The following is a 57671-nucleotide window of genomic DNA, read 5'->3' on the forward strand; positions in this document are numbered from 1 at the left end:
CGCCTGCTGGTGGTGATAGGTCCCTGCTCCATTCATGATCCGGTCGCGGCCGTCGAATACGGCAAGCGCCTCAAGGCGCTGCGCGAGCAGTACAAGGATCAGCTGGAGATAGTGATGCGGGTCTACTTCGAGAAGCCACGCACGACGGTGGGCTGGAAGGGGCTGATCAACGATCCCCATCTGGACAACAGCTTCAAGATCAACGACGGCCTGCGCATCGGTCGCAAGTTGCTGCTCGAGCTCAACGATCTGGGCATGCCGACCGCCTCCGAGTTCCTCGACATGATCACCCCGCAGTACGTGGCGGATCTGATGAGCTGGGGCGCCATCGGCGCGCGCACCACCGAATCCCAGGTACACCGCGAGCTGGCCTCCGGTCTCTCCTGCCCGGTGGGCTTCAAGAACGGCACAGACGGCACCATCAAGGTGGCGATTGACGCCATCGGAGCCGCCAGCGCGCCCCACCACTTCCTGTCGGTGACCAAGTACGGTCACTCCGCCATCGTCTCCACCGCCGGCAACCCGGACTGCCACATCATACTGCGCGGCGGCCGTGAGCCGAACTACAGCGCCGCCCATGTCGGCGAGGTGGTGACAGGACTGGAGAAGGCGGGCCTGCCCCAGAAGGTGATGATCGACTTCAGCCACGCCAACAGCAGCAAGCAGTTCAAGAACCAGATGCGAGTGGCCGAGGATGTGGCGGGCCAGATCCGCGCCGGCAGCAAGGCGGTCTTCGGCGTCATGGTGGAGAGCCATCTGGTGGAGGGGCGCCAGGATCTGGTGGAAGGGTGCCAGCTCACCTTCGGTCAGAGCATCACGGATGCCTGCATCGGCTGGGACGACACCGAGACCCTGCTGCGCACCCTGGCAGAGGCGGTGGCCGAGCGCAACGCAGCCTGATGGCAGCCTGGCTCCAGTAAAAAAGCGCGACTCGATCGCGCTTTTTTGTGGGCGTCGTGGCGTGCCAGGGTCCCCGGCCGGATCAGCGACGATAGGTCTTGAGCAGGGCCTCCAGGGTCTGGCACTGGGTGACCAGGCGGGCGCTGGCGAGGCTGGCCTCATGGGCCTGGCCGAGGGTGTCGTTCGAGCGGCTTCTGATCTCATGGACGGCGCCGTCCACCTCCTGGCAGACCCTGTCCTGCTCCTCGGCCGATTGCGCCATCTGGGCATTGAGATCATTGATGCTGGTGATGCGGGTGATGATGGCCTGCATTGCCGTCAGGGTATCCTCCGTCTTGCCTATGCTCTCCTTCGCCTTGACCCTGGCATCCCCTATCACGGTCACCGCGCTCTGGGCCTCTTTTAACAGGGCGGCTATCATGCCGGCAATCTCCTCGCTGGCGGTGCGACTGCGGCTGGAGAGGGCGCGCACCTCCTCCGCCACCACGGCGAAGCCGCGTCCCTGCTCCCCGGCCCGTGCCGCCTCGATGGCGGCGTTCAGGGCCAGCAGATTGGTCTGATCCGCGATCCCCTTGATCACCTCCAGTACCCCGTCCACGGCGAGGCAGCGGCTGTCGAGCTGCTGGATCACGGTATCCACCCTGGCTATCTCGGCCGCCATCTCGTCCATGTCCGTGATGGCATGGCGGGCGAGGCGGCTGGTGTGGGCCGCGTCCTCGTTGGTGAGGGCGGAGAGTTCGGCGCTATGGCGGGCGTGTTCTCGCACCTCGTGGGAGCTGGCGGCCAGCTCGCTCACCGCCGTGGCGACCTGGACCGTCATCAGCTCCTGCTGACGCGCCGCGTGCTCGGTGCGCGTCGCCCCCTCGCGGATCTGATCCGATCCCAGATAGAGCTGGGCGGTGGCCCCCTCTACCTCGGCCAGGCTGTGGCGAAAACCCTGCACCATCTCATCGACCGCCCGAGTCATCTGGCCCAGTTCATCCTGGCTGTGATTGACCAGGGGCAGGGAGAGATCCCGCTCCCTGGCCATCTGCATCATGGTGCGCTGCAACCGGTTGATGGGGCCCTTGACGTGCCGTTGCAGCACCCACCACAGCAGCCCGAACCCCAGGCTGAACACTGCCCCCAGGCAGCCACTCAGCAGCCAGTTGTTGTGGCGGATCTCGGCAAAGATATGGCTCAGGTCATAGCTGATGCGCACGGCCCCCATGACGGTCCCCTCGGCCACCTGATGGCAGGTGAGGCACTGGGTGCCGCGGTACTCCTTGTAAGCCTTGAAGGGTTTTATCAGGGTGAGCTGGCTGCCTTTTTGCTCGAGGAGCGTCTCCCCCTGCTCAATGGCCCGCTTGTCCCACCCGTCGACTATCTGCTGATCAGCATGGCCCGGGCCAAACAGCGAGCTGACGGCGGGGGCGCGGATCAGGCGGGCCTCAGTGATGCCGGCCTCGCTCTTGATCTTGGTCTGCACCAGGGCCCGATTGGCAATGACCCCGGTCATCATCATGACGTTGAGCTGATCCATGTAGCTGTTGGCGGTACTCTCCACCTTCTCGCCCGCCAGGCGCAGGGCAAGATCCCGCTGCAACCAGGTGGAGAGCTCGAAGCTGAGGGTGAAGCTGGCCCCAATCACCAGGGCAAGGGGGAGGAAGATTTTCCAGTTGAGGGAGAGGTTTTTCATGGGTAACCGGATCCGTGCGGCAGAAAGGGGAGCCGAGCGGGCGGCTTGCCCGTCGGTGATGGTTCTCTATCGGCACACATTACCGCATCTTTAGTAAGGATTCTGTTAACGGGATCCAGCTGTGGCGTTAACCGCGGGTAGCCAGGTGTGGTTATTGATCTTCAGTTGATCTGGCGCAAGTCATCATGTTGTTGATAGTAATTATCATTATCGCAAACACCATACTGGCAGACCCCCGATGAGACTGACTCCCACCATGACGGGGCTTTCCACCCCGGACCCCCTCGCATTCGCCTTCACCGCCAAGACCTCGGCCCATGCCAGCCGGGGAGGGGCTGCCCCTCTCATGCTGGACGACGCCGGCTGGCGAGCCTGGTGGCAACGGCCGAGCGAGGCCAAGGCCCGAGCGCTCTATATCCATGTGCCCTTCTGCCGCAAGCGCTGCAGTTTTTGCAACTTCTTCGAAAACGGCGCCAATCCGGCGCGCATGAGCCGCTATATGGCGGCCCTGTGCGATGACCTGCAACGGGCCGCCGAGTCTCCCTTTGGCCAGAGCCGCCCCTTCTCGGCGGTCTATGTGGGGGGCGGCACGCCGACCGACATGGCGGCGGGCGATCTCTCCCGCCTGGCCAGCGCCATCCGCCGATTTCCCCTGACCGTGGATGCGGAGCTGACCCTGGAAGGGCGGCTCAACGGCTTCGATGACGAGAAGTGGCAGACGGCCCTGGCGGGGGGCTTCAACCGCTTCTCGTTCGGGGTGCAGAGCTTCAACACAGCAGTGCGCCAGCAGGCGGCCCGCTTCGACGACAGGGAGACACTGCTCGCCCGGCTGGCGGCGCTGACCCGCCACAACGAGGTGGTGATCGTGGCGGATCTCCTCTTCGGCCTGCCGGGGCAGGATGATGCCCTGTGGCGCCAGGATATCGCGGACGTGATGGCCAGCGGCGTGCACGGGGTGGATCTCTATCAACTCATCTCCATGGCGGGCACCAACCTGGCGCGCGCTGACGAGAAAGGCACCCTGGGCTGGGCCGCCGATGGCCAGCAGCGGGCAGTCATGTATGCCGAAGGGGCCCGGACGCTGGAGGCGGGGGGCTGGCAGCGGCTCTCCTGCAGCCACTGGCGGCGCATCGATGCCGAGCAGAGCCGCTACAACCAGATGGCCAAACGCGGCGCCGAGATCCTCCCCTTCGGTGCGGGGGCGGGGGGCAACATTCACGGCCACGGCCTCATGTATGGCCGGGATCTGGCAGCTTGGCACGAGGCGCTGGCGGCCGGTCAGCGAGCCCCCGGCATGGTGATGAGGCCCAATCCCGATGCCCGTCTCGACGGGCTGCTGCGCGGTGGTCTCGATACCGGCTGGCTTGCCCTCGGGCGCTTGCCGCCTTCCTTGCGGGCGCATCTGCTGCCGCTCTTTGAACGCTGGCAACAGCACGGCCTGGCCGAGCTGACCGGGGAAACACTGGCGCTGACCCTGGCGGGGCGCTTCTGGAACGTCAATCTGCAGGCGGGTCTGTTCGAGTATCTGCAGTCAAATCCCCTGGGAGGGGAGGCGGCAACCCCTGCCGCTCATCCGGGCGGGGCCCGGCATCATTCGCGGGGGTAGCGGGCAGGGAGCAAAATGAGAAACGAAAGGGGGCCGCTTGACGGCCTCCTTTCGTTATTGGTTGTTCACGTCCTCCACCCGCACCTGCAGAACTCCCTCTGCGAGGGTGGTGACCAGTTGCTGGCCCGGGCTCACCTGGGCGGCGCGGCTGATGACCTCGCCACTGGGGGTGCGGGTGATGGAGTAACCCCGCCCCAGGGTGGCCAGCGGGCTGATGCCGTCGAGGCGGGCTCCCAGCATGGCGAGGCGGTGGCGGGCGAGATCCTGGCGTTTTGCGATGAGGGCATGGAGGCGCTCCTCGGCAAGCTGGTGACGACGTTTGCCGATGGCCAGCAGCTTTTCGGGGCTTCTGGCCTGCAGGCGCATGGCGAGGCCCGCCAGGCGCCGCTCCCCCTGGTGCAGGCGATCACGCAGGTGCTGCTGCAAGCGGCGATCGAGCTCGTCCAGACGCTGGGACTGCTGCTCCAGCCGGCGCTTGGGATCCTGATGGTCGAGCCGTTTTTGCAGCAGGACGAAGCCGTGGCGGGCGGCGGTCTGGCGCCGGGAGATGGCCTGCACCAGGCGCTGCTTGAGGTGCACCAGACGCTGGGCGCGGGCGCTCCTGTCCGGTGCCACCAGCTCGGCGGCGGCGGAGGGGGTGGGGGCGCGCAGATCGGCGGCGAAGTCGCTGATGGTGACGTCCACCTCGTGTCCTACGGCGCTCACCACGGGGATGGTGGAGCCTGCGATGGCCCGGGCCACCGCCTCCTCGTTGAAGCACCAGAGATCTTCGAGCGATCCGCCGCCGCGCCCGACGATGAGCACATCCACCTCGGCGCGGCGGTTGGCAAGCATGATCGCCGAGACGATCTGGCCGATGGCGGCGCTCCCCTGTACCTGGGTCGGGTAGATGAAGACGGGCAAGTCCGGGGCGCGGCGCCCCAGCACCGTCAGCATGTCGTGCAGGGCGGCGCCGGTGGCGGAGGTGACCAGCCCGACGGCGCGGGGTTCCCGGGGCAAGGGGCGCTTGCGCCCTTCGTCAAACAGCCCTTCGGCACCAAGGCGACGCTTGAGCTCCTCGAAGCGCAGGGCCAGCATGCCATCCCCGGCGGGCTGCATGGACTCGATGATGAGCTGGTAGTCGCCCCGGGGTTCATAGAGGGAGACTCGCGCCTGCACCAGCACCTGCATGCCATCCTGGGGACGGAACGGCACCCGGCGGTTGTTGCCCTTGAACATGGCGCAGCGCACCTGGGCCGACATGTCCTTCAAGGAGAAGTACCAGTGGCCGGAACTTGGCATCGCCAGGTTGGAGAGCTCGCCGGTGAGCCACACCAGCCCCAGATCCTGTTCCAGGATCATGCGCACGGCGCTGTTGAGGCGGGTGACGGTAAAGATCTGCTGTTGTCTGCTCTGACTGGCGGGTTCGAGGTGATTCAAGGCTGGCCCTGCTGCTGTGTCCGCCGGGGCGGGAGAAACGATGGGGGTCATCTTACCCCAGTTCGGCCCATCCGCCGAGTCCGTGTCTGTGGCAGCAGCGGTGTCTGGCGCCAGTTTGCCTATACCATCTGCCGAGCCATGGGGCCCTCCAGATGACGCGAAGCCTAGGCTTGCGCCTTTGCCGGCTTGGCGGCCCTGCTCGGGCTCACCACCAGCCAGACCGCGAGGCAGACCACGGCGCCGCCGAACACGAAGCCGCCGGTGAGGGTTTCCCCCAGCACCAGATAGCCCCACAGGATGCCGAACGGAGGAATGAGGAAGGTGACAGTGAGGCTTCGCAGGGGGCCGATATCGGCGATCAGCCTGAAATAGAGCAGATAGGCAAAGGCGGTGCAGAGGAAGCCGACCGCCAGCACGCAGGCCCAGACCCCAGGCTGGGCCCAGTGGACGGCGGGGCCGGTCGCCAGGGTGTAGCCGAAGAAGGGAAGCAGGAAGAGGCAGGCACCGAGCTGGCTGCCAAAGGCCACCAGCTTGGCGTCCAGGCCCCCCCGCTCGCTGATCCAGCGCCGGGTGAGGAAGCCGGCGCAGCCATAGCAGGCGGTGGCGATGAGGCAGGCCAGCACCCCGATGGCCAGTTGGCCGCTCAGGTCGACTTCCCCCGTGGTGGTGATGAGGGCTATGCCCACCAGCCCCAGCATGACCCCGGCCCACTTGCGCAAGGTCAGCGTCTCGTGGAAGAAGGAGAAACCGATGAGGGCGCCCATCAGGGGCGTGGTGGCGTTGAGGATGGCGGAATAACCGGCGGGCAGCCAGAGCGCGGCGATGGCGTACATCAGGAAGGGCACGCCTGAGTTGATGATGCCGAGCACCATGGCGGACTTGAGCTTGCCCTGAAACTGCATGGGGGTGCGCAGCAGCAACAGCATGGCGGCGAGCCCGACCAGGGCGAAGAAGACCCGCAGGAAGGTGGTGTTGACCGAGCCGAAGGCGGGCGCCGCGATGCGCATGAACAAAAAGCTGGCACCCCAGATGGCTGCCAGCGCGAGCAATCTCCCGTAATCCGATGGTCTCATCGTCTCTCCCTGAATGAACCGCCCTGTTGCCCGAGATGGCAAGGGGGATTGCATCATGGCGGCAAGCGTCCCCGATGGCAACGGCAGCCTGAGCTTTGCGGTGCCTGCCTATTCCGCGCGGGTCTGGGTACTGAACGGCCCGGGCAAGGTGGGCGCGGACGGCAAATACCTCAAGTAAGGAAGCCCTGTCACAGGGTGCAGCGAGTCGGCCTTCGGGCCGACTTTTTTATTCTGCCTTCTGCCTATGCCTGAATGGATGCCCCATCCTGATGGGGCTCTGGCTCTGGCTCTGGCTCTGGCTGCGGGGGCTGGTGGATGGGCAGGCCTGTGGACTAGCGACCAGCACGCTCATGGGCAGGGGGCTAGAGGGAAGGGGAGTGGCGTATCCCGGCGCCCGAGTCACTCCATGCTCTGCTCACAGCAGTGTTCATTGCAGTGAGCAAAGCGGTGCCCATGCCGCCTCTGCGCCGCGCCGTAAGACAAACCCGCGCCACCAAATTGCTCCACCTTGGTGCAATTGCCCTGAACTGGTGCATGTTATCCACATCCGTTTCTGAAACCCACCCCGAAGAAACACGCCGCATCGCCCCCTGGCTTCCCCCATGATGGGCATCATCCATGCTGCAAAGTAGCATTATGTCGGCATGATCCACCGAATAACCGGGTTAATCAGGGATGACAACGACATGTTTTTTGGTTGACTGGGTAAACATGCTGAATCGGCCCGGGAGTCGATTCCCGGGTTGGTATGATCTATCTGTTTTTTGATGGTGAAGCGGAATTTAATTTCGATTATTGATTGTAGGGTGGACTCTTGTGTTGATTGGCGCTCTTTTTGCTGTGCCTTGTCATCCCCATGATGGCGACATCAGGGGCAGGGGGTAGCTAGATTGGGGGCTGGGGGCGGCAAGGTGAACGGGCCGCCGCTATCAGCCCCAAAACGGCCTGGTTGTCGGGCAACGAATGCCATCATCAAGTCGGATCTAAGGAGTCATATGGAAGGTGAAATGACCATGCAGCCAGCGGCTGCGGGCAGGGGGCTGGCCCACTCCCTCAAGGACGATGTCTACGGCATGGTGCTCGGTGTCATGTTTATCGCAGTCGGCCTCAACCTGCTCAAGTGTTCCGGCATGATCACCGGCGGCATCGCGGGCATCGCCCTGCTGCTCGCCCATGTCAGCACCCTGCCCATCGGCGTGCTCTTCTTCCTGGTCAACCTGCCCTTCATGGTGTTCTGTTACTTCACCATGGGGCGCGCCTTCACCCTCAAAACGCTGATCGTCAACGTCGCCCTCTCGGCGGCCACCCAGGCGGTGCCGCTGCTCCTGACGGTGAGCTATGTCCATCCCCTGTTTGCCGCCCTGGTGGGGGGCACCTTCCTCGGTATGGGGGTCTTGTCTCTGGCGCGGCACAATGCCTCCGTGGGGGGCACAGGGGTGGTGACGCTCTGGTTGCAAAGGCGCACCGGCATCAATGCAGGAAAGAGCCAGATGGTGCTGGATGTGCTGGTGTTTGCGCTCTCCCTGCTCACCCTGCCGCTTCCCTTGCTGCTCTGGTCTACCTTGAGCGCGCTCGCCATGAACGCCATGCTGATGAACTGGCACAAGCCGGGCCGCTATCAGGGGAATTGACAACAGACAACCGGCCAGGCAGCCATGACAGGGTTGTCAGTGAAAAATGCTGTTTCAAGAGACTGGCGGCAGAAAGGAGTTCAACGGCAAAAAAGATCATTTTGTCGGGAAAAACGCCATGGTTGCGGTTGTATTGATGGGGTTTTTAGCGGGTTGGCCGTCTAAAAACGGGCTACGCCATCAAAAATTCAAAAATACTTCTTTACCAACCGGGAAACCATGAGTAAAATTTGTCGGCAATATTTTACACCCCCACTCCTCAACGGTGAGATATTGCCATGCTCAGGATTGCCAAAGAAGCGCTGACCTTCGACGATGTACTGTTGGTTCCAGCACACTCCACTGTTCTTCCGAATACCGCCGACCTGCGTACCAAGCTCACGTCTGCTATCTCCCTGAATATCCCGATGATTTCCGCTGCCATGGACACAGTGACCGAAGCCCGTCTGGCTATCGCACTGGCCCAGGAAGGCGGCATCGGCTTCATTCACAAGAACATGTCCATCGAGCAGCAGGCTGCCGAAGTGCGCAAGGTCAAGAAGTACGAGAGCGGCGTGGTCTCCGACCCCGTCACCGTACGCCCTGACATGACCATCGCCCAGATCAAGGAGCTGAGCCACAAGAACGGTTTCGCCGGTTACCCCGTGGTGACTGACGGCAACCAGCTGGTGGGCATCATCACCGGCCGTGATGTGCGCTTCGTGATCGATCTCTCCCAGACCGTTGAACAGATCATGACCCAGAAGGATCGTCTGGTCACCGTGCGTGAAGGGGCCCCTCGCGAAGAGGTGGTTGCCTTGATGCAAAAGCACCGCATCGAGAAGGTGCTGGTGGTCAACGCCGACTTCAAGTTGAAGGGCATGATCACCGTCAAAGACTTCCAGAAAGCCGAGCGCAAGCCGAACGCCTGCAAAGACGAGCGCGGCCGTCTGCGGGTCGGTGCCGCCGTCGGTGCCGGTGCCGGCAACGAAGAGCGTGTCGCCGCCCTGGTGGAAGCCGGTGTGGACGTGCTGCTGATTGACTCCTCCCATGGCCACTCCCAGGGCGTGCTGGATCGCATCAAGGCGACCCGTGAAGCCTACCCGGATCTGCAAATCATCGGCGGCAACGTCGCCACCGCCGCCGGTGCCAAGGCGCTGGTCGCCGCCGGCGTCAACGCGGTCAAGGTCGGTATCGGCCCGGGCTCCATCTGCACTACCCGTATCGTGACCGGTGTGGGCGTGCCCCAGATCACCGCCATCTCCGACGCCGTGGACGCCCTGGAAGGCACCGGCGTGCCCGTGATTGCCGATGGTGGCATCCGCTTCTCCGGTGACGTGGCCAAGGCCATCGCCGCAGGTGCAAGCTGCGTCATGGTGGGCTCCATGTTCGCCGGTACCGAAGAGGCGCCGGGCGAGATCGAGCTCTACCAGGGCCGCTCCTTCAAGTCCTACCGCGGCATGGGGTCCCTCGGCGCCATGTCCAAGGGCTCCAGCGACCGTTACTTCCAGACCGACAACGCCGCCGACAAGCTGGTGCCGGAAGGGATCGAAGGGCGTGTGCCGTACAAGGGCCGCCTCAAGGAGATCATCCACCAGCAGATGGGCGGCCTGCGCTCCTCCATGGGCCTGACCGGCAGCGCCACCATCGACGACATGCGCACCAAGGCCGAGTTCGTGCGCATCTCGGGCGCCGGGATGAAAGAGTCCCACGTCCACGACGTGACCATTACCAAAGAAGCCCCCAACTACCGGATGGGCTGATAAAACGGGGCCCTGCGCCCCGTTTTTCCACCATTTTTTTATCCCGTGCTTTTTGTGACAACATCAGCCTGATGCAGGAATAAAATGACTAAAGACATTCACGCCCACCGTATCCTTATCCTGGATTTTGGTTCCCAGTACACCCAGCTCATCGCCCGTCGCGTCCGTGAAATCGGCGTCTACTGCGAGCTGTGGGCCTGGGACGTAACCGAAGAGCAGATCCGCGAATTCAATCCGAGCGGCATCATCCTCTCCGGCGGCCCGGAATCCGTGACCGAGGCGGGCAGCCCGCGCGCCCCCGAGTACGTGTTCAACGCCGGCGTGCCGGTGTTCGGCATCTGCTACGGCATGCAGACCATGTCCGAGCAGCTCGGCGGCAAGGTGCAGTCCTCCAACCTGCGTGAATTCGGTTATGCCCAGGTCGAAGTGCTGGGCCACTCCGGCAAGACCAGTGCCCTCTTGCGCAACATCGAAGATGCCATCGCCGACAACGGCAATGCCCTGCTGGATGTCTGGATGAGCCACGGCGACAAGGTCACCGAGATCCCGGCTGGCTTCACCACCATCGCCCAGACCGCGACCTGCCCCCATGCCGCCATGGCCGACGAAGCCAAGCGCTTCTACGGCGTGCAGTTCCACCCGGAAGTGACCCACACCCGTCAGGGCGCCCGCATGCTGGAGCACTTCGTCAAGGACATCTGCGGCTGCGAGTGCCTCTGGACCCCGGCCACCATCATCGACGACGCCGTTGCCCGCATCCGCGAGCAGGTGGGTGACGACGAGGTGATCCTGGGCCTCTCCGGCGGCGTGGACTCCTCCGTGGTCGCCATGCTGGTGCACCGCGCCATCGGCGATCGCCTGACCTGTGTCTTCGTCGACAACGGCCTGCTGCGCCTGAACGAAGGCCAGCAGGTGATGGACATGTTCGGCGATCACTTCGGCCTGAACATCATCAAGGTCGACGCCGAAGAGCGCTTTCTCTCTGCTCTCGCGGGCATCGACGAGCCGGAAGCCAAGCGCAAGACCATAGGCCGCGTCTTCGTCGAGGTGTTCGACGACGAAGCGAAAAAGCTGAAAAACGCCCGCTGGCTGGCGCAAGGCACCATCTACCCGGACGTCATCGAATCCGCTGCCAGCAAGACCGGCAAGGCCCATGTCATCAAGTCCCACCACAACGTCGGCGGCCTGCCGGAAGAGATGAAGATGGGTCTGGTGGAGCCCCTGCGCGAGCTGTTCAAGGACGAAGTGCGCCGCGTCGGCCTCGAACTCGGCCTGCCCTACGACATGCTCTACCGTCACCCCTTCCCGGGTCCGGGTCTGGGTGTGCGCGTCCTCGGCGAAGTGAAGAAAGAGTACTGCGACTTGCTGCGCAAGGCTGACGCCATTTTCATCGAAGAGCTGCGCAAAGCAGACCTTTACAACCAGGTCAGCCAGGCGTTCGCCGTCTTCCTGCCGGTGCGCTCCGTCGGCGTCATGGGCGATGGCCGCAAGTACGACTGGGTCATTGCGCTTCGCGCCGTCGAGACCATCGACTTCATGACCGCCCACTGGGCTCACCTGCCGTACGACTTCCTCGGCCACGTGTCGAACCGCATCATCAACGAGATCAACGGCATCTCCCGCGTGGTGTACGACGTCTCCGGCAAGCCGCCCGCAACCATCGAATGGGAATAAGCGGCTAACGCTTTCCTGCCGATAACGCAAAACTGTCAAAAAGGCGCCCTTGAGGCGCCTTTTCTTTTTCCAATCGTTTGCGAGAAAATTTTGCTCCTGGAGAAGGGGGTGAGGGCTCTGTTGCCAACGTTGTCGTGGTGAGTGCCCGAGTCGATCGGGAGAGTGTCTCGGACTTGCAAGAACGCGTTGCATTGGTGCCTTGCTATGGCGTTGCTAGTGGGACCCTAGGTGTATTTCATCACAAATTTGTTGATGTCCGACCAGGGGCTTGTGGAAGGTGCTTCAAGTCCAGGAGCGCTTGCTGTCACGCAGTTGGTGGGCGAGTGACTTCTTGCTGGCCCAAGACGCTATCAAGAGGGCTTTCTTCCAGCAAACAGTCTTCAGTGTGGATGATCTTGTTTTATCAACGGGTCGAAGGAGCCACAGGACATAGGATGCCCACGCTCCGCTGCACCACCGTACTCGAATTGGCTGTTCAACATCCTACCGAGAAGTGACAGGTGATAACGAGATCTGTACAGACAAGGATTAGCTCGATTAATGGAAAGATGGACATATCATTATTTTGTCTGCCGCAATAAGCTTGTAAACCGTGTGTAGTTCAGTTGAAATGAATGAACTTCAAGGCGCCATCACAGAACTCCAACACCAAAGCATCACTATGTATAGGCTGTTGAATGATGAAAATGACTTGAAAAATTTTCGTCTGTGTGTTTTCGATTTTTAAGGGGGCGTTAATTCCGTATCATATGATAAAGACAATCACTTCTCTAACACGCAGGCTTGCTAGTCGCCTTGATAGGCTAGTGTCTTGGATGGAAAGTAAAGACCGCTCTGCCAACATTCCATCTAAGTTCGTGGATCTTGCGCCCACTGATGAGGCAGACAAGACTGGCGTATATTCCGAAGCGATTCTGTTTGCTACAAACAATAGGAAGGTCTCCAACATTGCTCTAACTGGTCCTTATGGCTCAGGAAAGAGTAGTATTATCCAATCTTTCTTACTGAAATATCGGCGGCCTGCACTTCATATTTCGCTGGCTTCGTTCGTTCCCGAGACAGATTCGGAGGGAGGGAAGGTGAGCCGCCAAGAGATTGAGAGGAGTATTCTGCAGCAGATGCTGTATGGGGCTGATGCAAACAGACTTCCGCTGTCACGATTTAAAAGAATCCAGTCTCCAAGTGCATTGGCTATATTTAAATCTTTCTTCATAATGCTTGGTATTTTCTCGCTTTGGTACGTTATTCATCAGCGAGAGTATATTATAAGTGGCACTTACTTCACTCCATTCGAAATCAGCAATGGCATAAATCTTGTCGTTTTTACTCTCGCGGTAGTATTTTTCTGGGGGGCGCTGCATCATTTTTATGTTGCTAGCTTCGGACTGTCACTAAAAAGCATCTCGTTAAAAGACATTGAAATAAAGCCAGCATGCGATGACCAAACCTCCATACTAAATAGGCACCTAGATGAAATTGTCTATTTTTTCCAATCAACGAATTACGATCTTGTGATTATTGAAGATCTAGATCGATTTGACAACGCAGACATCTTTGTAACGCTACGTGAGATTAATAGCCTAGTAAACGAGAATGCTGGTGTGAAACGCACCATCAGATTCCTCTATGCCCTGCGCGACGACATGTTTGCCAATACAGATAGAACAAAATTCTTCGAATTCATTATACCTGTCATACCGATCATCAACACATCGAATTCGATTGATATGGTATTGGCGCAAGGAAAGAGACTTGATCTCGATGGGTGCCTTGAACGGCAATTTCTGAGAGAGGTATCACGATATCTGAATGATCTTAGGTTGATTCAAAATATATTTAATGAATACGCTATTTATGTGGCTAACCTGGAGGCCGATGGAGAAATTCTTCTCGATGCTAATAAGCTTCTCGCGGTCTTGATCTATAAGAATGTCTATCCAAGGGATTTTGAGAAGCTACACCGTGGCACAGGCAATCTTGCTGAAATATTGAGCCTGAAAGATAAATTAATTGAGTTAGGTGAAACCGCCTATAGGGTTGAAATTACTGAAATCGAAAGGCAGTTTGAATTTTTCGAGCGACAAACACCCTCTAACCTAAGAGAGTTACGGCAAATATATGCTATGGCTCTGGTAGAGAAGCTTCCGGCGAATGCAGCGTACGTCAGTGAGAATCAGCAAGCTTGGATTGAACTTCCTAATTTGGCCAGCAACGATGCATTCGAACAGTTGATAGATGCTTCACGTATATACTACCACACCAATAATGGTTACTCCCAAGCAATCAATATTTCAACATTACAAAGTGAAGTGGACTCTCAGAGATCCTATCTGCAACGCAAAGTGGAAATTGAAGGAAAGTCGATTTATTTCAGGAACAAAGGCTTGCACCGGATATACGACTTAAAATCAAAAATTGCAACGCTTCGCACAACGAAGCTCCATGAGTTGTTGCGCTTGGGGACTGATAATGTGCAGGATGTCTTCGATAATTTCGGAGAAAACGGGGAGCTTGCCCGTTTCCTTATATTGGAAGGCCATCTCGATGATACCTACTACCAATACACGTCACTCTTTCACTCAGGCCGATTGTCACCTAATGATAATAAGTATCTGATTCAGATTCGAGCATTTATCCCCCCCGTTCCAGTTTTTCCAATCGATAATCCACATGAAGTTATTGCAGCTATGCGAGATGAGGACTTCCGGCAAAACTATATCTTGAACGTTAAACTAGTTGATTGTCTCCTGAGCGATCGGGGTCGTTACCACAACCAGCTGCAGAAGCTTTTCGGGTTCCTTTCAACAGAGTTCGAGAGCTGCGAAGATTTCTTTGATATTTATTACTCGAGTGGCCACGATGTTGTAGGGCTACTTTCGGGGCTGGCCAATATTTGGAAGGGTCTTGTCCCTGCAGCCATTGAGAGCTCCAATAATATTTCCCACGCAACCCAACTAGTTTCTAGCCTGCCTGAAAGGCAGCTCGAAGAGCTGGCAAAAAGTTTCGAAGAACTACCTGTATTTGTTTCGGATAACCTCCCCGAAATTTTGATCAATTCACCTGAACTTGCACCAGAACGTCTTGTATGTCTTGGCTTTGATGTCAAAAATCTGGCCGCAATCAAAGAACATTTTGAGATTGTACGCGCTATGTTCGAGAAGGGGCGCTTCGAACTTACCATCGACAATCTGGAGTACATCTATCAAGCCATTTTGGGAGAGAACGATCTCGAGCAGCTACGTGAGAGAAACTTTACAGCTATACGTTCGACGAATAACGCAACCTTAATGACGCGGATCGAACGTGATTTCGAACGCTACCTACATGATATCCTTGTGGTGCTTGAAGGGAATTCAAAGGAGGATGCCTCGACTATTCTTGCCGTTATGCACCATGAAGGACTTGATCAGGATGATCTACTGAAATTTCTTGAACGACAGACGACCTTGTTGCCAACGCTAGCGGATGTTCCCGAGATATTGCACGCAACACTGTTCAAGTTACGTTTGATCGAGCCAACTTGGCTGAATTGTCTATTTTTTATAGAAAGTAAAGAATTCGTGGCGGAGAGTTTAATAGGGTATCTTGATCAAGATACTGTCCGTACAGCTCTCCTGAAACAGACTATTCCTAGTGACGATGATTCACAGAAACTGCGTTGCTTCCTCTTCAATGCCGGCTCTTTGTCTGACTCCGCCTATAAAGAATATATTCATGCTCTACCAAAGCCGTTCACAGAACTACCAGAAGGATTTGCACCTGCAAAGCTTCGCATTCTGATTGATGAAGGTAAAATTATCTTCAGTAATGAGAGTCTTGATGCACTCGCTGATAACAAAGATCTACAGGTTTTATTTGTAGCAGCAAACATCAATACATACCTTGAAGAGCCAGACGAGTTCGACCTCGATGATGATTTTAGAGAAAATCTTCTTTGCGCTGAAATTGATAATAAAGCCAAGCTTGGGATTATGGATTTGATGGATCTGGAGTTACTTGTGAACCACCCTGAACGATCGGCTCTCATCGGTAAAATTATTAACAGTACTGATGCCAACTTATCCAATATCGATAGTGGTATTGCTCAATCCTTAATCATTAACTCCATGCCTGTTGCGACGAAAATTTCACTCTTTAATAAATATCATTCTCTTATGACGGATAGCGAAGTACGTTTTGTCTTAGAAAACCTACCTAAGCCATATTCGGAAATAAAAGTCGGCTATATTACGCCGGTATTGAAAAAAACTCCTGAGAATCAGGCTCTTGTCATATGGCTTGACTCAAGAAACATTATATCGTCTTGGCGTGAGAGCCCTATCTTCACTGACGAGATAAGAGTGAATCTTTATAGGCGCTGATAAGAGAAAAGTCTGATTATGGAATCGGGTGCTACTCATACCTCGCCGCTTCCCAGGCGTGTATCGCCTGTTTGCGGGTCTCGCCCCAGTGATAACCGCCGAGTTTGCCGTTTTGCTGAATGACCCTGTGGCAGGGGATCATCAAGGCGACGGGGTTGGCACCCACCGCCAGCCCCACGGCGCGGGCGGCCTTGGGGTTGCCGACGGCGCTTGCCACCTGGGCGTAGCTCACCACCTTGGCTGGCGGGATCTCGAGCAGCGTCCGCCAGACGCTGATCTGTAAGTGGGCGCTGCTCACATGCAGGGAGATGGGGCGTTACCCTAACAACGAGTTCAAATCGCTCGCCTGCCTCACTGAGACTGGCTAAAATCCGCCCCTTAACCAAACGTGGGGGTTTGGCAATGGAAGCCGCATAGCTATGGGTCATTTCAGTCACGTTACCACCCGGGTCGGTGCACTTCTTTGCCGCTCAATGTTCATGGGATATCTGTTGGGGATGAATTAAGTGAAAGGATCAGAAGAGAACGTAAACATCAGCCTCCTGGAGGCTGAGCCTGGCAGCCTTCCCGAGTTCAAGCTCGCCTTGCAGGATGCCTTTCGCGTGGCGGCAGAGGCAGACTTTGGACACCCACTTGAAGAGCCGATTCCGTCTGACGAAGATATTGAACAGTCATTCCACACCAAGGGGGCCGTTACATACTGGATCATGGCAGCCGAACAGCGTGTTGGTGGAGCCGTGTTAGTGATAGACCAGATGAGCGGTCGCAACTCCCTGTCATTCTTTTTCATCGCGACGAGCCAACAGAGCAAAGGCTTGGGCCTGAAAGCCTGGCATGCGATTGAAAAGGCGTTTCCTCTCACCAACGTCTGGGAAACGGTGACGCCATATTTTGAGAAACGGAATATTCACTTCTACGTGAACAGATGTGGTTTCAAAATTGTCGATTTCTACAACAAATACCATCCAGATCCTCATCAGGTCTCACACCATCTTGATGGCAAAGGAGATGACGATGAGATGTTCCGGTTTGAGAAAATAATGGAAGGTGCAAGTGCTGGTAAACGCGAAAGCCCACCCGGCGATTGACCCCGTTTGTTTCGCTCTCTATAGGCTGTGCGATACATACGTGCGGCCCACGTTGTTTCAAAGGTGAAGGCGGCTTTCGAAAAATAGACCAGGCCCAGGCGGTATCATTCGTCGCCACCCCTATCAGGGGAATACTCTCTCCATCCATGCCATGGGCGGTGCTTATGGCATCCTACGGGCTTGGTCAATCCGATGAGTGGTGGTCCGGATGGCCATCATGTTCCGTCTCCAACTCAACAAAAGGGGCGATCTGCGCCCCGATTCTTCTTATGTCCCCGCTTTATATCGCTGCATGCTCGTTCGGCGCTGCCTGATTGTCTGCTGACTCACCACCAACACTTCAGTTTCTCCCTCATCAGGGCGAGCAGAAAAAGGCCACGTTCACTCATACCTCGCCGCTTCCCAAGCGTGTATCGCCTGCTTGCGGGTCTCGCCCCAGTGATAGCCGCCGAGTTTGCCGTTTTGCTGGATGACTCTGTGGCAGGGGATCATCAAGGCGACGGGGTTGGCGCCCACCGCCAGCCCCACGGCGCGGGCGGCCTTGGGGTTGCCGACGGCGTTTGCCACCTGGGCGTAGCTCACCACTTTGGCTGGCGGGATCTCGAGCAGCGCCCGCCAGACGCTGATCTGAAAGTTGGTGCCGCTCACGTGCAGCGAGATGGGGCGATCCGGCGTCTTGCTGCCATCGAACATGGTGTGGATGACGCTTTGGGTGCGTGAGGGCGCTTCTCGCAGCTCCGCTTCGGGCCAGCTGTGGGCGAGGGCGCTCAGCGGCGTTTGTGGGGCCTGGTCATCGAGAAACGAGAAGTTGCACACCCCCCGCGGGGTCAGGGCGACGAACGCCTGGCCGAAGGGGGTGTCGTGCACCCCGTGATCGATGACCAGCCCGGCCCCGCGTTGCTTGTACTCGCCCGGCGTGACGGCTTCGAGCTGCACGAAGTGATCGTAGAGCCGCGAGCCGCTGCTCAGGCCCAGGGTGTCGGCCACCTCCAGCAGGGAGCGCGATTCGTGCAGCAGCGCCTTGGCCCGCTCCAGGGTCAGCACCTGCAGGTAGCGCTTCGGTGTCACCCCGGCCCAGCGGCTGAACAGCCGCTGGAAGTGAAAGGGGCTTAGGTGCACATGCGCCGCTATCTCGTCCAGGGTGGGCTGGTGCGCCACCTGGCTTGCGATAAAACGGATGGCATCACTGATGCGGGCGTAATCAGACATAAGGCGCTCTCACGATAAGGTTGCGGTCGCAGGATCTTGGGGGCGACAAGGTCATGTGCGACAAATAGATACCCCACCATCGGCCAGCAGGGCAATGCCGGTGGTAAAGCTCGATGCATCGGACGCCAGATAGAGGGCCGAGCGGGCGATCTCCTCCGGTTGGGCCAGGCGCTTGAGGGCATGCATATGCTGCACAAAGGCGAGGCTTTCCGGCGTATCGGTAAAGGCCCGTCCCATGGGGGTGTCGGTTCCCCCCGGCAGCAGGGCGTTGACCCGCACCCCTTGTGCCCCGAACTCCGCGGCCAGCACCTGGGTCAGACCGATGAGGCCCGCCTTGCTCGCGGCATAGGCCGCCATGCCGGGCAGCCCCAGGGTATGGCCGACGAAGGTGGAGGTAAAGATAAGGGAGCCGCCCCCGCGTGCCTGCATGGCGGGGATCTGGTACTTGGCCCCCACAAAGGCGCTGGTGAGGTTGGTATCCAGGGTCTCATGCCACTGTGCCAGTGCCATCTCCTGTACGTTGCCCGGCGCGCCCGTGGTGCCGGCGTTGTTGAAGGCGACATCGAGTCCGCCGAAACGGGTCAGTGCGAGATCCACCAGGGCGCGGGCGTAAGTCTCGCTTTTCACATCCCCCGCCAGGCTCACTGCCTGGCCCCCCTCATGGCGGATCTCCTCCACCAGCGCATCCAGCTCGGGCTGGCGGCGGGCGCCGACGACGACGCTGGCCCCCTCCCGAGCAAACAGGATGGCGCTGGCGCGACCGATACCGGAGCTGGCGCCCGTGATGATGGCGACCTTGTTGGACAGTAATGACATGGCAGTTCCCTCGCGTGATGTGCATGGCGCCGGGTGGTGACGTTCATGCAGGGTTGGCAGACAAGTGGATGGGTTCAACCCCCTCCTGGTTCAAACCTCCTTTGGTTCAACCCTCCTTTGGTTCAAAGCTTTGGGGGGGTCGAAAGCACTGTTGGTTTGAAAGCACTATGGCGGCGAACCTTCGTCACGACGACCCGGATCTTGCTCACTTGTGCCATCGGCGATGGGCCATCACGGCATCGGGAGATATCAGCGTTTTATGAAGGGAGTGGGAAGGGAGCGGGAAGGGAGCGGGGCTGTGGCGCTGCTTTCCCAGGTGGTGGTGACCTGGGTTTGCAAGGGCAGGGCATGGAAAACAGTGCCACCGGTGTCGGTGGCACTGACGCAAAGCCTGGTGGGATAACGCTCTTTTAGGGGTTATCAGGCCAGGGCGGGGCTGGATGTGGCGGCGCAGGGCAGGGCGGCCAACTGTGCAAGGTGCTCGCGCAGGCAGACACCGGCGCCGGTGGCGTTGACCGTCTCGAAGTAGTCGTGCCAGCCCGATGCGGCTATTCCCTGGACGAGGGCCTCGATGGCTGCGGCATCCGGCCCGCGCCAGATGGCGAAGAAGAGGTGGGGCGCACCATGGAGGGTGGCAGCATCGGTCTCGCCCAGGGCGATGGGCTCCACCCCGAGGGCGGCGAGGTTGGCCATGCCTGTGCCAATGGCCTCGAAGAACTGCTGACGGGCCGTCTGGCTCAATGCCAGCCAGGCGGGAGTGGGGGTGTAGAGCTCTGCCAGATAGTGGGTCATAGGGGTTCCTTGGAGAGTTGGCCCTTGCGCAAGGTGCGCAAGGCGCGTTGACAAATCCGGGTTGTCGCGGGGCAGGGGCTTTCGCGAGACCAGCGCGCGCAAAGATCAGTGACCCACTGTGGCCTGTCTTTGCTCGCATCGTTCAGCCAGTTGGCAACGGAGTCCTGCACATAGGGGGCGGGATCGGCCTTGAGGGGCTCGAGCAGCATCAGGGCCTGCTCCGGCGCTTGTCGCAGGGACGCAAGATGGGTACACCAGACGCCGCGGGGCCGGGTCGCTTCGCTGGCAAAGCGTCGCAGCCGCTCGGACGGCTCCGCCGTCCAGGGCACCAGGGCGGCAATGGCCGCCTCGAGCTGCGCGGCAATGGTCGTTCGCATTGCGAGCCAGGCCCACTCGCGCACCCCGAAGTGCGGGTCATCGGCGAGGGGGCGAATGAGGGCCAGGCGCTCGCTGAGCGACAGCTCCTCGCTCGCGCCCACCATGAAACAGGCCCAGCCCCGCACGGTATCGGAGGGATGGCGGCTGAGCGCCGCAAGATCCCTCGTGCCGTTCTCGGCCAGGAGCAATCTGGCGGCCAGTGCCATGCGCCGGGTAATGCCCTCCCCGGATGCGGCGTGCATCGACGCCAGCGCCTGGGGCCCGAGCGCAGGCCGGGCGCACTGCATCAGGGCGGCAAAATCCACCGCCAGGCATTCGGTCAGGTTGCTTGCCTCGATCTCTCCCCGGTTGAGCTGGGCGAGGCGTGAGGGGGCGATATCCGTGATGCGGCTGCGTGTCATGGGTGCTCCTCTGTAACAGCCTCAGTGCAGCCTGCCCGGGATGAGATGACGTTGAGCCAGGCCCGCTTGAGCAGGGCGCTCAGGGTCTCTCGCTCTGCCTGATCGAACCCGGCAAACAGGGAGCCTATCCACTGGCTGTGCTCATCGAGCAGGTGCTGCGCCAGGGCCTGGCCCTGCTCTGTCAGGCGCACCGAGATCTTTCGCCTGTCCTGGCTGTCGCTGTGGCGAGCCAGCAGGCCGTCCCGCTGCAGCCCGTCGAGCAAGCCGGTGATGGTGGCCCGTGTGACCCCTGCCTTGACGGCAAGCTCGTGGGGAGCCAGCCCTTGTGGCAGGTCGCGCAGCAAAAACAGCAGCACGAACTTGCCTTCGGAAAGGCGGTGAGGGGCCAGGCGCGCCGCGCACGCCTGATCGATGGCAGCGGCGAGGGTCAGCACCTCAAAGCAGACGCGTATGTTTTCGGTGTCCGCGTGGCCGCGGCGCTCTGCATCCTCAAGCAGGGCGAGGTGTTTCTGTTCCAGCGTGATCATGGTGGTGAGGTCTCGAATGATTTTGTATGGCGCCATACTATATGGCGCCAATCAAATGATCAACCACGCAAGAGTGCGACCCGAATGATCGATGGCAATGGGGCGCGGGTGTGTGGCGATGGGGGCTTTGCAAGAAAAAGCCTTGCAAGAAAATCGGCCATCTTTGGCCGTCATTCCCTATAATGCCCCTCCTTTGTGGCCCGGGGGAGTGCCCCGCAGTGAGCCACCGCAAGCCCGAATCTTGATAGAGACGATCCCATGCATACCCTGGAACAGCTGCGCGCGGGCGAACTGCTTGGCGCCCGCCACCTCAAACTTGCTGAAAACCTGACGGTGTTCCCCCCCGAGATCTTGAGCCTCAAGGAGACCCTGGAGGTGCTGGATCTCACCGGCAACCAGCTGAGCGAGTTGCCTGACGAGCTGGCCGAGTGCAAGAAGCTGCGCATTATCTTCTGCTCCGAGAACAACTTCACCGAACTGCCCCAAGTGTTGGGGCGCTGCCCCGCGCTCACCATGGTGGGCTTCAAGGCCAGCCGCATCGCGACCGTCTCGGCCGCCTCCCTGCCCGCCAGACTGCGCTGGCTCATTCTGACCGACAACGAGATTGAGTCGCTGCCCGGCGAATTGGGTCAGTGCATTGATCTGCAAAAGCTGATGCTCTCGGGCAACCGGCTACATGAGCTTCCCGAGACTCTTGCCGGTTGCCATCGTTTGGAGCTTTTGCGCATCGCCGCCAATCGGCTGGAGGCACTGCCCGAGTGGCTGCTCGACTTGCCACGTCTGTCCTGGCTGGCCTTTGCGGGCAACCCCTTCTGTGATGAGCAGGCGTGCCTGAACGGCACATCGGTGTTCACTGCCGAGATCCCCTGGCAGGCGCTCTCACTGGGGGGTGTGCTCGGGGAGGGGGCGTCCGGCGTCATTCATCGCGCCGAGTGGGCGAGGGCCGAAGGGGCCGGGGCGGTGGCGGTCAAGCTCTTCAAGGGGGCCGTCACCAGCGACGGCCTGCCCCTGAGCGAGATGGGGGCGTCCCTGGCCGCCGGTCGCCATCCAAACCTGGTCGGGGTGATGGGGCGAGTGAGCGATCATCCCTCCGGCATCCCGGCACTGGTGATGCCCCTGATAGATCCCACCTTCGCCACTCTGGCGGGGCCCCCGAGCCTGGACTCCTGCACCCGGGATGTCTATCCAGCGGATCTCAACTTTACCCCGGCCCAGGTGATGGCCATGGGGCAGGGGGTGGCGAGCGCCGCCCGGCATCTGCACGAGCGGGGCATCCTGCACGGCGATCTCTACGCCCACAACCTGCTGTACTCCTTGCAGCCCGCGATGCCTCACTCGCCGCAGGAGGCTTCGGGCCGGGTGCTGCTCGGGGACTTTGGCGCCGCCTCCTGCTATGACCGCGCCGATGAGGTGTTGGCCGGGCGGCTGGAGCGCCTGGAGGTACGGGCCTTTGGCTGCCTGCTGGCCGAGCTGCTGGCGCGCTGTGATGGAGGGGATGCCAATCTGGATGCCCTTCATCGTTTGGCCGGGGATTGCGGCTTTGAGGCGCCCTCCCGGCGACCCGCCTTCGCGCAGATCCTGACCCGGCTGACAGAGATGACGACAAGCCAGCCTGGGGTCGTGGCCTGAGGGGGCCTGCCCCGGTGTGAGTCCCACTGGCTCCTTCCAAGTCTTGTCTTGCACAGGGGCGGGATCATGGGGCTTGCGCCACTTAGGTGAAGTTGTGATAGTGATGCACCATTGCAGATGACGAGAGGAAGATGATGGAAGCGGCGTTTTGGCATCAGAAGTGGAAAGAGAACCGGATTGGCTTTCATCAGGCAGATTTCAACCGCTGGCTGCAATCCTGGTGGTCGGCCCAGCTAGGGAGCGACCCCGTGCTGGTGCCCCTTTGCGGCAAGTCCCGGGACATGCTCTGGCTGCGTGAACAGGGGCATCCGGTGGATGGGTTCGAGCTCTCCGAGCTCGCCATTACCCAGTTTTTTGACGAGAACAAGCTGAGTGCAGAGAGAAGCGAGGTGGGCCCATATCAGTGCCACCGCCACGAGGATCTGCGCATCTATCAGGGGGATTTCTTCGCCGCCCCCGAGCTGGGACGGCGTTATCGCCTGGTCTATGACAGGGCGGCCCTCATCGCCTTGCCGAGCGCCATGCGCCGCCAGTATGCCGCCCTGATGAGCCGCCTGGTGGAGGCGGGGGGGCAGGTGTTGCTGGTGACCCTCGAGTATCAGCCAGAGCAGCAGCAACAGCCGCCGTTCTCGGTGGGGGAGATGGAGGTGCGCACCCTGTTTGAGCGCGATTTTGGTGTCGAGGTGCTGGGCCGGGCGACGGAGCTGGATCACCCCAGGGTGCTCTCGGGGCAGCTCTCCTATTTCGACGAGGTGGCTTACCGGCTGATCCGCCGTGGCTGAGGGGCGTCTGCGGGTGGTCCCGAACGGTGAACGTGCTGCGCGTGAGCTTACAAGAGGTGGAAGCCGTGATCCCGATCGGCAAACGGACAGCTTCCTGGCTCTTTGCTACCTCTTTTGATGTAGATCAACCGGCCTCTGCCGGGAGGGGGTAAGATGGACTCGTTTCTCAATCACTGCTGGCATCGACCTGGTCGCGTGCCGTCCAGTGTCTGATTTTCACGCTCATGTTCACGTTTGGCGGCTCTTGCCGTCTTTATGGTGGTATTTCCAGCCGGCCTCTTTGGCCGGCTTTTTCTTTGAGGCGCATCAGCCATCGAAGGGCTGAGCGGTGAGGCGAAATGCCCCTGTGTCGTCGATGATCTGCCCTGTGATCCGCTCGTCGTGCTCATGGCCCTGGCCATAGCTGCAGAGGATGAGCCTGTCCGAGGTGCGGGATCTCAGTTGGGTGACGAAGCGCACCAGATCGGCGCGATTGAGCCTGCCCACCTCCTCGCAGACCCTTTCTCGCTGATCAAAGCCCAGATCCTTGTTGCCTATGCTGACCCAGAGCCGCTGACCGCGGCTGCGCAGGTTGGCATCCCGCTCGCTGAGCTGGGCCTGAAGCCCCGCCTTGCTCTCCTGCCATTGCTGCTCGCTGAACTCGAGCATGGCCAGGGGGAAGAGATCGATGAACTCCTCCACCGCATCGAGCAGCACCTGGGGCCCCGCCACCGGCGATTGGATATAGAAGATGAGGCCGGGATGGCGATTGAGGGGCAGGTTGCCGGCTCCCACCACATAGCCGAGCTGCTGACGGGTGCGCAACTCGTGGAAGAAGGTGGAAGACATGATGTGGTTGGCCAGGGTGAAGCAGGCGAGATCCCGCGCCCGGGTGGTGCGGGACTGGTAGTAGACCAGCAGCGCCGAGTCTTCGTGCTCGCACCCGTGCTGGCGAATGAGGGTGCCTCTGTCCTGGATGGAGAGCAGGGGGCGGCGGGTCTCGCTGCCCGGCTGGCTGTAGGGCGCGAGATGGCGCTCGAGCAGGGCGGCCAGGGCCAGGGCTTCGCTCTCCTGCCAGTCGCCGTGCACCAGGGTCTCCACGTGCACCTCCCTGAACAGCTGGGCGACGAAGGCCGGCATCTCGCCAATCTCGACGCCGCGCAGATGGCGCAGCAACTGCTCGAAGGGCGGGTTGTTGGGTTGCAGCAGGCTGGTGAGCTGGTTGAACAGCTGGTTGATGGGGCGGGTCTTGGCCTGGTTCTCCCAGTTGCGAACAAGCTGCTGCTTGATGGCCGCGAAGCGGGCCGGATCCGGATAGCCCAGGGTGCGATTGCCAAGGATCATGTCCAGCAGCAGGGCCTGCTTGTCGGAGAAGCCGCTCAGGGTGATGGTAAAGCCCCCCTGGTGGGCATACATCTGATAGCCGAGGCCGGCGAGCTCGGCCGGGTAGGTGAGGGCGTTGAGGTGATCGCTCAGCAGCTCCACCGCGAGCCGGGCCATGGCGATGTGGCGCGGACTCTTGACCGCGTGCTCGCTGTCGATGGCGATGTAGAGGTTGCCCTTGGGGACCTTGAACTGGTGTTCATGAAGGTGCCAGAGCCGAAAGCCGGGCCTGTCTATCAGGCAGGCGGGCTGGTCGGCGGCGATCGCGGGTGTCCTGGGTTCCAGGCGACCGGCGATGAAGGGGTTGGGCTCGGGCAGGGCCAGGGCGCTATCGGGCTCGCACTGTTGCCAGCGGATCTTGCTGGCCTCCGGGATGGTGCTCACCTTGTAGGGGGTCTGATACCAGCGGGCGAGGCGATCCGTGACAAGCCCGGGGGCCACCAGGGTGACCCTCAGGTTGTGGGGGATCAGCTTGGCGAGCAGGCGTGCGATCAGGGGCTCGTCATACTCGCGCATCATGTAGTCGCCGTAGAGCAGATCCTCCGGGCGATAGAGGAAGAGGTTGAGCACCAGGCCCGCCACCGTGTCCTGGGCCTTGCCCCGCTCCTGGAAGCGAAACGCCGACTCGAGCACCTGTTGTTTCTCCACGTAGCGCCAGGGGGCGAGCCCCTGGCGCTGGATCAGCTTGAGATAGCCAAACAGCAGGCCGATGATCTCGTCCACATGATCGACCCCTGCCGGGGTCAGGCCGAAGTTGATGCCAAAATCCTTGAAGTTGCTGCCGCTCACGCCCCCACCGGCTGCCAGCTGATTGACCCATCCTTTCTCCTTGAGCAGGGAGAGCAGGCTGCCATTGCCCTCATAGCCGATGAGGTGGCTGAGGAAGGTGAGGGGTTTTCGATCGTAATAGGCATCGACCGGCGGCAGCGGGAAGGTCAGGCTCAGTCGGCGGCTCTCCTTGACAGGTACCAGATCGATGCGCAGCCCCAAATCCTCCTGCCGGTAGAGGGGCTCCGTCAGGGCGGGCTCCCCCAGCTTGCGATCGACGATGGGGCCGAAGAAGTGTTCACACCAGGTTAATTGGGTCGCAATAGACTCGGGCGACAGCATCACCAACGCCATGCGATCCGCGCTGTAGTGGCGCTCGTAGAAAGCAACAAGGTCGCCATGCAGGCTGCGTCCCGGCAGATCCGCCAGGGTATCGAGATTGCCGACCGAGAACTTGGTGAAGGGGTGGGCCGGGTTGACCGTCTCCTTGTGCACCTGATAGCTGCGGCGCACGTCGTCCATCAGCTTGAGGCGATATTCGGAATCGACCGCGTTGCGCTCCTTGTCGACCCATTCGGGCGCCAGGGTCGGGCAGATGAAGAACTGGGCGAACCGGGCCAGCCCCTGCTCGAAGTAGGCATTGTCGATATCGAAGAAGAAGTTGGTGAACTCGGTACCTGTCCAGGCGTTGTTGCTGCCGCCGTGACGATTCATGAACTGCTGGTACTCACCGGGTTTGGGGAAGGTCCGGGTACCGAGAAACAGCATATGCTCGAGGAAGTGGGCCATGCCCTGGCGATCGGCGGGATCGTCGAAATGGCCGGTATTGACCGCCAGGGAGGCCGCCGATTTGTCGGTCTCAGGGTCGCAAATGAGGAGCACCTTGAGCCGGTTGGCCAGCGTGAGGTAGTGATACTGCCTGTGGTCATTCGGGCTGGCATAGGGGCTCATAGGCGTTGACTCATGTTGGATTTATTTGAATTTAAAGATGATTATCGACCTCGGTTCCCGGTTGGGCAAACCCTTTTCTGAGAGGTCGCGCAATTGTTTCCCCGTGCGGGTCAAGGTAAGATCGCCCCGCCGTCAACGTCCAAACAGGCCCGACAGGGTGAGGTGGGAATGAAGATTTACATCATGCGTCATGGCCAGGCTGGCATGAATGCGAAAACCGATGAACAGCGTCCCTTGACTGAACAGGGGGTGGCAGAATCGCTGCACATGGCGCGTTGGCTCGCCCCCCAGTTGGACAATGGCCTGGGATTGGTGATCCACAGCAACTATCTGCGGGCGCGTCAGACCTGGCAGGGGATAAGCCAGGTGTTGCCGACCCCGAGCCGGGTCGAGGAGAGTGCGGAGATCACCCCTTACGGCGATCCGGCCCTGGTGGCCAGTTATCTCACCGCCCTGGCCGACCAGCACGACAGCATCCTCATGGTCAGCCACCTGCCCCTGGTGGGCTATCTGGTGCAGATGCTGAGCCCGGCGGCCGGTGCCCCCATGTTCGCCACCTCGGGTCTGGCCTGCATCGAGTGGCAGCAGGGTAAAGGCAACTTGCTCTGGCTGACTGGACCTCATACAATACCCATCGAAACAATTTGATAACATTCAGCTTTTTTAATGTTTGACCTTGTTGTTCATGGATGAATATCCAGTTTTCAGGGAACCGTTTCGCAGAAACTGCTGTCATACGGGGACAATGGCAAGAGGTTACAACGATGAGAGTATTTAAAAAATACCTGCCGCTGATGGTGGCAAAGCACGTCAAAACCTTCTTCAAGGGGCGCATTTATATCCATGGCCGTGGCCGCTTCGACTTTCAGTCCGGGCTGCTGCTGATGCCGAACCAGGCCGATCTGCCGCACCGCCAGACGGTGCTCGAGGTCAACGCCCTGATAGGTCGCCTGCACATGGATGCGGCGTAACGACGCCCCCCGCGTTGCCGCCATGCCGTGCCCCAGACCCTCTTCGGAGGGTCTGATTGTTTCGCCCCCGGGATATGGTCCTTGCACCCGGTACCTGGCCTCCTGCAATGAGCGCCTATTGCTGCGGATCCCATCCATCATGCCTCCATTGGCAACGCTCTTCCCCTTCTCCTGCATGGCCATCTGGACCGGCGATGACATCGTCAGCAAGCTCGCGCTGGGGCTGCGCTCACCGACGGCCATGGCGTGGTCATGCTGGCTGGTGGCCGTCCTCATCCTGACGTCATTTCTTGCCAGGCGACCTGACGGCCAGCTCGCCCAGTCGATGTCAGATCCACCCTCAGTCGCAAGGGGACGCCCGCCTTCTCGTCCATAGGAAAACGGCCCCGCAATGGGGCCGTCTGCTATCAGGATCCGCCGTCGGGGCCTTACTGGGCGATCAGGTACATGTCCTTGGAATAGACCAGATCCTGGGGGTTGTGGTAGGGGTAGCCCTTCACGAAGGGCTTGAGCAGTCGGGACTTCACGTAGAAGTAAACGGGAGCGATGGGGGCTTCCTGATCGAGGATCTGCTCTGCCGCCTGATAAAGCTGGTTGCGCTCGGCCGGGCTCTGGGCATCGTGGGCCTTGGCGAGCAGGGCGTCATACTCCTTGTTGACCCACTTGCCACTGTTGGCCGAGCTGCTGGAGGTCATGATGTCGAGGAAGGTGGAGGCGTCGTTGTAGTCGCCGTTCCAGGAGTAGCGGCTCACCCCGAAGTCTCCCTCGTTGAGGGCGGAGACCATGGTCTTCCACTCCATGTTGTTGAGCTCGGATTTCACCCCCAGGTTGTGCTTCCACATGGAGGAGATGGCGAGCGCTATCTTCTTGTGGCCTTCGTTGGTGTTGTAGAGGATATCCACGCTCAGGGGCTTGTCCGGGCCATAACCGGCCTCGGCCAGCAGCGCCTTGGCCTCCTGGATACGTTGCTCCTTGCTCATCAGCTGGCTGCGGGAGGGCTTGAGCTCGAAGCCATCGACGATGGGCGGCGTGAAGCTGTAGGCCGAGATCTGCCCCTGGCCCAGGATCTTGCCTGTGATGGTGTCGCGGTCGATGGCCAGAGAGAGCGCCTTGCGCACCCTGGGGTCGTCAAAGGGTTTGCGCTGGGTGTTGAACACATAGTAATAGCTGGCCAGCAGCGGCACGTTGAGCAGTTCGTCCGGCGCCGATTTCTTCAGGACGGCGTATTGCTCCAGGGGATAGCTGGTGTAGTGCAGGCTGCCGGCCCGATAGCGATTGTAGGCGGCGGTGTCGGCCACTATCTCCAGATAGAGCACCTTGTTGATCACCGTATTGGCATTGTCCCAGTAATGGGGGTTGCGTTCGGCCACCAGACGCTCGTTGGGGGTCCACTCCTTGAGCACATAGGCACCATTCGAAACGATATTGCCCGGTTTGACCCACTCCTGGCCAAACTTGGCGATGGTTGCCCGTGGCGCCGGGAAAGTGGTGTAGTGGGAGAGGGTCTTGAGGAAGAAGGGGACGGGGGCCTTGAGGCGGATCTGCAGGGTATGGTCATCGAGGGCCTTGATGCCGAGGGTATCCGGACTTGCCTTGCCCGCCAGCACCTCGCTGGCACCGGTGACCCCGGTCAGCTCGATGAACCAGGCATAGTTCGATGCGGTCTTGGGATCTGCCGCCCGCTGCCAGCCATAGACATAATCTGCCGCCGTCACCGGCTCGCCGTTGGACCACCTGGCGTCGGGCCTGAGGGTGAAGGTGTAGAGGGTGCCGCTGGCATCCACTTCATAACCGATAGCGCCGGCCGGCTGCAGCTTGCCATTGCCGTCCACGGTATAGAGGCCCTCGAACAGATCGTTCACTATCTCGCTGCCTGAACTCTCCTCCACCAGCTGGGGGTCGATGGAGGCGGGCTCTGCTCCTATGTTGCGAATAAAGGTCTGCTGGTCGGCGGGGAGCAATGTGGTGCCGGGTGGTACCTGTGCTGCCAGGGCGGGCAGCGCGAACAGGGCCAGCACGGCCCCGGCGATGAGGGTCTTCTTCATTGAATATCCTTATGTTTTTGTATGCTTCCAAAGCGATCCCAGTGTGCTGTATCCGCAAGGAAAGCTCAAGCGCGAGTCCGGCTCCCCCAAGGGACGGGCATCGTCAGGGAGGGGCGCAGGAGGAGGGGAGAGCGGCCTCTGGCGGCTTATCGAAGCGAATTAACTTCTCGAAAGCCCGGGGTGATCTCGGCACATCAAGCGCGAAATGGCCAGTGATGTGACTTTTTTGAACAGAAATTCAATGAGTTAATTCGCTGCAAAAACAAATTTTCAACGTTACATTGGGTTACATAACAACGATGCCGGGTCCGGCACTTTTTTTGTGCCGCCCTGCAAACGTTTTCAACGCCAACGGAAACGCTCAAAGGAAACACCATGAAGAACATGATCACCCTGGGTGAGTACATCGTCAAAAAACAGGCGGACTATCCGACCGCAACCGGCGAACTCAGCTCCTTGCTCAGCTCCATTCGCCTCGCTGCCAAGGTGGTCAACCGGGAGATCAACAAGGCCGGACTGGCCGACATCATGGGATCGGTGGGCTCCTCGAATGTGCAGGGTGAAGAGCAGCAGAAGCTGGATGTCTACGCCAACGAGCGCTTCAAGGCGGCCCTGGAGGCCAGGGGCGAGGTGTGCGGCATGGCCTCCGAGGAGGAGGAGGACTTCGTCGCCTTCGATTCGGCGCTCTCGGCTCACTCCAAGTATGTGGTGCTGATAGATCCCCTAGATGGCTCCTCCAACATCGATGTCAACGTCTCGGTCGGCACCATCTTCTCCATCTATCGCCGGGTCAGCGAGCCGGGCTCGCCGGTGCGCCTGGATGACTTCCTGCAGCCGGGCCATCGTCAGGTTGCCGCCGGCTACGTGGTTTATGGCTCCTCCACCATGCTGGTGTACACCACTGGCTTTGGGGTCAACGGTTTCACCTATGACCCTTCCATCGGCTGCTTCTGCCTCTCTCACGAGAACATCCGCATCCCGGAGGAGGGGAAGATCTACTCCATCAACGAGGGCAACTACATCAAGTTCCCGGACGGGGTGAAGAAATACCTGAAATATTGCCAGGAGCGGGATGAGGCGACCCACAGACCCTATACCTCCCGCTATATCGGTTCCCTGGTATCGGATTTTCACCGCAACCTGCTCAAGGGCGGCATCTATATCTATCCGTCCGGCACCAACTCCCCGAACGGCAAGCTGCGCCTGCTCTATGAGTGCAATCCCATGGCATTCCTGGTGGAGCAGGCGGGGGGCAAGGCCTCTGACGGTTTCCGTCGCATCATGGACATACAACCGACCGCCCTGCATCAGCGCACCCCTTACTTCGTGGGCTCAACCCGGATGGTGGAGCGGGCCGAGGGCTTCATGCGCGAGTTTTCCGCCCATGAAGAGGTGAAGGAGTAAGAGTCCGATCCCTTACGACAAAAAGCAAAAAGGCCGCACAAGCGGCCTTTTTCCATGCACTCACGGCTCATTTGGCCGCTTGTTTGCTCACCAGTTCCAGCAGTTCGTAGCGAATGCTGGGGGCGTCTGCGGGGGGATTTTCCACCGGATGCTTGGCAATCTTCAACTCGTACAGGTAACCAGGTTCGAAGGTAAAGCCTTGAATTTGGCTGTAAAACAACGTCCAGTCCTGATCCTTGCTCTCCTTGACCTCCATGCACTGCATGGGGCCTACACCTGTGCAGGGCACCAGCTGGGTGTTGATGAAGAGGGTGTCGCCCTTAGGAGCGGGGGCCGGTTGACAGCCAGCGAGCACCAGGGCGGCAGCGGCAAGGGGTAATTTCATGGGCATGGGCCTCGTTGATGAATTCAAGCGAGGATTAAAACGCGAAAGAAAAAGGCGGTCAATGACCGCCTTCTTGATCACTGTCTCGGCAACGGGCCGATCAGCGCTGTTCGAGCGGGGTGAACTCGCGCTCCGACGCGCCGACATAGAGTTGACGCGGGCGACCTATCTTCTGATCGGGATCGGACAGCATCTCGTTCCAGTGGGCAATCCAGCCGATGGTACGGGACATGGCGAAGATCACGGTGAACATGGAGACGGGGATGCCGATGGCCTTCATGATGATGCCGGAGTAGAAGTCCACGTTCGGGTAGAGTTTCTTCTCGATGAAGTAGGCATCGGACAGCGCGATGCGCTCCAGCTCCATGGCGACGGCCAGCAGCGGATCCTTGATCTGCAGCTCTTCGAGCACCTCGTGGCAGGTCTGACGCATGACCTGGGCACGGGGATCGTGGTTCTTGTAGACCCGGTGACCGAAGCCCATCAGGCGGAAGGGGTCGTTCTTGTCCTTGGCCTTCTCGATGAACTCGGGGATGCGATCCACAGACCCAATCTCCTCGAGCATCTTGAGGCAGGCTTCGTTGGCACCGCCGTGAGCCGGTCCCCACAGGGAGGCGATCCCGGCGGAGATACAGGCAAACGGGTTGGCACCGGAGGAGCCCGCCAGACGCACGGTGGAGGTAGAGGCGTTCTGCTCGTGATCCGCGTGCAGGGTGAAGATGCGATCCATGGCCCGCTCGACGATGGGATTGACCTTGTACTCCTCGGTCGGTACGCCAAACATCATGTGCAGGAAGTTGCCGGCATAGGAGAGGCCGTTGCGCGGATGCATGAAGGGTTGACCGACCGAGTATTTGTAACTCATGGCGGCCAGGGTCGGCATCTTGGAGAGCAGGCGGAAGGCGCAGATCTCGCGGTGCTGCTCGTTGTTGATGTCCAGCGCATCGTGGTAGAAGGCGGACAGGGCACCGACCACACCGCACATGATGGCCATGGGGTGGGCGTCACGGCGAAAACCGCGGAAGAAGTAGACGATCTGTTCGTGCACCATGGTATGACGCATCACCATGCGCTCGAACTCGGCGTATTGCGCCTTGGTCGGGGCTTCGCCGTACAGCAGGATGTAGCAGACTTCCAGATAGCTGGCCTGGGTCGCCAACTGGGCGATGGGGTAACCACGGTGCAGCAAGACACCCTGATCGCCATCGATGTAAGTAATGGAGGATTTGCAAGAACCTGTGGCCATGAAGCCGGGATCGAACGTGAAGTAACCCTGAGCGCCCAGCTTTCTGACATCAATCACATCGGGTCCCAGAGTACCGGACAGGATCGGCAATTCGACCGGCTCTTTTCCGGGTAAGTGTAGGGTGGCTATTTTATCAGCCATAGCACGTCTCCTTTGCTCTTTTATAATTTGTTCCAGTCGTACTCTATTACGAGATTCATGACTCAGGCACAAGGGTTTCTCACCCTTTTCTCACCCAGGGGGGCGGCTGGAGCGCCTTATTTGAACCAGAGTTCCCCACCCTTGTCAATTTTGCTGAATGATCATTAATGACCTGTTAAACAAGATGTGAGATCTGGTTTACGGTTTTGGGTTTTCTTTGTAGCTATTTGATTGTCATTGGTTAAGGCCGCCGATATACTGCGCCTCGTGGGTGATGGCTGTCGGTGTTTGAAACGCTTTCGCAAAGCCGGATGTGATATTGAAAATGTTGTTTTTGGCTTTCCTGAGTTGTTTTGGTAACAAAATCCTAACAAATGCCACTCCGTGCCCTCAATAGTTTGTGAAAACAATAACTAACGTGCTCAATGGAGCTGAGTGGGCAAAGCCGTGAAAAATAAACAGAGACCTGTAAACCTCGACCTACAGACTATCAGCTTTCCTGTCACCGCCATCGCTTCCATCTTGCATCGTGTCTCAGGGGTGATCACCTTTGTGGCGCTTTCCATCTTGCTGTGGATGCTTGGTACTTCCCTTTCCTCTCCCGAGGGTTTCGACACTGTCATGTCCATCCTGGACAACATCCTGGTCAAACTCGTGTTTTGGGGGATCCTGACGGCGCTCGCGTACCACATCGTTGGTGGTATTCGTCACCTGATCATGGACATGGGCTATTGGGAAGAGCTGGAATCCGGCTCACAGAGCGCCCGTGTGGCCTTCGTGATCACCGGTGTCTTGGCGGTATTGGCGGGAGTACTGGTATGGTAACCAATTCTGCAACCTTCGGGCGCAGCGGCGTTCACGATTACATCCTGATCCGTGCCACCGCCCTCATCATGACGTTCTACACCCTCTATCTGGTGGGTTTCATTGCCTTCAACGACATCACCTACCAGGTATGGGTCGGCTTCTTCGCCCAGACCTTTACCAAGGTGTTCACCCTGTTGGCGCTCTTCTGTGTGCTGATCCACGCCTGGATCGGCTTGTGGCAGGTGCTGACCGACTATATCAAGCCGGTTGCCGTACGGGGCTCTCTGCAATTTGCCCTGGTCGTGGTCTTGTTTGTCTATCTGATGACGGGTTTCGTCGTGCTGTGGGGTGTATAAGGTGACTATTCCAACTCGTGAATTTGATGCGGTGGTGATCGGTGCCGGTGGCGCCGGCATGCGTGCCGCACTGCAGATTGCCCAATCCGGCAAGAGCTGTGCTCTGCTGTCCAAGGTATTCCCGACCCGCTCCCATACCGTGTCCGCCCAGGGCGGGATCACGGTCGCCCTGGGCAATGCCCATGACGACAACTGGCAGTGGCACATGTACGACACCGTCAAGGGCTCCGATTACATCGGTGACCAGGAAGCGATCGAATACATGTGCAAGACGGGCCCGGAAGCCGTCTACGAACTGGAGAACATGGGCTTGCCCTTCTCCCGCTTCGACAACGGCCGCGTCTATCAGCGCCCGTTCGGTGGCCAGTCCAAGGATTTTGGCGGTGAGCAGGCGGCGCGTACCGCCGCGGCGGCCGACCGTACCGGTCACGCCCTGCTGCACACCCTGTATCAGCAAAACGTCAAGAGCAAGACCACCGTCTTCTCCGAGTGGTATGCCCTGGATCTGGTGAAGAACCAGGACGGCCACGTGGTGGGTTGTACCGCCATCGACATGGAGAGCGGCGAAGTCGTCTACTTCAAGGCCAAGGCCACCGTGCTTGCCACCGGCGGCGCCGGTCGCATCTACCAGTCCACCACCAACGCCCACATCAATACCGGTGACGGCGTCGGCATGGCGCTGCGCGCCGGCGTGGGCGTGCAGGACATGGAATTCTGGCAGTTCCACCCCACCGGCATCGCCGGGGCAGGGGTGCTGGTGACCGAAGGCTGTCGCGGTGAGGGCGGTTATCTGCTCAACAAGGACGGCGAGCGCTTCATGGAGCGCTATGCGCCCAACGCCAAGGATCTGGCCGGTCGCGACGTGGTGGCCCGCTCCATCATGATCGAGATCCGCGAAGGCCGTGGTTGCGACGGTCCCTGGGGCCCGCACATCAAGCTCAAGCTGGATCACCTGGGCAAGGACGTACTGGAATCCCGCCTGCCGGGCATCTGCGAGCTCTCTCGCACCTTCGCCCACGTGGATCCGGTCAAGGAACCCATCCCCATCATCCCGACCTGCCACTACATGATGGGCGGCGTGCCGACCAGCGTGAACGGCCAGTGCCTGACCCAGGATAAAGACGGCAACGACGTCCCCGTGGTCGGCCTGTTCGCGGTGGGGGAAATCGCCTGTGTCTCCGTGCACGGTGCCAACCGCCTCGGCGGCAACTCCCTGCTGGATCTGGTGGTGTTCGGTCGTGCCGCCGGCATGCACCTGGTCAACACCCTGGGGGAGATGGAGCATGGCCGCGCCGCCTCCGAAGCGGACATCGATGCCGCCCTGGCCCGTTTCAATCGCTGGGAAAACACCCGAGACGGTGAAGACCCGGCCCAGATCCGCCGGGATCTGCAACGCTGCATGCAGAACAACTTCTCCGTGTTCCGTGAAGGTGACGCCATGGCCGAAGGGCTGGCGGAGCTCAAGCTCATCCGCGAGCGCCTGAAGAACGCCCGTCTTGACGATACCTCCAAGGAGTTCAACACCCAACGCATCGAGTGCCTGGAGCTGGACAATCTGATGGAGACGGCGTTTGCCACCGCGGTGGCGGCCAACTTCCGTACCGAGAGCCGGGGCGCCCACAGCCGCTTCGACTTCCCGGAGCGTGACGACGATAGCTGGTTGTGCCACAGCCTCTATCACCCGGACACCGAGTCCATGACCCGTCGCGCGGTCAACATGTCACCCAAGACCCGTGAGGCGTTCCCGCCCAAGGTCCGGACTTACTGATTGCGGAGCAAAGCACAATGAACGTCACATTCTCGGTATATCGCTATAACCCGGACGTTGATAACGCCCCACATATGAAGGATTATCGTCTTGATATTCCTGAAGGTTCCGACATGATGGTGCTCGATGCGCTGATCCAGCTCAAAGAGCTGGATCCCACGCTCGCCTTCCGTCGCTCCTGCCGTGAAGGGGTCTGTGGCTCGGACGGGATCAACATGAATGGCAAGAACGGTCTTGCCTGCATCACCCCGCTCTCCGATCTCTTGAAGAAGGGCAACAAGGTGGTCATCCGCCCCTTGCCCGGCCTGCCGGTGATCCGCGATCTGGTGATCGACATGACCCAGTTCTACACCCAGTGGGAGAAGGTCAAGCCCTTCCTCATCAACGACGAAAAATTGCCGCCCGTGCGTGAGCACCTGCAATCCCCTGAAGAGCGTGCCAAGCTCGACGGCCTGTACGAATGTATCCTCTGTGCCTGCTGCTCGACCTCTTGCCCCTCCTTCTGGTGGAACCCGGACAAGTTCATCGGCCCCGCCGGTCTGCTTGCCGCCTATCGCTGGCTGGCCGACAGCCGCGACAGCGCCACCACTGAGCGTCTGGGCAACCTGGATGATGCCTTCAGCGTCTTCCGTTGCCACGGCATCATGAACTGTGTGAGCGTCTGTCCTAAGGGCCTCAACCCGACCAAGGCCATCGGCCATATCAAGTCGATGCTGCTCAACCGGGCTGTGTAATACCCAGGGCCCCGCCGCAAGGGCAGGGGCCCGACCTCTGGATGGCCACTCGACCCCTGGAAGGGTGGCCGTTTAACCCCGACAAAGCTGCTTCGTGGCAGTGACAAGAAGTACAAGGGATAGACATGCATAACGGCGTGATGAAGGCCTGGTTGGAGTCATCTCACCTGGCTGGTGCGAATGCAAGCTATATAGAGGATTTGTACGAATCCTTTCTGGACGATCCCGATTCCGTTGCCGAGGAGTGGCGCAGCATCTTTGCTGAACTGCCCCAGGTCAATGGTCACGCGGTAGAACAACCCCACTCCCAGGTCCGCGATTATTTCCGTCGTCTGGCCAAGGACCCCTCCCGTTTCAGTGCCCCCGTTTCCGATCCCCAGGTGGATGCGAAGCAGGTGCGCGTATTGCAACTGATCAACGCCTTCCGTTTCCGCGGTCACCAGAATGCCAAGCTGGACCCTCTCGGTCTCTGGGCCCGTGAAACCGTTGCCGAGCTCGATCCGGCCTTTCACAACCTGCAGGGTGCAGATATGGAGGCCACCTTCAATGTGGGCTCCTACGCCATCGGTCGCGAGACCATGGTGCTCTCCGATCTCTATGCCTCGCTCAAGAAGACCTATTGCGGCAGCATAGGCGCCGACTATATGCACCTCACCTCCACCGAAGAGAAGCGTTGGCTGCAAGACAGACTCGAATCCATCGAAGGGAAGGGGACCTATAGCCTCGAAGAGAAGACCCGCTTCCTCGAGAACCTGACCGCCGCCGAAGGGTTGGAAAAATACCTGGGGGCCAAGTTCCCCGGCGCCAAGCGCTTCTCCCTGGAAGGGGGCGATGCCATGGTGCCCATGCTCAAGGAATTGATCCGCCGCGCCGGCGAGCAGGGCTGCAAGGAGGCCGTGATCGGCATGGCCCACCGCGGCCGTCTCAACGTGCTGATCAACGTGCTCGGCAAGCGTGCCCAGGACTTGTTCGACGAGTTCGCCGGCAAGCATGGCGAATCCTGGGGCACAGGGGACGTGAAGTACCACATGGGCTTCTCCTCCGACTTCGCCACCCCGGGCGGCAACGTCCACCTGGCGCTCGCCTTCAACCCGTCTCACCTCGAAATCGTCAACCCCGTGGTCATCGGCTCCGTGCGTGCGCGCATGGACAGACGTGGCGACAAGGACGGCTCCAGCGTCTTGCCCATCACCATCCACGGTGACTCGGCCATCGCGGGGCAGGGGGTCGTTGCCGAGACCTTCAACATGTCCCAGACCCGAGCCTATGGCGTGGGCGGGACGGTGCGCATCGTCATCAACAACCAGGTGGGCTTCACCACCTCCAACATGCGTGACGTGCGCTCCACCGAATATTGCACCGACATCGCCAAGGCGGTGCAGGCCCCCGTGCTGCACGTCAACGGGGACGACCCGGAAGCCGTGGTGCTGGTGACCCAGATAGCGCTGGATTATCGCAATACCTTCAAGCGCGACGTGGTGATCGAGCTGGTTTGCTACCGTCGTCACGGCCACAACGAGGCGGACGAGCCGAGCGCGACCCAGCCCTTGATGTACCAGAAGATCAAGCAGCATCCGACGCCGCGCAAGATCTACGCCGATCAGCTGGTCGCCGAAGGCAGCATCAGCCAGGAGCTGGCCACCGCCCAGGTCAATGAATACCGTGACGCCCTGGACAAGGGGGAGCGGGTGGTCAAGGAGTGGCGCCCCATGGAGCTGCACTCCGTGGACTGGACCCCGTATCTCGGTCACGACTGGGCCATGCACTATGACGCCAGCCTGCCCATGGAGCAGCTCAAGGCCCTGGGCGAGCGCGTCAGCCAGTACCCGGCCTCCCACGTGCTGCAACGTCAGGTGCAGAAGATATACGAAGACCGCCGCCTGATGGCCGCCGGCGACAAGCTGCTGGACTGGGGCTTCGCCGAGACCCTGGCCTACGCCACCCTGGTGGACAAGGGCGCCCGCATCCGTATCACGGGGCAGGATTCCGGCCGCGGCACCTTCTTCCACCGCCATGCCGTGCTGCACAACCAGAACGATGCCAGCACCTACACACCGCTGTGCAACATTCATGAGCAGCAGGGACCGTTCGAAGTTTATGACTCCGTGCTCTCCGAAGAGGCGGTACTGGCGTTCGAATATGGTTACGCCAGCGCCGAGCCCGCCGGCCTCACCATCTGGGAAGCCCAGTTCGGTGACTTCGCCAACGGTGCCCAGGTGGTGATCGACCAGTTCCTCTCCTCCGGCGAACAGAAGTGGGGCCGGATGTGCGGCCTGACCATGCTGCTGCCCCACGGCTACGAGGGACAGGGTCCGGAGCACTCCTCCGCCCGTCTGGAGCGCTATCTGCAGATGTGCGCCGAGCACAACATGCAGGTGTGCGTGCCCTCCACCCCGGCCCAGGTCTATCACATGCTGCGCCGCCAGGTGGTGCGCCCCATGCGTCGTCCGCTCATCGTGATGTCGCCCAAGTCCCTGCTGCGTCATCCGCTGGCGGTGAGCAAGCTCGAAGAACTGGCACAAGGCACCTTCCAGAATGCCATCGGCGAGATCGACGCCCTGGATCCGAAAGGGGTCAAGCGGGTGGTGTTCTGCTCCGGCAAGGTCTACTACGACCTGCTCGATGCCCGTCGCAAGGCCGAGCAGCAAGACGTGGCCCTGGTGCGCATCGAGCAGCTCTACCCCTTCCCCGAGGCGGAAGTGCGCGCCATCCTGGCCGATTATGCCCATGTCACCGATTTCGTCTGGTGTCAGGAAGAGCCGCAGAACCAGGGCGCCTGGTATTGCACTCGCCATCACTATGATGGGGTCCTGCCTGCCGGTGCCACCCTGCGTTATGCCGGTCGTTCGGCCTCCGCCTCACCGGCGGTCGGTTACATGTCCGTCCACGCCAAGCAGCAGAAAGCCCTGGTGGAAGACGCCCTTACTCTGGCCTAAGCCCTGAACAAGAAGTAACAAGGAACTGATTACATGACTATCGAGATCAAGGTACCGGACCTGCCGGAATCAGTGGCCGACGCCACCATCGCGACCTGGCACAAGCAACCGGGGGATCTGGTTGCCCGTGACGAAGTGCTGGTCGACATCGAGACCGACAAGGTCGTACTGGAAGTGCCGGCGCCGGAAGCGGGCATCCTGGGTGACATTCTGCAGGCCGAAGGCGCCACCGTGCTCTCCCGCCAGCTGATCGCCATGCTCAAGGCCGCTCCGGTCGCGGGCGAAGAGACCAAGGAGAAGCCGGTTGAAGCCGCCGCCGAGAGTGGCGCGGCCGATGATCTGAGCCCCTCGGTGCGCCGCCTGGTGGCCGAGCACGCCATCGACGTGGCCAAGCTGACCGGTACCGGCAAGGGCGGTCGCGTTACCAAGGAAGACGTGGAAGCCTTCCTCAAGGGTGGCAGCAAGCCCGCCGCCCCGGTTGCGGCAGCTCCGGCTGCGCCGATCGCCCCCCTGGCCGGTCGCACCGAGAAGCGGGTGCCCATGACCCGCCTGCGCAAGCGCATCGCCGAACGTCTGCTGGAGGCCAAGAACACCACCGCCATGCTGACCACCTTCAACGAGATCAACATGGCGCCCATCATGAAGCTGCGCAAGCAGTACGGCGAGATCTTCGAGAAGAAGCACGGCATCAAGCTCGGCTTCATGTCCTTCTACGTCAAGGCCGTGGTCGAGTCCCTCAAGCGCTACCCGGAAGTGAACGCGGCGCTGGATGGTGACGACATCGTCTATCACAACTACTTCGACGTCAGCATCGCCGTCTCCACCCCCCGCGGCCTGGTGACCCCGGTACTGCGCGATTGCGACAGCATGAGCCTGGCCGACATCGAGAAGGCCATCAAGGAGCTGGCGGGCAAGGGTCGTGACGGCAAGCTGACCGTGGACGAACTGACCGGCGGCAACTTCACCATCACCAACGGTGGCGTGTTCGGCTCCCTGATGTCCACTCCCATCATCAACCCGCCGCAAAGCGCCATCCTGGGGATGCACAAGATCCAGGACAGGCCCATGGCGGTGGACGGCAAGGTGGAAATCCTGCCGATGATGTACCTGGCGCTCTCCTACGATCACCGCATCATCGACGGCCGCGAGTCGGTCGGCTTCCTGGTCTCCATCAAGGAGCTGCTGGAAGATCCGACCCGTCTGCTGCTGGACGTCTGATCACCAAGAATATAGGGGCCTGTCCGGGCCCCTATCGCAGGGGCATTGAGAAACACCCCAACGGATATAACGACAACACGGATAGAACATCATGAATTTGCATGAATATCAGGCAAAACAGCTGTTTGCCCAGTATGGCCTGCCGGTCTCCGAAGGTTATGCCTGCGCAACCCCGCAAGAAGCTGCCGAAGCGGCAGACAAGATTGGCGGCAACATGTGGGTCGTCAAGTGCCAGGTGCACGCCGGCGGCCGCGGTAAAGCGGGCGGCGTCAAGCTGGCCAAGAGCAAGGACGAGATCCGTGCCTTCGCCCAGAACTGGCTTGGCAAGAACCTGGTCACCTACCAGACCGACGCCAACGGCCAGCCGGTCACCAAGATCCTGGTGGAATCCTGCACCGACATCGCCAAGGAGCTCTACTTGGGCGCCGTGGTCGATCGCAGCAGCCGCCGCGTGGTCTTCATGGCCTCCACCGAGGGCGGTGTCGAGATCGAGAAAGTCGCCGAAGAGACGCCGCACCTGATCCACAAGGCCGCCATCGATCCCCTGGTGGGCCCCCAGGCCTATCAGGCCCGCGAGCTGGCCTTCAAGCTGGGTCTGGTCGGCGATCAGATCAAGCAGTTCACCAAGATCTTCATGGGTCTGGGCAAGATGTTCCAGGATTGCGACTTCGCCCTGCTGGAGATCAACCCCCTGGTCATCACCGACAAGGGCAACCTGCACTGCCTGGACGGCAAGATCAACATCGATGCCAACGCCCTGTACCGTCAGCCCAAGCTGCGCGAGATGCACGATCCCTCCCAGGATGACCCCCGCGAGGCGCACGCCGCCCAGTGGGAGCTGAACTATGTGGCCCTCGACGGCAACATCGGCTGCATGGTCAACGGTGCGGGTCTGGCCATGGGCACCATGGACATCGTCAACCTGCACGGCGGTTCACCGGCCAACTTCCTGGACGTCGGCGGTGGCGCCACCAAGGAGCGGGTGACCGAGGCGTTCAAGATCATCCTCTCCGACACCAAGGTGCAGGCCGTGCTGGTCAACATCTTCGGCGGCATAGTGCGCTGCGACATGATCGCGGAAGGCATCATAGGCGCCGTGAAGGAAGTGGGGGTCAAGGTACCCGTGGTGGTACGTCTGGAAGGCAACAATGCCGACCTGGGTGCCCAGAAACTGGCCGAGAGCGGCCTCAACATCATCGCCGCCAAGAGTCTGACTGACGCAGCTCAGCAAGTGGTTAAAGCAGCGGAGGCCAAATAATGAGCGTTCTGATCAACAAAGATACCAAGGTGATCTGCCAGGGCTTCACCGGCGGCCAGGGTACCTTCCACTCCGAACAGGCCATTGCCTACGGCACCCAGATGGTCGGCGGCGTGTCCCCGGGCAAGGGTGGCACTACCCACCTGGGCCTGCCGGTATTCAACACGGTGCGTGACGCCGTGGAAGCCACAGGTGCCACCGCCTCCGTCATCTATGTGCCGGCGCCCTTCTGCAAGGACGCCATCCTGGAAGCCATCGATGCCGGCATCCAGCTCATCGTCACCATCACCGAAGGCATCCCGACCCTGGACATGCTGGACGTCAAGGTGAAGCTGCAGGAAACCGGCGTGCGCATGATTGGCCCCAACTGCCCGGGCGTTATCACTCCGGGTGAGTGCAAGATCGGCATCATGCCCGGTCACATTCACCAGCCCGGCAAGGTGGGCATCGTGTCGCGCTCCGGCACCCTGACCTACGAAGCGGTCAAGCAGACCACGGACGAAGGCTTCGGCCAGTCCACCTGCGTCGGTATCGGCGGCGACCCCATCCCGGGCTCCAACTTCATCGACATCCTGGAGATGTTCCAGAACGATCCGCAGACCGAAGCCATCGTCATGATCGGCGAGATCGGCGGCAATGCCGAGGAAGAAGCGGCGGCCTACATCAAGGCCAACGTCACCAAGCCGGTGGTCTCCTACATCGCGGGCGTCACCGCGCCTCCGGGCAAGCGCATGGGCCATGCTGGCGCCATCATCGCCGGTGGCAAGGGTACCGCGGCCGAGAAGTTTGCCGCCCTGGAAGATGCCGGTGTGAAAACCGTGCGCTCCCTGGCCGATATCGGCAAGGCCTTGCGGGAAGTGACCGGCTGGTAAGTTAGCCTGTTCTCTCCGATAGCAAGATGCCGCCCCAGGGCGGCATTTTTTATGGCGCTTAATCGGTATGGTGAGGGTATTCACCTGACCATTGCCCTCAACCATTGCCCTCAAAGGGGAGCGGTCATCCGGCTTCCAACCGGATGGCAGCATGGTGCCCAGTATGATTGGACCATACAGCCTTCACCTTGAAAAATCGGGGGATAAGGGGTATAACCACGCGCTTTCCTGGTGTATTTAGCGAGCCTCTTATGCAAACTCCTTTTTGGCAGGCCAAGACCCTGCAACAGATGACCACGGCCGAGTGGGAGTCCCTGTGCGATGGCTGCGGCAAGTGCTGCCTCAACAAGCTGATCGACGCCGATACCGATGAGCTGGTGTTCACCAATGTGGCCTGCAATCTGCTCAACACCAGGAGCTGCCAGTGCTCCGACTATCACAATCGCTTCAAGAAGGAGCCGGACTGCCTGCAGATCACGGTGGACAAGATTGCCGAGTTCAACTGGCTGCCGTCAAGCTGCGCCTACCGTCTGCTGGCCGAGGGACAGAGCCTGCCGGCCTGGCATCCGCTCATCACCGGCAGCCGCTCCGCCATGCACCAGGCTGGCCAGTCGGTGCGTGGCAAGGTGATACACGAGCGCGAGGCGGGAGAGTGGGAGGATCACATCATCACCTGGGCGAGCTGAGCTGCCCATTGCCCCCTTTAAAAGAGAGCCACCTTGCGTGGCTCTCTTCGTTTCTGACGGGAGGTGAAGCAGTCGAGCCGATGGTGGAAGAACTGAAGGAGAGCCATTTGTGACGAGAGCAGGGGGCCCGAAAGCGCCTCTCTAAACGGTCCGCCTTGATGGTTACAGCCTCCAGGCGTGGAAGATGAGGGAAAAAAGATAAGTGCCCGGCAAACCCGGGATAAAAAAAGAGCCGCAGATGCGGCTCTTTTTGGTGACGGGCGTTCCCTTAGGGACGACCGGCCGGGCTGTGGGCCTTGTTGACGGCTGCTGTGCTGCCCGCGTGACGACCCGAGCTGGCGACGTCACCGCGCACCAGGGGTGGGTAGTCGACAGGCTCGGCGGCCGGCAGGGCAGGGGCTTCAGCCGGGGTCGCCATGGGAGCGGAGGCTTTGCGGGCCTTGGCCAGCAAGCCACCGGTGGCGCGCGGCGCAGACTTGGCGGCCTCTACCTTGGCGGGGGCGCTGACGTCGGCACTTGGCGCGGCTGCCACCGGGGCCTCGGCGGCAGGGGCGATGGCCTCTGCCTCGGTGACCACGGGAGCGGTGTCGGCCACTGGGGCAGCTTCCACTTCGGTTGCTACCGGCGCCTGGGTCACGTCGGCCTGAGCCGGCTCAACGGGCGCAGCGTCAACCTGAACCAGGTCAACCGGCGCGGCGTCAGCCTGCACAGGGGCCGGGACCGCTTCCACCACCTGAACGGGGGTATCGGCCTGGGCGGGCGCTTCAACCTTGGGCTCGACCAGGGTCGGCTCAACTGCGGGTTCGGCTGCGGTGACCATGGTGGCCTCTGCCTGCATGCTCGCGACCACAACCGCTTGCTCGATCTTCTCCTCGGCTTGCGGCGCGGAGTCGGCAACCGGAGCAACCGGCTCGCTGACGACCTTGCTGGTGTCGACGAAGGGCACTTCCGGCAGGTGGTGATCGGTATCCACGACGGCGTGCTCGACCAGGGCGGCGGAGGCCTGGGTCGCGGCGGCAATGGCTTGCGGGCTCAGAGGGGCAACCAGAGGGGTCACGGGCTCATTGCTCTCGACCTGGGGCTGCTCTTCTTCGCGCTGGTTGCGGGTCTCTTCGTTGATGCGCTTGCGACGCTGACCTTCGCCACGCTGGCCACGGGGATTGCGACGGGAGCGGCGCTGGCCGTCCTGATCGTCACCCTGCTGGGCATCGGCGCCTTCGGTGGCCACCACGGCGGCTACCGGCTGCTCGGCCTGGGGGGCGTCGACGCGGATCTGCTTGCGCAGTTGACGACGTTCGCGGCGCTCGGCGACGATCAGCTCCTTCTCCTGGTTAGCCTCGGCTTGAGTCTCTACCTGGATCGGCAGCGCCTCGGCGGCGACCACGGCCTGCACCTGGGCTTCACGCTCTGCGCGGGGCTCGCGGGGCTGGCGCGGCTCACGCTCGCCACGGGGTTCCCGGGGCTGACGCGGTTCGCGGGGCTGACGGGGCTCACGCTCGGCGCGGGCTTCGTTGGCCTGACGGGGTTCCCGTTCGGTGCGAGGCTGACGGGGCTCGCGCTCGGTGCGCGCCTCGTTGGCCTGACGCGGTTCGCGTTCGGTACGGGGCTCACGTTCCTTGCGCGGGCGACGGGCACGGTTGTCACCCTGCTCGCCACTCTTGGCGTCACGGCGCTGTTCGCCACCTTCGTTGCGGTTGCGGTTGCCCTGACGCGAGCCACGGCGCTCGTCACGCTGATGGCGATGGCTCTCTTCCTTGCGGGCCTCGGCCTGGACCGGGGCGGCCGGTTTGGCCTCGGGAGTGGCTGGGCTCGCGGCGAAGATGCCGGCGATGGCCTTGAAGAACTTGCCGACCAGGCCAGCCTCTGCCACGGGGGCAGGGGTGACCGGAGCGGCAGGCTGAGGCGCAGCGGCCGCAGGCGCAGGCTGAGCCGGCTGGATGAAGCCTTGCAGCAGCGGCTGTTCCCGCTCGATGGCCTGGGCCTGCTTCGGCTGGTAGACGGGCTTGGCTATCTCCGTCTTCAGCTCGTAGCTCACCGCTTCGGGGATCTCATTCTTGCGAATGCGGGTCACCTCGTAGTGGGGCGTCTCCAGGTGCTGGTTCGGGATGATGTAGAGGCGCACGTCGTTGCGCTGCTCGAGGTTGGCGATGGAGCTGCGCTTCTCGTTGAGCAGGTAGGCGGCAACATCCACAGGTACCTGGGCATGGACCTGCTCCGTGTTGTCCTTCAGGGCCTCTTCTTCGATGAGGCGCAGGATGGACAGGGCGAGGGATTCGTTGTCACGGATCACCCCCTGACCCTGGCAACGGGGACAGATGTGGCTGCTGGACTCGTTGAGGGAGGGGCGCAGACGCTGGCGGGACATCTCCAGCAGACCGAAGCGGGAGATCCGTCCCAACTGGATGCGGGCCCTGTCCTGATGCACGGCTTCACGCAGACGGTTTTCCACTTCGCGCTGATGGCGAACCGGGGTCATGTCGATGAAATCGATGACAATCAGGCCACCCAGGTCGCGCAGGCGCAACTGACGGGCAATCTCGTCGGCCGCTTCCAGGTTGGTCTGCAGCGCGGTTTCCTCGATGTCGCCGCCCTTGGTGGCGCGGGAGGAGTTGATGTCGATGGAGGTCAGAGCCTCGGTCGGATCGATGACGATGCTGCCGCCGGAGGGCAGGCGCACTTCCCGCTGGAACGCAGACTCAATCTGGCTCTCGATCTGGAAGTGGTTGAACAGGGCAACGTCCCCCTGGTACAGCTTGACCCGATTGAGGAAATCGGGGCGAACCAGTTCGATGTGCGCCTTGGCGCGCTCGAAGATGACGGGGTTGTCGATCAGGATCTCGCCCACATCGCGACGCAGATAGTCACGAATGGCGCGCACGATCACGTTGCTCTCCTGGTGGATGAGCACGGGGGCGGCACGCTGCTGGGAGGCCTTGTGGATGGAATCCCAGTGATTGAGCAGGACGTTCAGATCCCAGGAGAGCTCCTCGGGGGACTTGCCGACACCGGCGGTACGCACGATGAGCCCCATGCCTTCCGGCACGGTAAGACCCGACAGGGCTTCTTTCAGCTCGGTGCGCTCGTCACCCTCGATGCGGCGGGAAATGCCGCCGGCACGGGGGTTGTTGGGCATCAGCACCAGGTAGCTGCCGGCCAGGCTGATGAAGGTGGTGAGGGCTGCACCCTTGGTGCCACGCTCTTCCTTATCGATCTGGACGATCACTTCCTGGCCCTCGCGGACCACTTCTTTGATGTTGGGACGACCCTGATAGGAGTAACCGGAGGGGAAGTAATTGCGGGCGATCTCCTTTAACGGCAGGAAACCGTGGCGCTCGGCGCCGTAGTCGACAAAAGCAGCTTCGAGACTGGGTTCTACGCGGGTGATTTTGCCCTTGTAAATGTTCGCTTTCTTCTGCTCGTGTCCCGGACTTTCAATATCCAAATCGTAGAGCTGTTGTCCGTCAACCAGCGCTACGCGCAACTCCTCTTCCTGAGTCGCGTTGATTAGCATTCTTTTCATTGAGTTCTCATTATTTTGTCATTTTGATTTCCTCCACTGGATCCTGCCGGCGCCGGCCTCGGGTCTTCAGCATACTGGGGCAACCTCCCGGTTGGGGTATGCATGAGGCGCAAACTAAGGGCGCTCTGGTTCAGCCTTCTCGAGAAGGGATGAATAAAGGATGCCGGAGTGGAGACAAATAGCCGGTTCTGTTTGCGTTCTCCATGCGCTGTACCTCGCACCCGGGAACCGTCATGTTCTTGTATACACGGTGTTTCGGGATTGGGTGGCATACTTTTTGGCCACTTAGTACAAGGCTTGAACACAATGACAAAACCTTGTGTATTATCCCATTTAAACCGCTTTTATAGCAAGGTGCCATTTTTCAACAAAGCATGGAGCCAAGGGGCCCGTGGGGTGTTAAAATCCGCGCCATGACACAGATACATCAACAAGTGCAGCTGCTCACCATCGAAGCTGAGCATGAAGGGCAGCGCATCGACAATTTTCTCAAGACTCAGTTAAAGGGCGTCCCCAAGAGCCTGATCTATCGCATCCTTCGCAAAGGGGAGGTGCGCGTCAACAAGAAGCGCATCAAACCGGAATACAAGCTCTGCCCGGGCGACGAGGTGCGTGTGCCCCCCGTGCGCGTCGCCGAAAAGAATGAATTGCCCTCCGCCAACCTCGGCAGCATTCAGCGTCTGGAGAGCCAGATCCTGTTTGAAGATGACGCCATGATAGTGCTCAACAAACCGTCCGGCATGGCGGTGCACGGCGGCAGCGGCCTGAGCTTTGGCGTCATTGAAGGGCTGCGGGCCCTGCGTCCGGAAGCCCGCTTCCTCGAGCTGGTTCACCGCCTCGATCGCGACACCTCCGGCGTACTGCTGGTTGCCAAGAAGCGCAGTGCCCTGCGCAGCCTGCACGAGCAGTTGCGGGTCAAGACCATGCGCAAGCAGTACCTGGCGCTGGTGCGCGGTCAGTGGCAGTCCCATGTCAAGGTGGTCAATGCGCCCCTGCGCAAGAATGATCTGCAATCGGGCGAGCGGGTGGTGCGGGTCAGCAGTGACGGCAAGCCGTCAGAAACCCGCTTCCGGATTGCCCGCCAGTTTGCCGAGGCAACCCTGGTGGAATGCAGCCCCATCACAGGCCGCACCCACCAGATCCGGGTCCACACCCAGCATGCCGGTCATCCCATCGCCTGCGATGATAAATACGGTGAAGCAGCCTTTGATGAGAAAATGCGCAGCCAGGGGCTGAAACGGCTGTTCCTGCATGCCTGGAAGCTCACCTTTACCCATCCGGTGGATGGTCGTGAGGTGTTGATCGAGGCGCCGCTGGCCCCCGAGCTCGATACCTTCCTCAACAAGCTGGCGCGCTGATGCAGGGCACCCGGCTCGCCATCTTCGACTGGGATGGTACGCTGATGGACTCCATCGGGCGCATCGTCAACTGTGTCGAGCTGGCCGCCGGGGAGTGTGGCCTCTCCCTCCCGACCCGGGAGCAGACCCGGCAGATCATCGGCCTGAGCCTGGAGGTGGGGCTGGCGAACCTGTTTGGGTTGACGGCCGGGAGTGCGCCCTGCGCCCGTCTGGTCGCCTCCTATCGTCATCACTATCTTCATGACGATACGCCGAGCCCGCTGTTTGCCGGAGTCGTCGACTTGCTCCATGACTGGCATGGGCGCGGCATCTTGCTGGCGGTGGCCACTGGCAAGTCTCGCCGTGGTCTGGATCGGGTACTGGAGGAGACGGGTCTGGGGCCGCTGTTTGCCGCCAGCCGCGGCGCCGACGAGGCCCGTTCCAAACCCGATCCCCTGATGCTGAGTCAGCTGCTGGACGAGCTGGCAGTGCCGGTCGGCGAGGCGGTGATGATAGGGGATTCTGTCCATGATCTTGGCATGGCCCAGTCGCTGGGGATGGCCCGCATCGGGGTGACCTGGGGCGTGCACGGCAGAGAACGGCTGTTGGCCCATGATCCGGTCGCCATCGTCGATACCATGACCCAGCTAAGGCGCAGCCTGGATTAGCGAGTCGTTGGTAAGGATGACAAAACGGGAGCCTGGGCTCCCGTTTTTCGTGGCTGGCGTACCAAGGACGTCAGGGCAGATTGAGGCCGTGACGCCCCAGCAGCTCGATGAGGCCGATCAGGGGCAGGCCGATCAGGGCATTGGGATCGCGTCCCTCCAGCGCCTCGAACAACACGATTCCCATCCCTTCACACTTGAAGCTGCCGGCGCAATCGAGCGGTCGCTCTGCCTCGACATAGCGGCGAATGGCCGCTTCATCCAGGGTGCGAAAACGGACCGTGAAGGGCTCGACCAGGCCGTGGCATTGGCCCGTGGCGGCATCCAGCACGGTGAGGCCGGTATAGAAGGTGACGCTGCGCCCTTGTGCGGCCATGAGTTGCGCCACCGCATTGTCCACCGACCCGGGTTTGCCGAGGATCCGACCGTTGCAGACACACACCTGATCGGAGCCAATGATCAATCCCCGCTCAACGGAGTCGGCAATGGCTAGTGCCTTGGCATGGGCGAGCCGCGTCACCAGCGCCTCGGCGGATTCGCCGGGCAGAGGGGATTCATCCACCCGGGGGGCCGCACACTCGAAGGGGAGGCCGAGTTTTTCCAGCAGGGCTTTGCGATAGGGGGAGGTGGAGGCGAGGATCAGCGGTGTCGACATCATGATATCCAGGTTCGTAGCAGTCAGCGGCCGATGGTATCGCCGTGCCATCGGCAGGGCAATGGTCGGTTGGGATGCGAGCCCCGCCATGGCATCCGGTATGACCTGGTCATGGCCGGCCGTATCAGGGCCATTGCCACAGGCGAACACTCATCTTGCCCACTGGATGAAGCATGCAGGATGCCATGAGTGACACCTTGTGGACATGCGAGGGCGCAAGGGGCGGACAGGATCCTGTGTCGGATCCTCCGCTTTGTGGCATAATCGGTCACCGATGAGCGCAAGCCCCGACATACTGGGGACTTGTGATGTTAAAATCATCGGCGGTAAGGACTTTTTCCTTTGACTATCCCCTGTTGGACCTATAATATTCGCGCCCTATGCAAAAGGTGAAGTTGCCCGTTAAGGTTGATCCAGTCCGTAGTGCCTTGAAGCTACTCGATTATGTCGGGATAGTTGAAAAGTCGCAGATGCCCAGGCTGGAGGCATCAACCGCAGGCTTGCGAAGTGATGTGGATGTGTCACTGCACTTTGGCAAAGATGTCCAGAAGTTGACCGTTATGAAAGGCACTGCCCATGCCGAGGTTGACCTGGTTTGCCAGCGTTGTGGCGAAACGTTCCAACACCTTTGTGAAGCTGAATTTATCTACACTCCGCTGTTCGAGAGAACAAACGAGGAAGAACTGCCGGAAGCTTATGAGCCCATTGAGTTGGACGAAAACGGCGAGATAGATCTTCATCAAATCCTGGAGGATGAACTCATCCTCTCGTTGCCTCAAGTCGCAATGCATCCCATGGATGCCTGCCCGAGAGGAAACATGGAGATGACCTGGGGTGATATCGAACCTGCTGATGAGCGGCCAAATCCCTTTGCAGTTCTTGAAGAGCTTAAACGTAAGTGAATCTAGGAGTTAGCCTACCATGGCCGTACAACAGAACCGTAAAACCCGTGCCAAGCGTGGCATGCGTCGTTCCCACGATGCACTGACCAGCGCTGCCCTGACTGTTGATCAGACCAGTGGCGAAATTCATCGTCGTCACCACGTGACTGCCGATGGTTTCTACCGCGGTAAAAAGGTAATCGCTTAAGGATTGCCTTTGTCTACGCTCAACGTCGCGCTAGACATAATGGGGGGCGATTTCGGTCCCTCGGAAACAGTGCCTGCCGCCGTGCAGGCACTGTCTCTTTTGCCCCAGCTCAATCTGATCCTGGTCGGTAACGAGACCAGCGTCACACCGCTTCTGCGCCAGCATGGCCTGCTCAATCATCCCCGCGTTCGCTTCGTACATGCCTCCCAGGTCGTCGGGATGGGCGACAAGCCGATCGTCGCCTTAAGAACCCTCAAAGACTCCTCCATGCGAGTCGTGCTGGATCTGGTCAAGAGCGGTGCCGCCGATGCCTGCGTCAGTGCGGGCAACACAGGGGCCCTGATGGCCATGGCCAAGTGCGTGCTCAAATCCTTGCCCGGGGTGGACAGGCCGGCCCTTATCAAGGCGCTGCCGACCGTGGCGGGCAAACGCACCGTCATGCTGGATCTGGGGGCCAATGTCAGTTGCGATGCCGACACCCTGCTGCAATTTGCGGTCATGGGCTCGGTCGTGGCCGAACTGGTGGAGGGCATAGCGTCACCCCGTGTCGCGCTGCTCAACGTGGGGGAGGAGGAGATCAAGGGCAACGATCTGGTGCGCCATAGCGCCGAGCTGCTGCGCCAGTGCCCTGCCATCCACTTCACCGGCTTCATCGAGGGAGATTGCCTGTTCACCGGCCAGGCGGATGTCATCGTCTGTGATGGCTTCGTAGGCAATGTGGCCCTGAAGACGGCGGAAGGGGTCGTGCGCATGATGGGTCAACTGGCCGGTTATCCGCGAAAAAAGCGCAGTTTTCTTGGGCTGATCGCCGGATTTATGCTCAAACGGCGTTTTTCTTACCTGAACCCCGACCAGTATAACGGTGCAAGTCTGTTAGGATTGCGCGGCATTGTGGTAAAAAGCCATGGGAGGGCCGAACGTCGCGCCCTTTCTACTGCGATCCTGCTGGCCGCGCAAGAGGCCAAGCATCAACTTCCATTGCAAATAGCAGATCGCCTTGAATCTGTCTTTTCCGACAGGGATCTATAAGAACTCTATGCATAGCAAAATTCTGGGTACTGGCAGCTACCTGCCAAGTTCAGTTCGCACCAACGCCGATCTCGAACAGATGGTCGAGACCAGTCACGACTGGATCGTGGAGCGCACCGGGATCCATGAGCGCCGTATCGCGGGGGATGGCGAGACCGTCGCCACCCTTTCGCATCAGGCCGCCCTGCGTGCACTGGATGCCGCCGGCCTCCAGGCAAGCGATCTGGACATGATAGTGCTGGCCACCACCAGTGCCGAAAATGCCTTCCCGGCCGCCGCCTGCGAGCTGCAAAACCTGTTGGACGTGCCGGGGATCCCGGCGTTCGACATCGCCGCCGCCTGCGCCGGTTTCACCTATGCCCTCTCCATCGCCGATCAGTTCGTCAAATCGGGGGCGGCCCGCCATGTGCTGGTCGTCGGCGCCGATGTGCTGTCGCGCATGTGCGATCCGCAAGATCGCGGTACCATCATCCTCTTTGGTGACGGGGCAGGGGCTGTGGTCATTGGTGCCAGCGAAACCCCTGGCATCCTCTCCACCCATCTGCATGCCGACGGTCGCTATGGCGATCTGCTCAAGCTGCCTCAGCCCCGTCGCGGCCTGAGCGGCAGCGAGCTCGAAGCCTACATGTATATGAAGGGCAACGATGTGTTCAAGGTCGCGGTGACTCGCCTGAGCGAGATAGTGACCGAGACCCTGGCCGCCGCCAACATAGATCCGAGCGAGCTCGACTGGCTGGTACCGCACCAGGCCAACTACCGCATCATCAACGCCACCGCCAAGAAGCTCGGCATGAGCCTCGACCGTGTGGTGCTGACCCTCGATAAACACGGCAATACCTCTGCTGCCTCCGTTCCCATCGCCTTCGATGAAGGGGTGCGTGACGGTCGTATCCAGCGCGGTCAGCTGGTGCTGCTCGAGGCGTTTGGTGGCGGATTTGCCTGGGGCTCAGCCCTGGTTCGCTTCTAAGCTTTCACCACGAAGGAGCGTGGCCGGCCCTGCGCCAGCCACGTTTCTCATGTCGTTTCGCTTTAAAGGACATCATGATGACCCAATTTGCCATCGCTTTCCCGGGACAAGGTTCCCAGGCTGTCGGCATGCTGGCCGAACTGGCCGAACAGCACGCGATTATCAAGGAGACCTTCGCCGAGGCGAGCCAGGTGCTTGGTTATGATCTGCTGGCGCTGACCCTGCAGGGGCCGGCAGAAGAGCTGGGCAAGACCTGGAAGACCCAACCGGCCCTGCTGACCGCCTCCGTGGCCCTGTGGCGCCTGTGGCAGCAGCAGGGTGGGGCGACCCCCGCCGTCATGGCCGGCCACAGCCTCGGCGAGTATTCCGCCCTGGTCTGCAGCGGTGCCCTGGCCTTTGCCGATGCCGTCAAGCTGGTCGAGCTGCGTGGTCTGGCCATGCAGGAAGCCGTGCCGGAAGGCACTGGCGCCATGGCCGCCATCATAGGCCTGGACAACGACACCATCGCCGCCAACTGCGAGAAGGCGGCAGAGGGGCAGGTGGTCTCCCCGGTCAACTTCAACTCCCCGGGCCAGGTGGTGATCGCCGGTCACAAGGAGGCCGTCGAGCGTGCCAACGTGCTGATGAAAGAATCCGGTGCCAAGCGGGCGCTGCCGCTGCCGGTTTCCGTGCCGTCCCACTGTGCCCTGATGAAACCGGCCGCCGAGAAGCTGGCCGCAGCCCTGGATGGGATCGAGATCAAGGTTCCATCCATCGCCGTCATCAATAATGTCGATGTCACCTGTGAACAGGATTCGGCCGCCATCAAGCAGGCGCTGGTGCGTCAGCTGTTCAGCCCGGTGCGTTGGACCGAGACGGTCGAGCGGATGGCCAATGAGGGCATCACCCTCGAGATCGAGATGGGTCCGGGTAAAGTGCTGACCGGTCTCGCCAAGCGTATCGACAAGCGGGTGGAAGGCATTCATGCCAACGATACCGCTTCATTCGAACAGGCGCTGGCCCAGATTAAGTAAACAGGAGTAGAGCATGAGTTTTACCGATAAGGTTGTATTGGTGACCGGCGCCAGCCGTGGCATCGGTCGTGCCATTGCCGAGACGTTCGTGGCCCGTGGCGCGAAAGTCGTGGGTACCGCGACCAGCGAGCGTGGCGCCGAGGCCATCAGCGCCTACCTGGGCGAGCATGGCTGCGGCCTGGCCCTGGACGTGACCAGCCCCGAATCCATCGAAGCCGTCTTTGCCGCCATCAAGGCGCGTTTTGGCGACATCGACATCCTGATCAACAACGCCGGCATCACCCGCGACAACCTGTTGATGCGCATGAAGGATGATGAGTGGAGCGAAATCATCGACACCAACCTCACTTCCCTCTATCGTCTGAGCAAGCCGGTGCTGCGCGCCATGATGAAGAAGCGTCATGGCCGCATCATCAGCATAGGTTCCGTGGTGGGTACCATGGGTAACGCAGGTCAGGTCAACTATGCCGCCGCCAAGGCCGGTCTGGTAGGCTTTACCAAGTCGCTGGCCCGTGAAGTGGCATCCCGTGGTATCACGGTCAACGCGGTGGCTCCCGGTTTCATCGAGACCGACATGACCAAGGCGCTCAATGAAGAGCAGCGGTCAGGTATCATGAACCAGGTGCCCGCAGCCCGTTTGGGTGATCCGAAAGAAATTGCCGCCGCTGTGGTATTCTTGGCATCTGATGACGCCGCTTACATCACTGGCGAAACCCTGCATGTTAACGGCGGGATGTACATGGTGTAATCAATTTGTCGTCAGTTCTGCTCAAATTTGCGATATTACGCCGAAGTTTGGCACATTTCGTGGTTTGACCAGCAGCAAGCTACTTGCAAACCAACGTCAATTGAATAAACTACCCCAACCAGACGCAATAGCGTATTTTTAAAGGAAAATTCAGGTCATGAGCAACATCGAAGAACGCGTAAAGAAAATCATCATCGAACAACTGGGTGTTAAAGAGGAAGACGTTAAGAACGCTGCCTCCTTCGTCGACGACCTGGGCGCTGACTCTTTGGATACCGTTGAACTGGTAATGGCGCTGGAAGAAGAATTCGATACCGAGATTCCGGATGAAGAAGCCGAGAAGATCACCACTGTTCAAGCGGCTATCGACTACATCACCGCTAATCAGGAATAAGTTCCTGTTCTGAAAGAAGCGGCCCAAGGGCCGCTTCTTTTATGTTTACCCCCTTTCAAAATACCTCTCGGAGACTAGCTCAGTGTCAAAACGCAGAGTCGTGGTAACCGGCCTGGGGATGCTTTCCCCTGTGGGCAACACTGCCGAAACCAGCTGGCAAGCCCTGCTCAACGGGCAGAGCGGCATTTCTCTCATCGATCACTTCGATGCCAGCGAATTTGCGACCCGTTTCGCAGGCCTGGTCAAAGAGTTCGATCCCGAACAGTACGGCATCAACCGCAAAGAAGCCCGCAAGATGGATCTCTTCATCCAGTACGGCGTGGCGGCGGGGATGCAGGCGTTGGATGATTCCGGCCTCGTCATCAACGAAGACAACGCAGAGCGGGTCGGCGTGGCCATCGGCTCCGGCATCGGCGGTCTGGGTCTGATTGAACAGAACCACAGCAGCCTTATCAACGGCGGCCCCCGCAAGCTGAGCCCCTTCTTCGTGCCATCCACCATCATCAATATGGTGTCCGGTCATCTCTCCATCATGAAGGGACTGCAGGGGCCGAACATCGCCGTGACCACGGCGTGTACCACGGGCACCCATGCCATCGGCATGGCCGGTCGCATGATTGCCTACGGCGATGCGGACGTGATGATCGCCGGTGGCACCGAGAAAGCCTCCACCCCCATGGGGATGGGCGGCTTCGCGGCAGCCAAGGCACTCTCTACCCGCAACGACGAGCCCACCAAGGCGAGCCGCCCCTGGGACAAGGATCGCGACGGTTTCGTGCTGGGTGACGGTGCCGGGGTGCTGGTGCTGGAAGAGTACGAGCACGCCAAGGCCCGTGGCGCCAAGATCTACGCCGAGCTGGTTGGCTTTGGCATGAGTGGCGACGCCTATCACATGACGGCGCCGCCTTCGGACGGCAACGGTGGCGCGCGCGCCATGAAGAATGCCATCAGGGATGCCGGCATCGCCCCCGAGCAGATCGGCTACATCAATGCCCACGGCACCTCCACCCCCCTGGGTGACGTGGCCGAGCTGCGCGGCATGAAAGAGGTGTTTGGCGACCATGCCAGCGCCCTGATGATCAGTTCCACCAAGTCGATGACGGGTCATCTGCTAGGAGCCGCCGGCGCCATCGAGGCGATCATTACCGTGCTGGCCCTGCGGGATCAGGTGGCACCGCCCACCATCAACCTGGACAATCCGGATGAGGAGTGCGATCTGGATCTGGTGCCCCACGTGGCCAAACCAGGCCAGTTTGAATACGCCCTCTCCAATTCCTTCGGATTTGGCGGCACCAATGGCTCCCTGATCTTCAAACGCGTATAATTCGCACCAGGGCAATGTTCAATAGGCCCGATACGAGCTCGTATCGGGCCTTTTTTATCGGAGGGATCCCGCTTGCTCATCAATGGTGTATCCGCAGAGTCGATATCGGCCCGGGATCGAGGGTTGGCCTATGGCGATGGGCATTTCACCACCCTGCTGATCCAGGAGGGGCGAGCCCGCTACTGGCCCGAGCATCTGGCGCGGCTGCAGCAGGGTTGCACGCGGCTCGCCATCTCGCCACCGTGCTGGACCACCCTGGCGGCCGAGCTCGACACCCTGATCGCCGATCAGGTGCTGGCCGTCGCCAAGATAGTGCTGACCCGAGGGGAGGGGGGGCGCGGCTATGATGGCACTGGCTGCCAGCAGACCAGCCGGATCCTCTCATTGGCGCCTTATCCCATGCACTATCAGGATTGGCAGCGGAGCGGCATCAGCATTGGGGTCTGCCAACAGCGCATTGGTGACAGTCCCATGCTGGCGGGGCTCAAGACCCTCAATCGACTGGAACAAGTTTTGCTTAAAGGCGAACTTGCCAAGCAAGGTGCGGTCGAAGGAATAGTATTGAATTGTCGAGGGTTTCTGGTGGAAGGGGTGAGTGCCAACCTGTTCTGGCGCCGGGGCAGCACCGTCTTTACCCCGGATCTTGGCCATGGTGGCGTGGATGGCATCATGCGTCGACAGGTGATGACGCTTCTGCGCCAGATGGGGATCGAGCTACGTATCGTCGAAGCGCCGCTGGAGTCACTCTGGCAGGCGGAGGAGGTCTGGTTGACCAATACCCTGATGGGCCTGGTACCCGTCACCCGTATCGAGCATAAAGAGTACGACTCACAGCAGGTGGTGCGTCGTCTACAGGAGCGATTGCTAATTGAAGTTTAATCGGCTTTACACCCTGATCGCGGGAGCGGCCCTGAGCGCCGCCCTGGCCGGTGGGTACGTCTATTACAAGTGGTATCAGGTGGATACCTTGACCAACAAGGGACCGACCCGCCTCTACACCGTCGCGAAGGGCTCCCATGCCGCCGGCCTCATCACGGAACTGGCCGACGGCGAGGTCACACCCTGGGCGCTTCGACTCTGGCTTCGCAGCCATCCGGAACTGGCTGCCATCAAGTCAGGCACTTACGAGATCCAGGAAGGGGCCCCCTTGAAGGAGACCCTTTCCCTGTTTGCCTCGGGCAAGGAGTTTCACTTAAGCCTGACCTTCGTCGAGGGATCCCGCTTCGAGGATTGGCAGAAGCAGCTCGCCAGCGCCCCATACCTGGAGCGGGTCACCCTGGAGCAGGACGAGACCGAACTGGCCCATGAGCTCGGCA

General features: G+C 60.5%; 49 protein-coding genes and 2 pseudogenes (1 of these 51 cut by a window edge). 36 read left to right on the top strand and 15 right to left on the bottom strand.

Features of this window, described 5'->3' with window-relative positions; translation table 11 throughout:
* Positions 1–900: 3-deoxy-7-phosphoheptulonate synthase AroG (gene aroG / locus BN1119_RS00310; protein ID WP_041992195.1), on the top strand; the 900-nt coding region annotated here is incomplete at its 5' end.
* A gap of 82 nt (positions 901–982) precedes the next feature.
* Here aroG and BN1119_RS00315 read toward each other — a convergent pair.
* Positions 983–2578, bottom strand: coding sequence for a methyl-accepting chemotaxis protein (locus BN1119_RS00315; protein ID WP_041992197.1), 1596 nt, complete (start codon positions 2576–2578; stop codon positions 983–985).
* Between the two features lie 238 nt (positions 2579–2816).
* Here BN1119_RS00315 and hutW point away from each other — a divergent pair, with 238 nt between their 5' ends.
* Positions 2817–4184, top strand: a complete 1368-nt coding sequence (hutW, locus tag BN1119_RS00320) for a heme anaerobic degradation radical SAM methyltransferase ChuW/HutW (protein ID WP_041992199.1) — start codon at positions 2817–2819, stop codon at positions 4182–4184.
* A gap of 54 nt (positions 4185–4238) precedes the next feature.
* Here hutW and xseA read toward each other — a convergent pair whose 3' ends face one another.
* Together xseA and BN1119_RS00330 are read right to left on the bottom strand one after the other, a co-directional pair.
* The gene (xseA, locus tag BN1119_RS00325) at positions 4239–5603 is read right to left on the bottom strand and encodes an exodeoxyribonuclease VII large subunit (protein ID WP_041992202.1); all 1365 of its coding nucleotides are present in this window, start codon (positions 5601–5603) and stop codon (positions 4239–4241) included.
* 164 nt (positions 5604–5767) lie between these two features.
* Positions 5768–6676, bottom strand: coding sequence for a DMT family transporter (locus BN1119_RS00330; RefSeq protein WP_041992205.1), 909 nt, complete (start codon positions 6674–6676; stop codon positions 5768–5770).
* Between the two features lie 55 nt (positions 6677–6731).
* On the opposite strand from BN1119_RS00330, the gene BN1119_RS20985 reads away from it, so the two are divergent.
* From BN1119_RS20985 to BN1119_RS00350, 6 genes are all read left to right on the top strand, one after another.
* Positions 6732–6854, top strand: a complete 123-nt coding sequence (locus BN1119_RS20985; protein WP_280136456.1) for a hypothetical protein — start codon at positions 6732–6734, stop codon at positions 6852–6854.
* An 817-nt stretch (positions 6855–7671) separates the two neighbouring features.
* A complete protein-coding gene (locus tag BN1119_RS00335; protein ID WP_041992208.1) occupies positions 7672–8307 on the top strand; it encodes a YitT family protein in 636 nt (211 codons plus the stop codon).
* Between the two features lie 46 nt (positions 8308–8353).
* The gene (locus BN1119_RS20315) at positions 8354–8530 is read left to right on the top strand and encodes a hypothetical protein (RefSeq protein ID WP_157438597.1); all 177 of its coding nucleotides are present in this window, start codon (positions 8354–8356) and stop codon (positions 8528–8530) included.
* A gap of 55 nt (positions 8531–8585) precedes the next feature.
* Entirely contained in the window at positions 8586–10049 is a 1464-nt protein-coding gene (gene guaB / locus BN1119_RS00340) for an IMP dehydrogenase (RefSeq protein ID WP_041992212.1), read from the top strand.
* Between the two features lie 84 nt (positions 10050–10133).
* Positions 10134–11723 carry a glutamine-hydrolyzing GMP synthase gene (guaA, locus tag BN1119_RS00345; protein ID WP_041992213.1) on the top strand — a complete coding sequence of 530 codons (1590 nt, stop codon included), beginning with the start codon at positions 10134–10136 and terminating at the stop codon, positions 11721–11723.
* Between the two features lie 815 nt (positions 11724–12538).
* On the top strand, positions 12539–16084 hold the full coding sequence (locus tag BN1119_RS00350) for a YobI family P-loop NTPase (protein WP_244463652.1): 3546 nt from the start codon (positions 12539–12541) through the stop codon (positions 16082–16084).
* Between the two features lie 31 nt (positions 16085–16115).
* Here the strand turns inward: BN1119_RS00350 and BN1119_RS00355 are convergent.
* A pseudogene (locus BN1119_RS00355) lies at positions 16116–16400 on the bottom strand (methylated-DNA--[protein]-cysteine S-methyltransferase); the annotation flags it as partial.
* A 190-nt stretch (positions 16401–16590) separates the two neighbouring features.
* On the opposite strand from BN1119_RS00355, the gene BN1119_RS00360 reads away from it, so the two are divergent.
* Positions 16591–17172, top strand: coding sequence for a GNAT family N-acetyltransferase (locus tag BN1119_RS00360; RefSeq protein ID WP_041992219.1), 582 nt, complete (start codon positions 16591–16593; stop codon positions 17170–17172).
* A gap of 381 nt (positions 17173–17553) precedes the next feature.
* Here the strand turns inward: BN1119_RS00360 and BN1119_RS00365 are convergent, their stop codons facing one another.
* The 5 genes from BN1119_RS00365 to BN1119_RS00385 all read right to left on the bottom strand — a co-directional run bounded on the left by BN1119_RS00365 (position 17554) and on the right by BN1119_RS00385 (position 21331).
* The gene (locus BN1119_RS00365) at positions 17554–18381 is read right to left on the bottom strand and encodes a bifunctional transcriptional activator/DNA repair enzyme AdaA (protein ID WP_041992222.1); all 828 of its coding nucleotides are present in this window, start codon (positions 18379–18381) and stop codon (positions 17554–17556) included.
* A gap of 51 nt (positions 18382–18432) precedes the next feature.
* Positions 18433–19197: an SDR family oxidoreductase gene (locus BN1119_RS00370; protein WP_041992224.1), complete on the bottom strand. Its 765-nt coding sequence runs from the start codon at positions 19195–19197 to the stop codon at positions 18433–18435.
* A 420-nt stretch (positions 19198–19617) separates the two neighbouring features.
* Entirely contained in the window at positions 19618–19989 is a 372-nt protein-coding gene (locus BN1119_RS00375) for a DUF6616 family protein (RefSeq protein WP_041992226.1), read from the bottom strand.
* Positions 19986–20768, bottom strand: coding sequence for a HEAT repeat domain-containing protein (locus BN1119_RS00380; RefSeq protein ID WP_041992228.1), 783 nt, complete (start codon positions 20766–20768; stop codon positions 19986–19988). Before BN1119_RS00380 ends, BN1119_RS00375 begins: the two co-directional genes overlap by 4 nt.
* Positions 20765–21331 (bottom strand): MarR family winged helix-turn-helix transcriptional regulator, encoded by a 567-nt coding sequence (locus BN1119_RS00385; protein WP_244463653.1) that lies wholly within the window; start codon positions 21329–21331, stop codon positions 20765–20767. Before BN1119_RS00385 ends, BN1119_RS00380 begins: the two co-directional genes overlap by 4 nt.
* A gap of 222 nt (positions 21332–21553) precedes the next feature.
* Here BN1119_RS00385 and BN1119_RS00390 point away from each other — a divergent pair, with 222 nt between their 5' ends.
* The gene (locus BN1119_RS00390; protein WP_041992234.1) at positions 21554–22924 is read left to right on the top strand and encodes a leucine-rich repeat-containing protein kinase family protein; all 1371 of its coding nucleotides are present in this window, start codon (positions 21554–21556) and stop codon (positions 22922–22924) included.
* Positions 22925–23058: 134 nt separating this feature from the next.
* Positions 23059–23706, top strand: a complete 648-nt coding sequence (locus BN1119_RS00395; protein WP_041992236.1) for a thiopurine S-methyltransferase — start codon at positions 23059–23061, stop codon at positions 23704–23706.
* Between the two features lie 306 nt (positions 23707–24012).
* On the opposite strand, the gene BN1119_RS00400 is transcribed toward BN1119_RS00395, so the two are convergent.
* Positions 24013–26787: an insulinase family protein gene (locus tag BN1119_RS00400; RefSeq protein ID WP_041992239.1), complete on the bottom strand. Its 2775-nt coding sequence runs from the start codon at positions 26785–26787 to the stop codon at positions 24013–24015.
* A 168-nt stretch (positions 26788–26955) separates the two neighbouring features.
* Between BN1119_RS00400 and sixA the strand changes: the two genes are divergently transcribed.
* The 3 genes and pseudogenes from sixA to BN1119_RS20810 form a co-directional block, all read left to right on the top strand.
* Entirely contained in the window at positions 26956–27435 is a 480-nt protein-coding gene (sixA, locus tag BN1119_RS00405; RefSeq protein ID WP_041992242.1) for a phosphohistidine phosphatase SixA, read from the top strand.
* 116 nt (positions 27436–27551) lie between these two features.
* Positions 27552–27758, top strand: a complete 207-nt coding sequence (locus BN1119_RS00410; protein WP_041992245.1) for a DUF1107 domain-containing protein — start codon at positions 27552–27554, stop codon at positions 27756–27758.
* A gap of 139 nt (positions 27759–27897) precedes the next feature.
* A pseudogene (locus BN1119_RS20810) lies at positions 27898–28059 on the top strand (EamA family transporter); the annotation flags it as partial.
* Positions 28060–28186: 127 nt separating this feature from the next.
* Here BN1119_RS20810 and BN1119_RS00420 read toward each other — a convergent pair.
* Positions 28187–29803, bottom strand: a complete 1617-nt coding sequence (locus BN1119_RS00420; protein ID WP_041992251.1) for a peptide ABC transporter substrate-binding protein — start codon at positions 29801–29803, stop codon at positions 28187–28189.
* 375 nt (positions 29804–30178) lie between these two features.
* Here BN1119_RS00420 and fbp point away from each other — a divergent pair, with 375 nt between their 5' ends.
* On the top strand, positions 30179–31207 hold the full coding sequence (gene fbp, locus BN1119_RS00425; RefSeq protein ID WP_041992254.1) for a class 1 fructose-bisphosphatase: 1029 nt from the start codon (positions 30179–30181) through the stop codon (positions 31205–31207).
* Positions 31208–31274: 67 nt separating this feature from the next.
* On the opposite strand, the gene BN1119_RS00430 is transcribed toward fbp, so the two are convergent.
* Both BN1119_RS00430 and BN1119_RS00435 read right to left on the bottom strand, forming a co-directional pair.
* Complete coding sequence (locus BN1119_RS00430) at positions 31275–31592, bottom strand: DUF4377 domain-containing protein (RefSeq protein WP_041992604.1); 318 nt, start codon at positions 31590–31592, stop codon at positions 31275–31277.
* Between the two features lie 100 nt (positions 31593–31692).
* Positions 31693–32979 carry a citrate synthase gene (locus BN1119_RS00435; RefSeq protein ID WP_041992257.1) on the bottom strand — a complete coding sequence of 429 codons (1287 nt, stop codon included), beginning with the start codon at positions 32977–32979 and terminating at the stop codon, positions 31693–31695.
* A gap of 435 nt (positions 32980–33414) precedes the next feature.
* Between BN1119_RS00435 and sdhC the strand changes: the two genes are divergently transcribed.
* From sdhC to BN1119_RS00480, 9 genes are all read left to right on the top strand, one after another.
* Positions 33415–33804 (top strand): succinate dehydrogenase cytochrome b556 subunit, encoded by a 390-nt coding sequence (gene sdhC / locus BN1119_RS00440; RefSeq protein ID WP_041992260.1) that lies wholly within the window; start codon positions 33415–33417, stop codon positions 33802–33804.
* Positions 33798–34142, top strand: a complete 345-nt coding sequence (gene sdhD / locus BN1119_RS00445) for a succinate dehydrogenase, hydrophobic membrane anchor protein (RefSeq protein WP_041992263.1) — start codon at positions 33798–33800, stop codon at positions 34140–34142. Before sdhC ends, sdhD begins: the two co-directional genes overlap by 7 nt.
* 1 nt (position 34143) lies before the next feature.
* A complete protein-coding gene (gene sdhA / locus BN1119_RS00450) occupies positions 34144–35910 on the top strand; it encodes a succinate dehydrogenase flavoprotein subunit (protein WP_041992266.1) in 1767 nt (588 codons plus the stop codon).
* A gap of 17 nt (positions 35911–35927) precedes the next feature.
* Positions 35928–36644, top strand: a complete 717-nt coding sequence (locus tag BN1119_RS00455; protein ID WP_041992269.1) for a succinate dehydrogenase iron-sulfur subunit — start codon at positions 35928–35930, stop codon at positions 36642–36644.
* A gap of 125 nt (positions 36645–36769) precedes the next feature.
* A complete protein-coding gene (sucA, locus tag BN1119_RS00460) occupies positions 36770–39580 on the top strand; it encodes a 2-oxoglutarate dehydrogenase E1 component (protein WP_041992271.1) in 2811 nt (936 codons plus the stop codon).
* A 33-nt stretch (positions 39581–39613) separates the two neighbouring features.
* Positions 39614–40798: a 2-oxoglutarate dehydrogenase complex dihydrolipoyllysine-residue succinyltransferase gene (gene odhB, locus BN1119_RS00465; protein ID WP_041992274.1), complete on the top strand. Its 1185-nt coding sequence runs from the start codon at positions 39614–39616 to the stop codon at positions 40796–40798.
* A gap of 91 nt (positions 40799–40889) precedes the next feature.
* Positions 40890–42056 (top strand): ADP-forming succinate--CoA ligase subunit beta, encoded by a 1167-nt coding sequence (gene sucC, locus BN1119_RS00470; RefSeq protein ID WP_041992277.1) that lies wholly within the window; start codon positions 40890–40892, stop codon positions 42054–42056.
* Positions 42056–42928, top strand: coding sequence for a succinate--CoA ligase subunit alpha (gene sucD, locus BN1119_RS00475; protein WP_041992280.1), 873 nt, complete (start codon positions 42056–42058; stop codon positions 42926–42928). Before sucC ends, sucD begins: the two co-directional genes overlap by 1 nt.
* 251 nt (positions 42929–43179) lie before the next feature.
* Positions 43180–43614 (top strand): YcgN family cysteine cluster protein, encoded by a 435-nt coding sequence (locus BN1119_RS00480; protein ID WP_041992282.1) that lies wholly within the window; start codon positions 43180–43182, stop codon positions 43612–43614.
* 268 nt (positions 43615–43882) lie between these two features.
* Here BN1119_RS00480 and rne read toward each other — a convergent pair whose 3' ends face one another.
* Positions 43883–47134: a ribonuclease E gene (gene rne, locus BN1119_RS00485; protein ID WP_041992286.1), complete on the bottom strand. Its 3252-nt coding sequence runs from the start codon at positions 47132–47134 to the stop codon at positions 43883–43885.
* A 413-nt stretch (positions 47135–47547) separates the two neighbouring features.
* Between rne and rluC the strand changes: the two genes are divergently transcribed.
* A complete protein-coding gene (gene rluC / locus BN1119_RS00490) occupies positions 47548–48492 on the top strand; it encodes a 23S rRNA pseudouridine(955/2504/2580) synthase RluC (protein WP_209434875.1) in 945 nt (314 codons plus the stop codon).
* Positions 48492–49139 (top strand): HAD family hydrolase, encoded by a 648-nt coding sequence (locus BN1119_RS00495; RefSeq protein WP_041992292.1) that lies wholly within the window; start codon positions 48492–48494, stop codon positions 49137–49139. Before rluC ends, BN1119_RS00495 begins: the two co-directional genes overlap by 1 nt.
* Before the next feature lie 70 nt (positions 49140–49209).
* Here BN1119_RS00495 and BN1119_RS00500 read toward each other — a convergent pair whose 3' ends face one another.
* A complete protein-coding gene (locus BN1119_RS00500; RefSeq protein WP_041992294.1) occupies positions 49210–49791 on the bottom strand; it encodes a Maf family protein in 582 nt (193 codons plus the stop codon).
* Positions 49792–50171: 380 nt separating this feature from the next.
* Here BN1119_RS00500 and yceD point away from each other — a divergent pair, with 380 nt between their 5' ends.
* From yceD to mltG, 10 genes are all read left to right on the top strand, one after another.
* Positions 50172–50693 (top strand): 23S rRNA accumulation protein YceD, encoded by a 522-nt coding sequence (gene yceD / locus BN1119_RS19705; protein WP_084205223.1) that lies wholly within the window; start codon positions 50172–50174, stop codon positions 50691–50693.
* Between the two features lie 19 nt (positions 50694–50712).
* Complete coding sequence (gene rpmF, locus BN1119_RS19710; RefSeq protein ID WP_005311492.1) at positions 50713–50880, top strand: 50S ribosomal protein L32; 168 nt, start codon at positions 50713–50715, stop codon at positions 50878–50880.
* Positions 50881–50889: 9 nt separating this feature from the next.
* Positions 50890–51909, top strand: a complete 1020-nt coding sequence (gene plsX / locus BN1119_RS00510) for a phosphate acyltransferase PlsX (RefSeq protein ID WP_041992297.1) — start codon at positions 50890–50892, stop codon at positions 51907–51909.
* A 7-nt stretch (positions 51910–51916) separates the two neighbouring features.
* On the top strand, positions 51917–52876 hold the full coding sequence (locus BN1119_RS00515; protein ID WP_041992300.1) for a beta-ketoacyl-ACP synthase III: 960 nt from the start codon (positions 51917–51919) through the stop codon (positions 52874–52876).
* A gap of 77 nt (positions 52877–52953) precedes the next feature.
* Positions 52954–53889: an ACP S-malonyltransferase gene (gene fabD / locus BN1119_RS00520; RefSeq protein WP_041992303.1), complete on the top strand. Its 936-nt coding sequence runs from the start codon at positions 52954–52956 to the stop codon at positions 53887–53889.
* A 13-nt stretch (positions 53890–53902) separates the two neighbouring features.
* Complete coding sequence (gene fabG / locus BN1119_RS00525; protein ID WP_041992306.1) at positions 53903–54637, top strand: 3-oxoacyl-ACP reductase FabG; 735 nt, start codon at positions 53903–53905, stop codon at positions 54635–54637.
* A 157-nt stretch (positions 54638–54794) separates the two neighbouring features.
* Positions 54795–55031 carry an acyl carrier protein gene (gene acpP / locus BN1119_RS00530; RefSeq protein WP_005300909.1) on the top strand — a complete coding sequence of 79 codons (237 nt, stop codon included), beginning with the start codon at positions 54795–54797 and terminating at the stop codon, positions 55029–55031.
* Positions 55032–55113: 82 nt separating this feature from the next.
* Entirely contained in the window at positions 55114–56355 is a 1242-nt protein-coding gene (gene fabF / locus BN1119_RS00535; protein ID WP_041992313.1) for a beta-ketoacyl-ACP synthase II, read from the top strand.
* Between the two features lie 72 nt (positions 56356–56427).
* Positions 56428–57234 carry an aminodeoxychorismate lyase gene (gene pabC / locus BN1119_RS00540; RefSeq protein ID WP_041992316.1) on the top strand — a complete coding sequence of 269 codons (807 nt, stop codon included), beginning with the start codon at positions 56428–56430 and terminating at the stop codon, positions 57232–57234.
* Positions 57224–57671, top strand: the start of a protein-coding gene (mltG, locus tag BN1119_RS00545) for an endolytic transglycosylase MltG (protein WP_041992319.1). It continues 554 nt past the right edge of the window; 448 of the gene's 1002 nt are visible here — the first part of the coding sequence; its start codon is at positions 57224–57226; its stop codon lies beyond the right edge, outside the window. The genes pabC and mltG overlap by 11 nt, the downstream gene beginning before the upstream one ends.

The sequence above is a fragment of the Aeromonas bivalvium genome (assembly GCF_000819765.1).
Lineage (GTDB): Bacteria > Pseudomonadota > Gammaproteobacteria > Enterobacterales > Aeromonadaceae > Aeromonas > Aeromonas bivalvium.

What these genes read in the sequence shown, in the direction of transcription:
- BN1119_RS00495 (WP_041992292.1), top strand. Translation starts at nt 48,492, where the DNA reads ATGCAGGGCACCCGGCTCGCCATCTTCGACTGGGATGGTACGCTGATG.
- acpP (WP_005300909.1), top strand. Translation starts at nt 54,795, where the DNA reads ATGAGCAACATCGAAGAACGCGTAAAGAAAATCATCATCGAACAACTG.
- odhB (WP_041992274.1), top strand. Translation starts at nt 39,614, where the DNA reads ATGACTATCGAGATCAAGGTACCGGACCTGCCGGAATCAGTGGCCGAC.
- sixA (WP_041992242.1), top strand. Translation starts at nt 26,956, where the DNA reads ATGAAGATTTACATCATGCGTCATGGCCAGGCTGGCATGAATGCGAAA.
- rluC (WP_209434875.1), top strand. Translation starts at nt 47,548, where the DNA reads ATGACACAGATACATCAACAAGTGCAGCTGCTCACCATCGAAGCTGAG.
- BN1119_RS00515 (WP_041992300.1), top strand. Translation starts at nt 51,917, where the DNA reads ATGCATAGCAAAATTCTGGGTACTGGCAGCTACCTGCCAAGTTCAGTT.
- BN1119_RS00330 (WP_041992205.1), bottom strand. Translation starts at nt 6,676, where the DNA reads ATGAGACCATCGGATTACGGGAGATTGCTCGCGCTGGCAGCCATCTGG.
- BN1119_RS00500 (WP_041992294.1), bottom strand. Translation starts at nt 49,791, where the DNA reads ATGTCGACACCGCTGATCCTCGCCTCCACCTCCCCCTATCGCAAAGCC.
- BN1119_RS00420 (WP_041992251.1), bottom strand. Translation starts at nt 29,803, where the DNA reads ATGAAGAAGACCCTCATCGCCGGGGCCGTGCTGGCCCTGTTCGCGCTG.
- fabG (WP_041992306.1), top strand. Translation starts at nt 53,903, where the DNA reads ATGAGTTTTACCGATAAGGTTGTATTGGTGACCGGCGCCAGCCGTGGC.
- BN1119_RS00375 (WP_041992226.1), bottom strand. Translation starts at nt 19,989, where the DNA reads ATGACCCACTATCTGGCAGAGCTCTACACCCCCACTCCCGCCTGGCTG.
- BN1119_RS00315 (WP_041992197.1), bottom strand. Translation starts at nt 2,578, where the DNA reads ATGAAAAACCTCTCCCTCAACTGGAAAATCTTCCTCCCCCTTGCCCTG.
- fabD (WP_041992303.1), top strand. Translation starts at nt 52,954, where the DNA reads ATGACCCAATTTGCCATCGCTTTCCCGGGACAAGGTTCCCAGGCTGTC.
- BN1119_RS00480 (WP_041992282.1), top strand. Translation starts at nt 43,180, where the DNA reads ATGCAAACTCCTTTTTGGCAGGCCAAGACCCTGCAACAGATGACCACG.
- guaB (WP_041992212.1), top strand. Translation starts at nt 8,586, where the DNA reads ATGCTCAGGATTGCCAAAGAAGCGCTGACCTTCGACGATGTACTGTTG.
- BN1119_RS00430 (WP_041992604.1), bottom strand. Translation starts at nt 31,592, where the DNA reads ATGAAATTACCCCTTGCCGCTGCCGCCCTGGTGCTCGCTGGCTGTCAA.
- hutW (WP_041992199.1), top strand. Translation starts at nt 2,817, where the DNA reads ATGAGACTGACTCCCACCATGACGGGGCTTTCCACCCCGGACCCCCTC.
- sucC (WP_041992277.1), top strand. Translation starts at nt 40,890, where the DNA reads ATGAATTTGCATGAATATCAGGCAAAACAGCTGTTTGCCCAGTATGGC.
- BN1119_RS00435 (WP_041992257.1), bottom strand. Translation starts at nt 32,979, where the DNA reads ATGGCTGATAAAATAGCCACCCTACACTTACCCGGAAAAGAGCCGGTC.
- BN1119_RS00410 (WP_041992245.1), top strand. Translation starts at nt 27,552, where the DNA reads ATGAGAGTATTTAAAAAATACCTGCCGCTGATGGTGGCAAAGCACGTC.
- rpmF (WP_005311492.1), top strand. Translation starts at nt 50,713, where the DNA reads ATGGCCGTACAACAGAACCGTAAAACCCGTGCCAAGCGTGGCATGCGT.
- BN1119_RS00390 (WP_041992234.1), top strand. Translation starts at nt 21,554, where the DNA reads ATGCATACCCTGGAACAGCTGCGCGCGGGCGAACTGCTTGGCGCCCGC.
- BN1119_RS00395 (WP_041992236.1), top strand. Translation starts at nt 23,059, where the DNA reads ATGGAAGCGGCGTTTTGGCATCAGAAGTGGAAAGAGAACCGGATTGGC.
- guaA (WP_041992213.1), top strand. Translation starts at nt 10,134, where the DNA reads ATGACTAAAGACATTCACGCCCACCGTATCCTTATCCTGGATTTTGGT.
- BN1119_RS00400 (WP_041992239.1), bottom strand. Translation starts at nt 26,787, where the DNA reads ATGAGCCCCTATGCCAGCCCGAATGACCACAGGCAGTATCACTACCTC.
- BN1119_RS00455 (WP_041992269.1), top strand. Translation starts at nt 35,928, where the DNA reads ATGAACGTCACATTCTCGGTATATCGCTATAACCCGGACGTTGATAAC.
- fbp (WP_041992254.1), top strand. Translation starts at nt 30,179, where the DNA reads ATGAAGAACATGATCACCCTGGGTGAGTACATCGTCAAAAAACAGGCG.
- BN1119_RS00365 (WP_041992222.1), bottom strand. Translation starts at nt 18,381, where the DNA reads ATGTCTGATTACGCCCGCATCAGTGATGCCATCCGTTTTATCGCAAGC.
- BN1119_RS00380 (WP_041992228.1), bottom strand. Translation starts at nt 20,768, where the DNA reads ATGACACGCAGCCGCATCACGGATATCGCCCCCTCACGCCTCGCCCAG.
- BN1119_RS00385 (WP_244463653.1), bottom strand. Translation starts at nt 21,331, where the DNA reads ATGGCGCCATACAAAATCATTCGAGACCTCACCACCATGATCACGCTG.
- BN1119_RS00350 (WP_244463652.1), top strand. Translation starts at nt 12,539, where the DNA reads ATGGAAAGTAAAGACCGCTCTGCCAACATTCCATCTAAGTTCGTGGAT.
- sdhD (WP_041992263.1), top strand. Translation starts at nt 33,798, where the DNA reads ATGGTAACCAATTCTGCAACCTTCGGGCGCAGCGGCGTTCACGATTAC.
- BN1119_RS20985 (WP_280136456.1), top strand. Translation starts at nt 6,732, where the DNA reads ATGGCGGCAAGCGTCCCCGATGGCAACGGCAGCCTGAGCTTTGCGGTG.
- rne (WP_041992286.1), bottom strand. Translation starts at nt 47,134, where the DNA reads ATGAAAAGAATGCTAATCAACGCGACTCAGGAAGAGGAGTTGCGCGTA.
- sucD (WP_041992280.1), top strand. Translation starts at nt 42,056, where the DNA reads ATGAGCGTTCTGATCAACAAAGATACCAAGGTGATCTGCCAGGGCTTC.
- sucA (WP_041992271.1), top strand. Translation starts at nt 36,770, where the DNA reads ATGCATAACGGCGTGATGAAGGCCTGGTTGGAGTCATCTCACCTGGCT.
- BN1119_RS20315 (WP_157438597.1), top strand. Translation starts at nt 8,354, where the DNA reads ATGCTGTTTCAAGAGACTGGCGGCAGAAAGGAGTTCAACGGCAAAAAA.
- BN1119_RS00335 (WP_041992208.1), top strand. Translation starts at nt 7,672, where the DNA reads ATGGAAGGTGAAATGACCATGCAGCCAGCGGCTGCGGGCAGGGGGCTG.
- yceD (WP_084205223.1), top strand. Translation starts at nt 50,172, where the DNA reads ATGCAAAAGGTGAAGTTGCCCGTTAAGGTTGATCCAGTCCGTAGTGCC.
- BN1119_RS00370 (WP_041992224.1), bottom strand. Translation starts at nt 19,197, where the DNA reads ATGTCATTACTGTCCAACAAGGTCGCCATCATCACGGGCGCCAGCTCC.